The 53,653-nt window shown below is 59.1% G+C and carries 63 protein-coding genes (2 of these 63 cut by a window edge); 6 read left to right on the top strand and 57 right to left on the bottom strand.

Annotated elements, in window-relative coordinates:
- On the top strand, window positions 1-183 hold the 3' portion of the coding sequence (locus ACGHP1_RS06450; RefSeq protein ID WP_155115867.1) for a YabP/YqfC family sporulation protein. The gene continues 105 nt to the left of window position 1, outside the view; 183 of the gene's 288 nt are visible here — the last part of the coding sequence; the start codon falls outside the window, past its left edge; its stop codon occupies window positions 181-183.
- A 9-nt stretch (window positions 184-192) separates the two neighbouring features.
- Window positions 193-1,335, top strand: coding sequence for a sporulation protein YqfD (locus ACGHP1_RS06445; protein WP_390508477.1), 1,143 nt, complete (start codon window positions 193-195; stop codon window positions 1,333-1,335).
- Between the two features lie 407 nt (window positions 1,336-1,742).
- Here the strand turns inward: ACGHP1_RS06445 and hslO are convergent, their stop codons facing one another.
- From hslO to ACGHP1_RS06385, 12 genes are all read right to left on the bottom strand, one after another.
- Window positions 1,743-2,654, bottom strand: a complete 912-nt coding sequence (gene hslO, locus ACGHP1_RS06440; RefSeq protein ID WP_154258789.1) for an Hsp33 family molecular chaperone HslO — start codon at window positions 2,652-2,654, stop codon at window positions 1,743-1,745.
- A 4-nt stretch (window positions 2,655-2,658) separates the two neighbouring features.
- A complete protein-coding gene (locus ACGHP1_RS06435; protein ID WP_005940360.1) occupies window positions 2,659-3,408 on the bottom strand; it encodes a class I SAM-dependent methyltransferase in 750 nt (249 codons plus the stop codon).
- A 3-nt stretch (window positions 3,409-3,411) separates the two neighbouring features.
- The gene (yihA, locus tag ACGHP1_RS06430; protein WP_154258788.1) at window positions 3,412-4,014 is read right to left on the bottom strand and encodes a ribosome biogenesis GTP-binding protein YihA/YsxC; all 603 of its coding nucleotides are present in this window, start codon (window positions 4,012-4,014) and stop codon (window positions 3,412-3,414) included.
- Window positions 4,015-4,192: 178 nt separating this feature from the next.
- A complete protein-coding gene (gene lon, locus ACGHP1_RS06425; protein WP_390508474.1) occupies window positions 4,193-6,652 on the bottom strand; it encodes an endopeptidase La in 2,460 nt (819 codons plus the stop codon).
- A 141-nt stretch (window positions 6,653-6,793) separates the two neighbouring features.
- Window positions 6,794-7,339 carry a Gx transporter family protein gene (locus tag ACGHP1_RS06420; protein ID WP_118527860.1) on the bottom strand — a complete coding sequence of 182 codons (546 nt, stop codon included), beginning with the start codon at window positions 7,337-7,339 and terminating at the stop codon, window positions 6,794-6,796.
- A 13-nt stretch (window positions 7,340-7,352) separates the two neighbouring features.
- Window positions 7,353-9,248, bottom strand: coding sequence for an ABC-F family ATP-binding cassette domain-containing protein (locus ACGHP1_RS06415; protein WP_154258781.1), 1,896 nt, complete (start codon window positions 9,246-9,248; stop codon window positions 7,353-7,355).
- Window positions 9,249-9,283: 35 nt separating this feature from the next.
- Window positions 9,284-10,024 (bottom strand): YjjG family noncanonical pyrimidine nucleotidase, encoded by a 741-nt coding sequence (locus ACGHP1_RS06410; RefSeq protein ID WP_223387819.1) that lies wholly within the window; start codon window positions 10,022-10,024, stop codon window positions 9,284-9,286.
- A gap of 95 nt (window positions 10,025-10,119) precedes the next feature.
- Window positions 10,120-10,341 carry a hypothetical protein gene (locus ACGHP1_RS06405; protein ID WP_118527866.1) on the bottom strand — a complete coding sequence of 74 codons (222 nt, stop codon included), beginning with the start codon at window positions 10,339-10,341 and terminating at the stop codon, window positions 10,120-10,122.
- Window positions 10,342-10,396: 55 nt separating this feature from the next.
- Window positions 10,397-12,274, bottom strand: a complete 1,878-nt coding sequence (locus ACGHP1_RS06400; RefSeq protein WP_390508470.1) for an SGNH/GDSL hydrolase family protein — start codon at window positions 12,272-12,274, stop codon at window positions 10,397-10,399.
- A 42-nt stretch (window positions 12,275-12,316) separates the two neighbouring features.
- A complete protein-coding gene (locus ACGHP1_RS06395) occupies window positions 12,317-12,970 on the bottom strand; it encodes an HAD-IA family hydrolase (protein ID WP_242961859.1) in 654 nt (217 codons plus the stop codon).
- 152 nt (window positions 12,971-13,122) lie between these two features.
- A complete protein-coding gene (locus ACGHP1_RS06390) occupies window positions 13,123-13,446 on the bottom strand; it encodes a hypothetical protein (RefSeq protein WP_005940334.1) in 324 nt (107 codons plus the stop codon).
- A gap of 74 nt (window positions 13,447-13,520) precedes the next feature.
- Complete coding sequence (locus ACGHP1_RS06385; RefSeq protein ID WP_005940332.1) at window positions 13,521-13,838, bottom strand: YerC/YecD family TrpR-related protein; 318 nt, start codon at window positions 13,836-13,838, stop codon at window positions 13,521-13,523.
- Between the two features lie 695 nt (window positions 13,839-14,533).
- Here ACGHP1_RS06385 and ACGHP1_RS06380 point away from each other — a divergent pair.
- On the top strand, window positions 14,534-16,261 hold the full coding sequence (locus ACGHP1_RS06380; protein ID WP_097774869.1) for a carbon starvation protein A: 1,728 nt from the start codon (window positions 14,534-14,536) through the stop codon (window positions 16,259-16,261).
- 398 nt (window positions 16,262-16,659) lie between these two features.
- On the opposite strand, the gene ACGHP1_RS06375 is transcribed toward ACGHP1_RS06380, so the two are convergent.
- The 5 genes from ACGHP1_RS06375 to ACGHP1_RS06355 all read right to left on the bottom strand — a co-directional run bounded on the left by ACGHP1_RS06375 (window position 16,660) and on the right by ACGHP1_RS06355 (window position 21,811).
- The gene (locus ACGHP1_RS06375) at window positions 16,660-17,352 is read right to left on the bottom strand and encodes an alpha/beta hydrolase (RefSeq protein WP_390508467.1); all 693 of its coding nucleotides are present in this window, start codon (window positions 17,350-17,352) and stop codon (window positions 16,660-16,662) included.
- A 190-nt stretch (window positions 17,353-17,542) separates the two neighbouring features.
- Entirely contained in the window at window positions 17,543-18,466 is a 924-nt protein-coding gene (gene tsf, locus ACGHP1_RS06370; protein ID WP_005940319.1) for a translation elongation factor Ts, read from the bottom strand.
- A 48-nt stretch (window positions 18,467-18,514) separates the two neighbouring features.
- Window positions 18,515-19,237 (bottom strand): 30S ribosomal protein S2, encoded by a 723-nt coding sequence (gene rpsB / locus ACGHP1_RS06365; RefSeq protein ID WP_005940316.1) that lies wholly within the window; start codon window positions 19,235-19,237, stop codon window positions 18,515-18,517.
- Window positions 19,238-19,438: 201 nt separating this feature from the next.
- Window positions 19,439-21,376 (bottom strand): LTA synthase family protein, encoded by a 1,938-nt coding sequence (locus ACGHP1_RS06360; protein ID WP_120079551.1) that lies wholly within the window; start codon window positions 21,374-21,376, stop codon window positions 19,439-19,441.
- Between the two features lie 135 nt (window positions 21,377-21,511).
- Complete coding sequence (locus ACGHP1_RS06355; RefSeq protein ID WP_120079549.1) at window positions 21,512-21,811, bottom strand: PRC-barrel domain-containing protein; 300 nt, start codon at window positions 21,809-21,811, stop codon at window positions 21,512-21,514.
- A 130-nt stretch (window positions 21,812-21,941) separates the two neighbouring features.
- Here ACGHP1_RS06355 and ACGHP1_RS06350 point away from each other — a divergent pair, with 130 nt between their 5' ends.
- Entirely contained in the window at window positions 21,942-22,556 is a 615-nt protein-coding gene (locus tag ACGHP1_RS06350) for an HAD family phosphatase (protein WP_097774864.1), read from the top strand.
- A 66-nt stretch (window positions 22,557-22,622) separates the two neighbouring features.
- Here ACGHP1_RS06350 and ACGHP1_RS06345 read toward each other — a convergent pair whose 3' ends face one another.
- The 6 genes from ACGHP1_RS06345 to ACGHP1_RS06320 all read right to left on the bottom strand — a co-directional run bounded on the left by ACGHP1_RS06345 (window position 22,623) and on the right by ACGHP1_RS06320 (window position 27,223).
- A complete protein-coding gene (locus ACGHP1_RS06345) occupies window positions 22,623-22,781 on the bottom strand; it encodes a DUF1540 domain-containing protein (RefSeq protein WP_005940302.1) in 159 nt (52 codons plus the stop codon).
- Between the two features lie 58 nt (window positions 22,782-22,839).
- On the bottom strand, window positions 22,840-23,196 hold the full coding sequence (locus ACGHP1_RS06340) for a nitrous oxide-stimulated promoter family protein (RefSeq protein WP_005940299.1): 357 nt from the start codon (window positions 23,194-23,196) through the stop codon (window positions 22,840-22,842).
- 329 nt (window positions 23,197-23,525) lie between these two features.
- A complete protein-coding gene (locus ACGHP1_RS06335; RefSeq protein ID WP_005940293.1) occupies window positions 23,526-23,942 on the bottom strand; it encodes a flavodoxin in 417 nt (138 codons plus the stop codon).
- Window positions 23,943-24,093: 151 nt separating this feature from the next.
- On the bottom strand, window positions 24,094-24,864 hold the full coding sequence (locus tag ACGHP1_RS06330) for a heparan-alpha-glucosaminide N-acetyltransferase (RefSeq protein ID WP_390508462.1): 771 nt from the start codon (window positions 24,862-24,864) through the stop codon (window positions 24,094-24,096).
- Between the two features lie 158 nt (window positions 24,865-25,022).
- Window positions 25,023-25,574 (bottom strand): NADH peroxidase, encoded by a 552-nt coding sequence (locus ACGHP1_RS06325; RefSeq protein WP_005926148.1) that lies wholly within the window; start codon window positions 25,572-25,574, stop codon window positions 25,023-25,025.
- Between the two features lie 287 nt (window positions 25,575-25,861).
- Window positions 25,862-27,223: a uracil-xanthine permease family protein gene (locus ACGHP1_RS06320; RefSeq protein WP_005940287.1), complete on the bottom strand. Its 1,362-nt coding sequence runs from the start codon at window positions 27,221-27,223 to the stop codon at window positions 25,862-25,864.
- Window positions 27,224-27,617: 394 nt separating this feature from the next.
- On the opposite strand from ACGHP1_RS06320, the gene ACGHP1_RS06315 reads away from it, so the two are divergent.
- Window positions 27,618-28,739 (top strand): cysteine desulfurase family protein, encoded by a 1,122-nt coding sequence (locus ACGHP1_RS06315; protein WP_390508459.1) that lies wholly within the window; start codon window positions 27,618-27,620, stop codon window positions 28,737-28,739.
- A gap of 209 nt (window positions 28,740-28,948) precedes the next feature.
- Here ACGHP1_RS06315 and ACGHP1_RS06310 read toward each other — a convergent pair whose 3' ends face one another.
- From ACGHP1_RS06310 to ACGHP1_RS06235, 16 genes are all read right to left on the bottom strand, one after another.
- Entirely contained in the window at window positions 28,949-29,584 is a 636-nt protein-coding gene (locus ACGHP1_RS06310; RefSeq protein WP_044953453.1) for a thiamine diphosphokinase, read from the bottom strand.
- An 18-nt stretch (window positions 29,585-29,602) separates the two neighbouring features.
- On the bottom strand, window positions 29,603-30,481 hold the full coding sequence (gene rsgA / locus ACGHP1_RS06305; RefSeq protein ID WP_207698234.1) for a ribosome small subunit-dependent GTPase A: 879 nt from the start codon (window positions 30,479-30,481) through the stop codon (window positions 29,603-29,605).
- An 11-nt stretch (window positions 30,482-30,492) separates the two neighbouring features.
- Window positions 30,493-32,391 carry a Stk1 family PASTA domain-containing Ser/Thr kinase gene (pknB, locus tag ACGHP1_RS06300; protein ID WP_349137276.1) on the bottom strand — a complete coding sequence of 633 codons (1,899 nt, stop codon included), beginning with the start codon at window positions 32,389-32,391 and terminating at the stop codon, window positions 30,493-30,495.
- Window positions 32,391-33,131 carry a Stp1/IreP family PP2C-type Ser/Thr phosphatase gene (locus ACGHP1_RS06295; RefSeq protein ID WP_120079537.1) on the bottom strand — a complete coding sequence of 247 codons (741 nt, stop codon included), beginning with the start codon at window positions 33,129-33,131 and terminating at the stop codon, window positions 32,391-32,393. Before ACGHP1_RS06295 ends, pknB begins: the two co-directional genes overlap by 1 nt.
- Window positions 33,132-33,150: 19 nt before the next feature.
- Window positions 33,151-34,191 (bottom strand): 23S rRNA (adenine(2503)-C(2))-methyltransferase RlmN, encoded by a 1,041-nt coding sequence (gene rlmN / locus ACGHP1_RS06290; protein WP_005940261.1) that lies wholly within the window; start codon window positions 34,189-34,191, stop codon window positions 33,151-33,153.
- Window positions 34,192-34,230: 39 nt separating this feature from the next.
- Window positions 34,231-35,565: a 16S rRNA (cytosine(967)-C(5))-methyltransferase RsmB gene (rsmB, locus tag ACGHP1_RS06285; RefSeq protein ID WP_390508455.1), complete on the bottom strand. Its 1,335-nt coding sequence runs from the start codon at window positions 35,563-35,565 to the stop codon at window positions 34,231-34,233.
- Window positions 35,565-36,485, bottom strand: a complete 921-nt coding sequence (gene fmt, locus ACGHP1_RS06280) for a methionyl-tRNA formyltransferase (protein ID WP_005940255.1) — start codon at window positions 36,483-36,485, stop codon at window positions 35,565-35,567. The genes rsmB and fmt overlap by 1 nt, the downstream gene beginning before the upstream one ends.
- Window positions 36,485-37,021 (bottom strand): peptide deformylase, encoded by a 537-nt coding sequence (def, locus tag ACGHP1_RS06275; protein ID WP_390508452.1) that lies wholly within the window; start codon window positions 37,019-37,021, stop codon window positions 36,485-36,487. Before def ends, fmt begins: the two co-directional genes overlap by 1 nt.
- A gap of 16 nt (window positions 37,022-37,037) precedes the next feature.
- On the bottom strand, window positions 37,038-39,296 hold the full coding sequence (gene priA / locus ACGHP1_RS06270) for a primosomal protein N' (RefSeq protein ID WP_390508450.1): 2,259 nt from the start codon (window positions 39,294-39,296) through the stop codon (window positions 37,038-37,040).
- Between the two features lie 21 nt (window positions 39,297-39,317).
- On the bottom strand, window positions 39,318-39,890 hold the full coding sequence (gene gmk, locus ACGHP1_RS06265) for a guanylate kinase (protein WP_005940248.1): 573 nt from the start codon (window positions 39,888-39,890) through the stop codon (window positions 39,318-39,320).
- Complete coding sequence (locus ACGHP1_RS06260) at window positions 39,877-40,158, bottom strand: DUF370 domain-containing protein (protein WP_005940246.1); 282 nt, start codon at window positions 40,156-40,158, stop codon at window positions 39,877-39,879. Before ACGHP1_RS06260 ends, gmk begins: the two co-directional genes overlap by 14 nt.
- 22 nt (window positions 40,159-40,180) lie before the next feature.
- Window positions 40,181-41,059, bottom strand: a complete 879-nt coding sequence (locus ACGHP1_RS06255; protein WP_097774851.1) for a YicC/YloC family endoribonuclease — start codon at window positions 41,057-41,059, stop codon at window positions 40,181-40,183.
- 231 nt (window positions 41,060-41,290) lie between these two features.
- The gene (locus ACGHP1_RS06250) at window positions 41,291-41,632 is read right to left on the bottom strand and encodes a transposase family protein (protein WP_118528073.1); all 342 of its coding nucleotides are present in this window, start codon (window positions 41,630-41,632) and stop codon (window positions 41,291-41,293) included.
- Between the two features lie 185 nt (window positions 41,633-41,817).
- Entirely contained in the window at window positions 41,818-43,221 is a 1,404-nt protein-coding gene (locus ACGHP1_RS06245) for an oxaloacetate decarboxylase subunit alpha (protein WP_005940236.1), read from the bottom strand.
- Window positions 43,222-43,237: 16 nt separating this feature from the next.
- Window positions 43,238-43,618: a biotin/lipoyl-containing protein gene (locus ACGHP1_RS06240; RefSeq protein ID WP_005940233.1), complete on the bottom strand. Its 381-nt coding sequence runs from the start codon at window positions 43,616-43,618 to the stop codon at window positions 43,238-43,240.
- A gap of 49 nt (window positions 43,619-43,667) precedes the next feature.
- Window positions 43,668-44,987: a carboxyl transferase domain-containing protein gene (locus tag ACGHP1_RS06235; RefSeq protein ID WP_390508444.1), complete on the bottom strand. Its 1,320-nt coding sequence runs from the start codon at window positions 44,985-44,987 to the stop codon at window positions 43,668-43,670.
- A 365-nt stretch (window positions 44,988-45,352) separates the two neighbouring features.
- On the opposite strand from ACGHP1_RS06235, the gene ACGHP1_RS06230 reads away from it, so the two are divergent.
- On the top strand, window positions 45,353-47,308 hold the full coding sequence (locus tag ACGHP1_RS06230) for a glycerophosphodiester phosphodiesterase family protein (RefSeq protein WP_390508441.1): 1,956 nt from the start codon (window positions 45,353-45,355) through the stop codon (window positions 47,306-47,308).
- Between the two features lie 293 nt (window positions 47,309-47,601).
- Here the strand turns inward: ACGHP1_RS06230 and ACGHP1_RS06225 are convergent, their stop codons facing one another.
- From ACGHP1_RS06225 to ACGHP1_RS06140, 18 genes are all read right to left on the bottom strand, one after another.
- Window positions 47,602-47,829, bottom strand: a complete 228-nt coding sequence (locus ACGHP1_RS06225) for a hypothetical protein (RefSeq protein ID WP_143405515.1) — start codon at window positions 47,827-47,829, stop codon at window positions 47,602-47,604.
- Between the two features lie 14 nt (window positions 47,830-47,843).
- Window positions 47,844-48,812, bottom strand: coding sequence for an ADP-ribosylglycohydrolase family protein (locus ACGHP1_RS06220; RefSeq protein ID WP_390508438.1), 969 nt, complete (start codon window positions 48,810-48,812; stop codon window positions 47,844-47,846).
- The gene (locus ACGHP1_RS06215) at window positions 48,809-49,126 is read right to left on the bottom strand and encodes a hypothetical protein (RefSeq protein ID WP_390508436.1); all 318 of its coding nucleotides are present in this window, start codon (window positions 49,124-49,126) and stop codon (window positions 48,809-48,811) included. The genes ACGHP1_RS06220 and ACGHP1_RS06215 overlap by 4 nt, the downstream gene beginning before the upstream one ends.
- A gap of 13 nt (window positions 49,127-49,139) precedes the next feature.
- Entirely contained in the window at window positions 49,140-49,556 is a 417-nt protein-coding gene (locus ACGHP1_RS06210) for a DUF6908 domain-containing protein (RefSeq protein ID WP_390508433.1), read from the bottom strand.
- Complete coding sequence (locus ACGHP1_RS06205) at window positions 49,553-49,789, bottom strand: hypothetical protein (RefSeq protein WP_390508431.1); 237 nt, start codon at window positions 49,787-49,789, stop codon at window positions 49,553-49,555. Before ACGHP1_RS06205 ends, ACGHP1_RS06210 begins: the two co-directional genes overlap by 4 nt.
- Before the next feature lie 93 nt (window positions 49,790-49,882).
- A complete protein-coding gene (locus ACGHP1_RS06200; RefSeq protein WP_390508428.1) occupies window positions 49,883-50,074 on the bottom strand; it encodes a Lar family restriction alleviation protein in 192 nt (63 codons plus the stop codon).
- Window positions 50,075-50,077: 3 nt separating this feature from the next.
- Complete coding sequence (locus ACGHP1_RS06195; RefSeq protein WP_158389771.1) at window positions 50,078-50,323, bottom strand: hypothetical protein; 246 nt, start codon at window positions 50,321-50,323, stop codon at window positions 50,078-50,080.
- A gap of 3 nt (window positions 50,324-50,326) precedes the next feature.
- Complete coding sequence (locus tag ACGHP1_RS06190; RefSeq protein ID WP_158389773.1) at window positions 50,327-50,539, bottom strand: hypothetical protein; 213 nt, start codon at window positions 50,537-50,539, stop codon at window positions 50,327-50,329.
- A gap of 13 nt (window positions 50,540-50,552) precedes the next feature.
- Complete coding sequence (locus tag ACGHP1_RS06185; RefSeq protein WP_097777970.1) at window positions 50,553-50,774, bottom strand: hypothetical protein; 222 nt, start codon at window positions 50,772-50,774, stop codon at window positions 50,553-50,555.
- Between the two features lie 3 nt (window positions 50,775-50,777).
- Window positions 50,778-51,011 carry a hypothetical protein gene (locus tag ACGHP1_RS06180; RefSeq protein WP_390508425.1) on the bottom strand — a complete coding sequence of 78 codons (234 nt, stop codon included), beginning with the start codon at window positions 51,009-51,011 and terminating at the stop codon, window positions 50,778-50,780.
- A gap of 13 nt (window positions 51,012-51,024) precedes the next feature.
- Window positions 51,025-51,201 carry a hypothetical protein gene (locus tag ACGHP1_RS06175; RefSeq protein WP_242914671.1) on the bottom strand — a complete coding sequence of 59 codons (177 nt, stop codon included), beginning with the start codon at window positions 51,199-51,201 and terminating at the stop codon, window positions 51,025-51,027.
- Between the two features lie 184 nt (window positions 51,202-51,385).
- Window positions 51,386-51,793 (bottom strand): hypothetical protein, encoded by a 408-nt coding sequence (locus tag ACGHP1_RS06170; protein ID WP_390508423.1) that lies wholly within the window; start codon window positions 51,791-51,793, stop codon window positions 51,386-51,388.
- Between the two features lie 18 nt (window positions 51,794-51,811).
- Window positions 51,812-52,441, bottom strand: coding sequence for a GH25 family lysozyme (locus ACGHP1_RS06165; RefSeq protein ID WP_390508420.1), 630 nt, complete (start codon window positions 52,439-52,441; stop codon window positions 51,812-51,814).
- Window positions 52,442-52,453: 12 nt separating this feature from the next.
- Window positions 52,454-52,939: a hypothetical protein gene (locus ACGHP1_RS06160; protein WP_390508418.1), complete on the bottom strand. Its 486-nt coding sequence runs from the start codon at window positions 52,937-52,939 to the stop codon at window positions 52,454-52,456.
- A gap of 78 nt (window positions 52,940-53,017) precedes the next feature.
- Window positions 53,018-53,200, bottom strand: a complete 183-nt coding sequence (locus ACGHP1_RS06155; RefSeq protein ID WP_390508415.1) for a hypothetical protein — start codon at window positions 53,198-53,200, stop codon at window positions 53,018-53,020.
- A gap of 21 nt (window positions 53,201-53,221) precedes the next feature.
- Window positions 53,222-53,389, bottom strand: a complete 168-nt coding sequence (locus ACGHP1_RS06150) for an XkdX family protein (protein ID WP_390508413.1) — start codon at window positions 53,387-53,389, stop codon at window positions 53,222-53,224.
- Window positions 53,390-53,401: 12 nt separating this feature from the next.
- Window positions 53,402-53,608 (bottom strand): hypothetical protein, encoded by a 207-nt coding sequence (locus tag ACGHP1_RS06145; protein WP_390508411.1) that lies wholly within the window; start codon window positions 53,606-53,608, stop codon window positions 53,402-53,404.
- 14 nt (window positions 53,609-53,622) lie between these two features.
- Window positions 53,623-53,653, bottom strand: partial view of a DUF6273 domain-containing protein gene (locus ACGHP1_RS06140; RefSeq protein WP_390508409.1) — the end only. Its footprint extends 1,226 nt past the window's final position; 31 of the gene's 1,257 nt are visible here — the last part of the coding sequence; its start codon lies beyond the right edge, outside the window — the gene reads right to left on this strand; its stop codon occupies window positions 53,623-53,625.

The following is a 53,653-nucleotide window of genomic DNA, read 5'->3' as shown; positions in this document are numbered from 1 at the left end:
GGGGGCCGCATGGAGGTGGAGCACTTTTGCCGCATCCTGACCTACAGCCCCGACCGGCTGTGCCTGCAGATGCCCCATGGCCGGTTGACCATCTACGGCGACGGGCTGAAGATCGTCACCCTTACCGCCAGCCGCCTGACCCTGCGGGGGCGGTTCGTGCGCACGGACTTTGCGGATGACTAGGAGGTGCCCATGGAACCGGTAAGCCTTTGGGCCGCGGTGGAGTTCACCGCATGCAATGGCAGCACCGAAGCCCTGCTTACCGCTGCCGCCCGGGCCGGGCTGCACCCCTATGGGGTAACAGCCCTGCCGGGAGGGTTTGGCGGGCGGTGCGCCGCGTGGCAGTACCCGCGCCTTGCCGCGCTGGCCCGCAAGCACCGGGTGCGGCTGCGCATCCGCCGGAAGCTGGGGCTGTATTTCCGTCTGCGCCCCTTGCTGCGCCGGGCCGGGCTTTGGGCGGGGCTGGCGGTGTTTGTGCCGCTGCTGCTCTTTGCACAGCAGTTCGTCTGGTATGCGGACACCTCTTCCCTCACCACCGGACAGGCTGCGCGGGCCTGCGCCGTCCTGCGGGAAGCGGGCCTGCAGCCCGGTGCGGCTGTGACCGAGGCAAAGCTCACCGCCGGGGAGTACGCCCTTTTGCACAGCGGCGAGTTCTCCTGGGCCAGCCTGAATTTTGCCAAAGGGCGGCTGGTGGTGGAAGCCGCCGCGGCCAGGCCCAAGCCGGACATTGCCGCCGGAACGCTGCACGGCATCCGGGCAAAATGCGGCGGCACTGTTCTGCGCACGAACCTTACCAGCGGCACCATGCTGGTGCAGCCGGGCCAGCAGGTGGAAGCCGGGCAGGGCCTCATTGGCACAGCCCGCGCCGAGCGGGACGGCACCCTGATCTTTGCGCCCGCCGCCGGAACGGTGGTTGCGCAGTTTGAGTGGAGCGACACCCGCACCGTGCCCTTGGAAGAGACGGTGCAGCAGTACACCGGCACGTGCACCCGCGCATACCGGGTGACAGCGTTCGGGCACACCTTCTCCCTGCCCGCCGCGCCTGCGCCGGAACATGCGGCAGTGGTCCTCCGGCACTTTCAGCCGGAGGTGCCGCTGCTGGGCCTTGCCCTGCCCTGCTCTGTGGAGGAGACCTGCCGCTATGTGCAGCAGCCGGAAACGCTGCACCGCACCGAAGCGCAGGCCGCCGCGCTGGCCCGGCTGCAAAGCCTGCAGGCGCTGTACGCCGCATGGCCGGACGCGGAGCACATCGCCCGCAAAGAGGACTGCACCGTGAACGGCAATGTACTGGACTATACCGTCACCTACACCGTGGCAGCGGACATCTGCGGGTGAAAGGATTCCCGTTGTAATTCGTCAAAAAGGATGCTAAACTAAAAATGCCACCCCAAAGGGTGGCGTTAAGGTGCTGTCTGCAAGCGCAGGTGGTCATGCTTCCCTCCGGCAAGCGTCCGGGGGACGTAAAAGCTTATTGTTTGTTCCCCCGTTCGCAAACGCGGAAGGGGGGATGCATCATGGTGTTGAACGATGTTCTGCAGCTGTTCGTCATTGTTGGCGGCACAGTTGGGATTACATTTCAGATCGCATGGGCAATCTTCAAAGAGATCCATAACAATAAGAAATGACCGCCCCAGACTCCCAAACCTGAGCGGTCATTCTTATTGACTCCTTAGCCGAAGGGAAGCTGACCATTGCGGACAGCGCCTTTTCTGTTTGTAGTATAGTTGTTTTTTAGCGGTTTGTCAAGTCCCCTGCTCTGCAGCGGCACGTTCCGCCGCCTGCGCGTCGTACTCGGCAAGCAGGTCGTTCAGGTCGTACTGGTACTTGCTGTGGCAGAAGTGGCACACCACCTCGCAGGCGGGGTCCTCGTCGCGCATCCTCACCAGCTCCTTGCGGCCAAGGCTGAACAGCATCTCCTTGGTGCGCTCGGCGCTGCAGTCGCACTGGTAGTGCACATCGCGCTCGTCCAGCACGTTGGGGGCAAAGCCCGCCAGCGCCAGCTGCATCATGTCCTCGGGGGTCTTGCCCTCGTGCAGCAGGGTGGTAACGGATGGCATGGCCGCGATATTCTTTTCCAGCTGATCGATCTCCGCATCGGTGGCACCGGGCAGCAGCTGCACCATAAAGCCGCCTGCGCACAGGATGGACAGGTCCTTGTCCACCAGCACGCCCAGCGCCATGACGGTGGGCACCTGCTCGCTGTAGGCGTAGTAGGCGGTCAGGTCCTCGGCGATCTCGCCGGAGACCAGCGGCACCTGCCCCACGGTAGGCTCCTTCTGCAGGCGGTTGTCCCGGATGACGGTGAGCACACCGTCTTTGCCCACAGCGCCGCCCACATCCAGGTGGCCGTTCGGCTTTGCGGGCAGCTCCACCAAGGGGTGATCGATGCAGCCCTTCACGTTGCCGGTGCCGTCGGTGCAGGCAATGACCACGCCCGCCGGGCCGCCGCCGGACACACGCAGGGTGATCTGGTCACGGTCGTCCTTGAGCATGGAGCCCATCAGGGCCGCGCCGGTGAGCAGACGGCCCAGTGCCGCGCTGCAGGTGGCGCTGGTGGTGTGCAGCTTTTCGGCCTTGCGGACGATCTGGGTGGAATCCACACCGCAGAACACGACCCCGCCGTTCTCCGACAGGCCGCGGATCAGATTTGCCATAAAGTTATCCCTCCAATTGTGTATACTGCTTGACTGCGCAGAAGAAATAGCGCTGGCTGTCCTCGGTCAGCGGGCCGAAGGTCTCGCCGTCGCAGACGCTTTCCAGCGCAAAGCCGTGCTTTTCCAGCGCGGTGCGGATGGTGTCAAGGTCGTAGGTGTACTCGCAGAACTGCTCGTGGAAGTGCTCGCCGGTCTCGTGGTAGTCGATGTCCACGGTGATCTCCACGCGGCGGTTGGCGGCATCGTAGTGGTTGCGCCACACACAGGCGGCATCCTCTTCCTCAAAGGTGAACGCGTTGTCGCCCAGCACGTTCCGGTGCTTGTAGGGCGTGTTCATATCGAAGAGGAACACCCCGCCTTTTTCCATAAAGAAGCCCGCGTTGGCAATGGCGGTGTCGAGGTCCGGGATGTGGTTGAAGGTGTCAAAGGTGGACACCGCGCCCCGGATGGTGCCGTACAGATCCAGCTTGAGCAGGTCCTGCCGGAGCAGCAGCAGCCTGCCGGAAAGGCCCAGCTGTTCGGCCTTATCGCGCACAACGCAGAGCATCTCCTCGGACTGGTCAATGCCGATCATATCATAGCCCGCCTGCGTGAGCATCAACGTCAGCTCACCGGTGCCGCAGCCAAGGTCGGCAAGGATGCCGTCGTGGATGCCGTGCTCCTTGAGCTTTGCATGGATGTGGGCATACAGGGCATCGTAATCGGCCTCGCCGTTGAATTCATCGTAGAAATAGGCAAATTCGTTGTAGGCCATGGTTTACTCCGCTTCCTCGTTTTCCGCAGCCACAGCGGCGTTGAGCACCGCCTGCAGCTCCGGGATGCCGTAGCCGTTCTCGCCGCTGGTCAGCACCACCTTCTGGCAGCCATAGGGGCGGCAGAGGTTCTCAAAGTCTTCCAGCGTCTTGGCCAGCTGGCTCTTTTTGAGCTTGTCGGCCTTGGTCAGGGCCACCACGTAGGGGATCTGGTGATAGTGCAGGTAGCGCAGCATCTGCTCATCGTCGGCGCTGGGGGCGTGGCGGCAGTCCAGCAGCTGCACCAGCAGGGTGTGGTGGCGCGGGGCCTCAAAATAGCTGTTGATGAGGTCGTCCCAGCGCTCACGGTCGGCGTTGCTCACCTTGGCGTAGCCGTAGCCGGGCAGGTCCACAAAGTAGCAGTCGTCCACCGAATAGAAATTGATGGTAGCCGTTTTGCCCGGCGTACTGGACACGCGGGCAAGGTTTTTGCGGCTGCACAGCTTATTGATGAGGCTGGATTTGCCCACGTTGGACCGCCCCGAAAAGCTCAGCTCCGGGCGGTCGCTCTCGGGCAGCTGGCTGGAAATGCCGTAGCTGGCAATGAAATCAGCTTTGTTGTAATTCATGGAGCTTTCCTTTCTTTGATAAATGCCATCTATCCAAACTCCTTCAGTCATCGCTTACGCGATGCCAGCTCCCTCAGTGAGGGAGCCTCTGGCGAAGAGGAAAAGCTTTCCGGTATGCCAAAGCCTCCCTCCTTGAGGGAGGGGGACCGCGTCAGCGGTGGAAGGAGTTCTTTTCCCCTCAGCACACCGCGCCGGGCTGGGGCTTTTCTGCGGTGGGCGGCACAATGGCGGCGTCTGCCGCCTTTTTCTTTGCATGGGTGCGGCTGGGAGCCTTGGCCTTCTTTGCGTTCTGGGGCTTGAGCAGGGCCGCGTTCAGCACCTGTGTCAGGCTCTGCATGGGCAGGAAGGTGAGGTTCTTCTTCACCTCGTCGTCCACCTCGTACAGGTCGGGTTCGTTGTCCTTGGGGATGAGCACCGTTTTCATGCCCTCGCGGTAGGCCGCCATGCTCTTTTCCCGCAGGCCGCCGATGGGCAGCACGTTGCCGTGCAGGGTGATCTCGCCGGTCATGGCCACATCACCGCGCACCGGGATGCCGGACAGGCAGGACACCAGCGCCGTGGTCAGGGTGACACCGGCAGAAGGGCCGTCCTTGGGCACTGCGCCCTCCGGGGCGTGGATGTGCAGGTCGCACTTCTTGAGCTTTTCCGGGTCGATGCCGTACTCGGCGGCGTGCACGCGCACCCACGTAACGGCCAGCTGAGCGCTCTCCTTCATCACGTCGCCCAGCGAACCGGTGACGGTGATCTTGCCGCTGCCGTTGTCCATCACCTGCACCTCGATGGGCAGGGTCTCGCCGCCCACGCTGGTCCATGCCAGACCGTTGGCGATGCCCACCGCGTTGGTGCGGTTGAAGAAGTCGGGCTTGACGAAGCGGGGGCCAAGCAGCTGTTCCAGCATGGTGCCGGTAACGGAGACGCTTTCCACCTCGCCTGCGGCGATCTTGCGGGCGCACTTGCGCAGCACGCTGGTGATGGTGCGTTCCAGATTGCGCACACCGGCCTCGCGGGTGTAGCCGTCGATGATGCCGTACAGCGCGCTCTGGCTCAGCGTGACCTTGCCGGTCAGGCCGCAGGCCTTGAGCTGCTTGGGCAGCAGGTGCTTGCGGGCAATGTTATATTTTTCCACGCGGGTGTAGCTGGGTAGCTCGATCACGTCCATGCGGTCACGCAGGGGGCCGGGGATGCTGCCAAGGTCGTTGGCGGTGGTGATAAAGAGCACATGGCTCAAATCGAACGGGATATCGATGAAATGATCGTTGAAGGTGCTGTTCTGCTCCGGGTCCAGCGCTTCCAGCAGGGCTGCGGCCGGGTCGCCGCGGAAGTCGCCTGCCAGCTTGTCGATCTCGTCCAGCAGCATGAGGGGGTTCGCGCTCTTGGCAGAGATCATGGCAGTGATGATCTTGCCGGGCATCGCGCCGATGTAGGTGCGGCGGTGGCCGCGGATCTCGGCTTCATCCCGCACGCCGCCAAGGCTGATGCGCACATACTTGCGGCCCAGACTTTCGGCGATGGAGCGTGCAATACTGGTCTTGCCCACGCCCGGAGGGCCTACAAGGCAGATGATCTGTGCCTTCACGTCCGGTGCCAGCTTGCGCACGGCCAGCGTTTCCAGAATGCGGTCCTTCACCTTTTTCAGGCCGTAGTGGTCGCGGTCCAGAATCTGCTGTGCGCGGCTGATATCAAGGTCGTCCACCGTAAAGGTGTTCCACGGCAGGTCAAGGCAGGTGTCCAGATAGGTGCGGATGACCGTTGCCTCCTGATTGGAGCCCTGCATCTTGGCAAGGCGGTCTACTTCCTTGAGCAGCTTCTTCTCGCTGTCCTCGGCAAGGTGCAGCCCGGTGATCCTGCGGCGGTACTCGTCGGCCTCGGCGTGGGTGTCGTCGCCCTCGCCCAGCTCGTCGCTGATGATGTGCAGCTGTTCGTGCAGGTAGTAATCGCGCTGGTTCTTGTCCATGGACTCGTTGACCTTTTCCGCGATCTCCTTTTCAATTTTCATCACCTGACACTCACGGCGCAGCATCTCGATGAGCTTTTTCAGCCGTCCGTTCAGGGTGCCCTCGTCCATCACAGCCTGCTTGTCCTCGTAGCGGAACAGCAGGTTTGCGGGCATGTACTCGCTGAGGAAGGCGGGGTCGTCGCTGGAAACGATGGCAAACACCACGTCCTTGCCAAGGCGCGGGTTCATGCCAAGGTACTCGTCAAACCCGGCCTTGAGGGCGCGCAGCAGTGCTTCGGTCTCCACGGCATCGTCGGCCTTGCCTGCGCGCACCGGGGCCGGGCGCACCTCCGAAAGCAGAAAATCGCCGCTGGCATCCAGTGCACTGAGCTTTGCGCGGTACTTGCCCTCCACCAGGACCTTTACAAGGTCCCCGGAGACGCGCAGCACCTGCTTGACCTCGGCCACCACGCCGTAGCTGAACAGGTCTGCCTGCTGCGGCTCAGTGGTGTCCATGGACTTCTGTGCCACCAGAAACACGTTGGAATTATTTGCCATTGCCCACTCCACGGCGGCAATGCTCTTTTCGCGGCCCACCTCAAAGTGGACGAGATTGTTGGGGAACACCACCAGCCCGCGCAGGGCGATGGTGGGCAGATGCAGCTTTTTGCGCTCCACCTTGATGGTAACTTTTTCACTCATAGTGCAAACACCTCCCGGCTGCCGCGCACTTTCCCACGGCGGCAGCGCTGTATGCAAGAGATTTTATCTTTAAAATAGCAGGTTGTTTCCTTATTATACTGATTTCCGGCCAAAATGCAACTGTGATGCATGGACGGTTGGTTATTCCCCCCGCTTTTCCTGCGTGGAGAAGCCCATTTTGCCAAGAGCCGGCAGCAGGGCCTTGAGGGTGATGGAGGTCAGTGCGCCCATCACAAGGCCCAGCACCAGCATGACCGGCGCATAGTAGAACGAGAGCGACGACGAGATGATCACGCCCGCACCCAGCAGCTGGCCGATGTTGTGGGCCAGTGCGCCGCATACGGACAGGATGAACCAGGTGGGCCGCACCGGCAGCAGGTAGTACAGCACCCACATCACCAGCAGGGACAAAAGGCCGCCGCACAGCGAGAGAAGGCCCGCCGTGAAACCGGACACCAGAAACACGAACAGTGCCTTGAGCACGTCCAGCACCAGCGCCTGCCTTGGCCCCATGAAAAACAGCGCGTACATCACCACGATGTTGGCAAGACCCAGCTTCATGCCCGGCAAAAGGCCCGGGATGGTGAGCGTGCCCTCAATGAACGAAAGCGCCATGGCCAGCGCAAACAGCAGGCCGGAAAGGGCGATGCGGCGCGTTTTTTCGTAACTGCGTCTGTTTTGGGGCATGCTGCACCCTCCTTTACTCTTCGGTCTGCTGGCTCTGCTCGTAGCTTTCCTGCTCTTCCATGGCAGCTTCCCACGCGGCAAACAGCTCTTCCTGATGGAAGCGCAGGTCGCTCAGCTCGTCGCTCTTCTGGCGCAGCAGGTCGGGGTCGTTGTACACCTCCGGGGAGTTGATCTCGTTGTCCAGCTCCACTTCGCGTGCACCGCAGGCTTCCATCTCGTCCTCGCAGGCCTTGATCTTGGCCCGCAGCTCGGCGCGGCGGCGGCGCTGCTCCCTGCCGTAGCCGGTCTTGGCCGGTTCGGCGGCCTTCTGCACGGCAGGGGCCGGGGCGCTGCGGCCCATCAGGGCATCGTAGCTGGGGTAGAGGGTGGCCTTGCCGTCCTCAAGGTAGAGGATGGGGCAGGCCAGACTGTTCATCAGGTGGCGGTCATGGGTGACCAGCAGCAGCGTGCCGGTGTAGGCCATGAGGGCCTCGGTAAGGTTCTCGCGGGTGTAGATGTCCAGATGGTTGGTGGGCTCGTCCAGAAACAGCAGGTTGGGCCGTTCCAGCACGATCTCCGCAAAGCGCAGGCGGGCCAGCTCGCCACCGGAAAGCGCCTCGCAGGGCTTGAACACCGTCTCGCCCCGGAAGCCCAGCTTTGCCAGATGGCTGCGCACTTCCAGCTCGGTCATGCGGGGGTACTTGTTCCAGATCACATCGATGACCCGGCCCTGCCCCAGACGGTTCTGCTGCTGGGCAAAGATGCTGGGCCGTGCGCCGGTGCCCAGCCGCACCATGCCGCCGGAGGGGCGGCGCTTGCCGTCCAGCACCTGCATCAGGGTGGACTTGCCCGCGCCGTTGGGGCCTGCGATCACCAGCCGCTGGCCGCGGCACACCGTGTAGGTAAAGGGTTCCAGAAGGGTGCGCTCCCCTATTTTGATGGTCAGGTTCTTGAGCAGCACCAGCTCGTTCCACGGTTCTACGTCATATTCAAACCGGAACTTGAGCTGGTTGGTCTCGTCCTTGGGCGCTTCGGTGATCTCCAGCTTTTCCAGCTGCTTGCGGCGGCTCTGGGCCATTTTGGTGGTGGAGGCGCGCACAAGGTTGCGGTCCACATAGTCCTGCAGCTTTTCGGCCAGTGCCACATCTGCATCGTGCTGCTTCTGGCGCAGGGCATCGGAGGCTTCCTTCTGGGGCAGGTAGGCCGAGAAGTTGCCCTTGTAGGTGGTCATGGTCTGGAAGGAGACCTCCCAGATCTTCGTACACACGTTATCGAGGAAGTAGCGGTCGTGGCTGACCACCAGCACCGCACCGGAATAGCTTTTGAGGTAGTTTTCCAGCCATTCCATGGTGGCAAAGTCCAGATGGTTGGTGGGCTCGTCCAGAATGAGCACATCCGGCTTTTCCAGCAGCAGCTTTGCCAGCCGCAGCCTCGTCAGCTCGCCGCCGGAGAGCACCGCAATGTTCTTCTGCCATGTATCCTGCGCAAAGCCCATGCCGGACAGCACCTTTTTGATGTTCACATCCATGTTGTAGCCGTCGGCGGCATCCACGATGTTCTGCAGCTGGTCGTGCCGGGCCAGCAGCTCCGTGTCGTCCGGCTGCGCGGCCATTTTGCGTTCCAGCACCTGCATCTGGGCCATGGCATCCAGCACAGGGGCAAAGGTGGAGCGCATCTCGCCGTAGAGATCCAGCGTGGCATCCAGCTTTGCGTTCTGTTCCAGATAGCCCAGCGTCACGCCGTGGGTCACACTGAACTCACCTTCGTAGTCCTGGTACTCGCCGGTCAAAATCTTGAGCAGGGTGGTCTTGCCCGCGCCGTTCTGGCCCACGATGCCGATGCGGTCCTCCCGCTCGACACTGGCGGTCACATCGTGCAGCACGATCTTTTCGCCAAAGCTCTTGCCTAGTTTTTCCAAATGTATCAGCATAGTTTTATGATCCCGTTCTCCATCCGCTTATTGGCTCAGCACTGGTGGCGGCGGTTCTTCAGGCCCACATTGGCCAGCTCTTCCTGCTCCATCACCAGCGGGTACAGCTCTTTCAGGTCTGCGATCTCGTAGGTGGGCACCACCTTGCCGGGGTTCTCGGCGTGGCTGGGGTTATACCAGCAGGTGTCAAGGCCCGCATTCACGCCGCCCTGAATGTCGCTGCTCAGGCCGTCGCCCACCACCAGCACATGCTCGCGGTTCTCCACGCCAAGGGCGCGCAGGGCCGCATCAAAAATTCTGCGGTTCGGCTTTTCGCTGTCCATCTTCTCGGAGACGAACACGTCCTCCATAAAGTTCAGCACACCGCTCTCGGCCAGACGGCGGATCTGCACCTTCTGGAAGCCGTTGGTCACAACGGCCAGCGTTGCCACCTCGGAAAGCTCCCGCAGCACATCCAGCACTTCCGGCCCCATCAGGTCCGGGTGGGTGGAAAGCTGTTCCAGATAGAAGCGGTTCATCTCGGCTCCGTCACCGGCGGCATCAATGGCCTTGAGGAAGCGGGTGAACCGCTCTGCCATGAGCTTTTCCCGCTTGAGCTGGCCTTTTTCCAGCTGCCGCCACAGCTCCGAGTTGATGGTGCGGTAGGTCTGCACCGTTTCTGCGTCCGGCTCAATGCCGTAGTTCACCAGCGTTTCGGCCAGTGCCTTGCTTTCGGCTGCGTCAAAGTTCAGCAGGGTGTTGTCTGCATCGAACAGCACGCAATAATATTTTGCCATAAACCTTCCCTCTTTTCCTTCTGCCATGGCCTCAGCTGCCATGCGCTCAACAACAGGCAGAAGCCAGCCCTGCCGTAAACAGAGCTGGCTTCACATCATTCTGTTACAATTTCGTACGGTGGTACGTCCGTCTGCTCCGGGTCGTTGTCCGGGCAGGTGGTTTTGACATCACAGGGGGTGGCGGCACACTTTGCCATTTCCTCTTCCAGCGCGCCGTTGTCCACGTTCTCCCAGTCGGTGCCGTAATCGTCCACGCTGCCGTCGGTCACGTTCTCTTCCCCGGGCAGCGCCGGGATGCGGGGTTCCTCGTAGTACATGCAAACGCCTCCCTTCCTGCCAGCCTATGCGGCACGGCAGGCCGGGGTGACAGCCTCAGGACGCGGAGTCCGTGGATGCGGACTGCTCGTTGGCGGCTTCCTTGCTGGCATTGGATTCCGAAGCCGCATGGGAGCTGCCAGAGCTTGCAGAGCTGCTCTCGCTGCCGGAGCTGCTATGGGAAGCCGAGCTGCTCTCACCAGAGTCCGCGTGGGACGAGCTGGTGCTGTGGGAAGAGCTGGCTGTTCCGTTGGAAGCAGAAGCCGAGCCTGCCGGGGAAGCCGTGCTCTCACTGCTGGAAGAGCTGTGAGACGAGCTGTCGGAAGAGCTGTGAGACGAGCTGCCGGAGGTGGATGTAGCCCCGGAGGATGCCCCGGAGGTGGTGCCGGACGATGCACCGGAAGAACTGGTGCTGCCGGAAGAACTGCTGCCCGACGTGCTGCCAGAGCTGCCGGAGCTGTGAGACGAGCTGCCGGAGCTTACGCCGCTGACCGTCACATTCAGGACGTTGCTGGTAACGGTGCAGCCGTTGTAGCTTGCCACTGCGTACACCTTAAAGGTCGCATTGAGCATGGAGGGGTCGATCTCCACCTTGACGGTGGTCTTGCCCGCCGCCTGCGGCACTTCCGCACCGTTGGCGTACCAGCGGATGCTGTCGGCAGTGAGGTGCTTGCCGCCCAGCTTTGCGGTAAAGGTGTAGGAATCGCCCAGCACGGCCTTGCCGGTGCTGCTGATATGCACGGAAGCCGCTGCAAATACGGCGGTCACGTCCACGTTCTGCTTGAAGTTCGTATCGGTGCGGGTCTTCTGGGTCACGCCATCGCTCCACTTGACGAACACATAGCCGTCCTGCGGCACAGCCGTCACGCTGATGGACTGGGCGGCGCTGGTCACTTCATAGGAGAGGGATGTCTTGCCGCTGTCGCTGCCGCTGGAAAGGGTGCCGCCGGTCTTGTCCACCCGGTAGCTGGCCTGATACAGCACACCCTGCTCTTCGGAAGAGCCTGCAGCCTCCGAGCTGCTGGGTGCTGTCACCGCAGAGCTGGGGTTCGGGGTATACTCGGCGCGGGTGGGGATGTTGGCGGTGTCGGGCCGACGGTCGTCGGTCTGGTAAGCGTGGGTGCGCAGATAGCTCAGCATGGCCTTCAGGCCCACGGGCTTCAGGTGGATATCGCCGGTCTGGTAGTAATCCTCGCGGCCATAGCCGTTGGCATCCTTCAGCGCTTCGGCGCTGTTGAGGAACTTCAGGCCCATCTGCTCACACATGGACAGCAGGGCCATGTTGAAGTCGTCGATCTTGGTCTGGTCCATGTGGGGGTAGTTTGCGTGGTTTGCAGGCACCGGCGGCACCGTGTTCACGATGATGTCGGTGTAGGGGTAGCTTTCCTGAATGGCCTGCACCAGCGCGGTGTAGTTCTTGATGAACTCGTCCACGCTCATGCCGGTATCGTTGGTGCCCAGCATGATGACCACGCGGCGGGGCTTCATTTTGGCCACGGCCTGCGCGATGGTGTAGGTGTTGCTGTCCTTTTTAAAGGTAACGATGCCCTCGTTCAGGGCGGCATGGGTGCCAATGCCCTCCTTGGCGCAGAACTGCTGCAGGCTGATCAGGCCGTTGGCGTACAGGCGCACCGTGTTGGAATCGCCGAGGAACAGCGTTTCCTTCTGGTAGCTCTCGCCCGCGTCGGCGGTCTCCGGCAGCAGGGCGGCAGAGGTCTCGCTGATCTGGTAGTGATCCGAGATATCCTCTTCGCCCGGCACCAGCACCTCGCTGGAGGGCTGTTCCCCCGGGGATGCAGGGGTCTTGCCGCGCTTGAGCAGCGTCATGGTAATGGCAATGGTCAGAATGGCTGCCAGTGCGCACACACTGCACACCAGCACAGCCTGCTTCTGCATAGGAGTAAGCGATTGCTTTTCCGGTCGTGTATTTCTCATATCTCTCACCATTCATTTCGTTTCCGGCACAGGGCCTTCCGGTCATGCCTGTCCGTTCAGGATCTGGTCTGCAAGGTTGGCGCAGCTTTCGGCCAGCAGCACCGGGTGGAAGGGTTCCAGCTCTTCCCTGCTGCCGTAGCCGTACAGCGCACCGGCGGCATCCAGCCCGCAGTCCGCCGCGCCGCGCATATCGTCGTTGCGGTCGCCCACCATCAGCACCCGCCTGCCCTGCATCATGGGCTGGGCCAGCACATGGCGCACCACGTCGGTCTTGGTGTCGCGGCTCTCGTCCATGGACGCGCCGCCGATAAAATCAAAATAATCTGCAAGGCCCTTTTCTTCCAGAATGGGCGTGACGACCTGCGTGGGCTTGGAGGTAGCGGTGCACAGCACAAGGCCCGCGTCCTTCAGGCGCTGCAGCATCTCTGCTGCACCGGGGTAGGCGGCGCACTCGTGGCTGCCCTTGACGGCGTAGCTGTCGCGGTACAGGTCGGTGGCCTTTTCAATGAGGGCCGGGTCGGTAAAGTGCTCACCAAAGCTCTTGCGCAGCGGTGGGCCAAGGTAGCGGCGCAGGTTCACATTTGTGGTGTCCACGCCCATCCTGGCAAAGACTTCTTTTAATGTATTTATGATACCGGGAGCGGAATCGATCAGGGTCCCGTCCACATCAAACAGGATCGCATCGTAGTTCAGCAATTTGTAAATTTCCTCACTTTCATGGTGATACATTGTATAGTATAGCACAGAATCCCGTTATCAGCAATTCCAACAAATGGTTTTTACAAAAATTATGCATTCAAGCAGAGAAAAGGCCCGCCCGGCATCCGGACAGGCCTTTCAGCATCTTCTTACTTCGCTGCGGCATCCGCAGGCGGATAGTACAGGTTGTTGGAGACGAACTCCAGCTTATCCTTGAGCACCAGCTCCAGGTTTGCCACGGCGTGCACCATGTTGGTGGCCGAATCGTTCACTTCCAGCAGCTTGCACAGGTCCAGACCGTCCAGTTTCATGGCGGCGTCCATCTTCCGGCTCTCGGCGCACAGGATGTGGCTCAGGGCATTTTCCTGCAGAGCGATGCTCTCCACAAGGTCAACGACCGCCTGCTCCAGCGTCACCTTGGGCAGGCAGGGGCAGGGGCAGCGGGTGGTATCGATACAGTTCTCAGCAGACATGATAAAACCTTCCTTTCGTTCGTCCGGTCAGGGGCGGTGTACGCCCCATTCTATGTCTGCCGGGTACGCCGGTGTTACTCCTGCTTTTTAGGGTTCTGGGTGCCGCGCACCTTTTCAATGGTCTCGCGGTAGCCGCCGGAGCCGTACTGGATGCAGCGGTTGATGCGGCTGATGGTGGCCGTGCTGATCTCCACCGCCTTCACGATCTGATCGTAGGTTCTGCCGTCCAGCAGCATCTTTGCCGCTTCCAGCCGCTGCGCCATATCCGAGATCTCCTTTACAGTGCACAGGTCTTCAAAGAAGTTGTAGCACTCCTCCCGCGTTTCCAGACTGAGGATGGCATCAAACAGTGCATCGGTGGTCTGGTTTCTTCTGGAATTTTTATCTGACATGAATGTTCTCCTTGCCGCCGCAGCGGACTGTCCGGTTTTGGGAGCGTTCCCTCTTTTAATTGTTCCGGAAATGTTCAGGTTCTTTCTTGCATCATCACTTTAGCACATCAAAGTGTGAAAGTCAAGTCCTTGGCGTGAACTCTTTTCATTCGTTGACGTGTATAGTTTTCTTCGTTTCACGCATGAACAAAAATCACCTAAAAATTATTGCAGAACGCTTTTCTGAATTAGTGCATCCTCCGAACTTGTTCCAAAGATATTGACAATTTGTGAATTCCGCACTAAAATACGGACAATCATTCGGCAAATGCGATGAACAGGACATGATTCTTTGCAGCACCCTCTCCCAGAGAGCCGCCCATCTGATGCAAGGGCGGCAGTCAGGAGCAAAGCGTTCTCCCCTGCGAGCAGCCTGTGTGAACAAAGGCGCTGACCCCGCCTTCCAGTAATGCATGGCCGTTTTGCCCACGTTACGGGGCTGCGTATGTATGTACGCTGGGAGTGGCTGCCCTGTGCAGCAAACGAAGTGGTATCGCGGAGTATTCCATACACGATGTGCAGTGTATGTGAAGGCCTTCGTCTTCGATGGTTCGTCCCAAATGGAACGAACGCAGGAAGACGGGGCCTTTTTTACATCCTGCCGCCCCATGTCGCTGACATTTGCCGGATGCCAAGAAAGGAAAGAGGTAAAAACAATGAATACGCTGGTCATCGTATTGATCGCAGCCGTGTGTCTGTTTGGCGCTTATATGCTTTACGGCCGCTGGCTGGCAAACAAGTGGGGCATCGACCCCTCTGCCAAGACCCCGGCAGTTGTCCATGAGGACGGCCGGGACTACGTTCCCACCGACGGCTGGACCGTGTTTGCACACCAGTTCAGCTCCATTGCCGGTGCAGGCCCTGTCACCGGTGCGATCCAGGCCGCTGCGTTCGGCTGGCTGCCGGTGCTGCTGTGGGTGCTGCTGGGCGGCATCTTCTTCGGTGCTGTCACCGACTTCGGCGCTCTGTATGCTTCCGTTAAGAACGATGGCAAGAGCATGGGCATGCTGATCGAAAAGTACATCGGCAAGACCGGCCGCAAGCTGTTCCTGCTGTTCTGCTGGCTGTTCTGCGGCATCGTGATTGCCGCCTTTGCCGACATGGTGGCCGGCACCTTCAATGCCTACGGTGCTGACGGTGCTCTGGTGGAGGCTGCCCAGACCAACGGTGCTGCCGGCATGGTCTCTATCATGTTCATGGTGTTCGCCGTGGTCTTTGGCCTGCTGCAGAAGAACCTGCACTTCACCGGCTGGAAAGAGAATGTGATCAGCATCGTATTCATCGTGCTGTCCTTTGTGGTGGGTGCAAACTTCCCCATCATTCTGGGCAAGGCTGCATGGAGCTACATCACCTTTGTGTACATCTTCTTTGCCGCTGTCCTGCCCATGTGGCTGCTGAAGCAGCCCCGTGACCACATGACCACCTTTATGTTCGTGGCCATGATCGTGGGCGCTGTTCTGGGCCTGATCGTCAACCATCCCGTCATGAACCTGCCGGTGTTCACCGGCTTTACCAACGCCAAGCTGGGCACCATGTTCCCCATCCTGTTCGTTACCGTTGCCTGCGGCGCTGTTTCCGGTTTCCACAGTCTGGTGTCTTCCGGCACCTCCTCCAAGACCGTTACCAATGAGAAGGATATGCTGAAGGTCGGCTATGGTGCCATGGTGCTGGAAAGCCTGCTGGCTGTCATCGCCCTGTGTGTTGCCGGTGCTTCTGCTGCTGCAGACGGCACCCCCGCAGACGGCACTCCGTTCCAGGTCTTCAGCCGCGGCGTTGCCAGCTTCTTCGTGGGCTTTGGCCTGGACCAGCACTTTGCCTCTGTGTTTATGACCATGTGCGTTTCCGCACTGGCCCTGACCAGTCTGGATGCTGTGGCCCGTATCGGCCGCATGAGCTTCCAGGAGCTGTTCAGCGTGGACGACATGGAGCATGCTGAGGGCTGGCGCAAGCTGCTGTGCAACGTGTACTTCTCCACCTTCCTGACTCTGGCTTTCGGCTTCCTGCTGACCAAGATCGGCTACGCCAACATCTGGCCCCTGTTCGGTTCTGCAAACCAGCTGCTGAGCGCTCTGGTTCTGGCCACCCTGTGCGTGTTCCTGAAGGTCACCGGCCGCAGCAACAAGATGATCTTCCCTCCGCTGATCATCATGCTGTGCGTCACCTTCACCGCTCTGGTGCAGCGCCTGATCGCCATGGTCAAGGCCATCAGCAATGCCGCTGCTGTCACCATCCCCGCTGGCGAGACCACTTGGGGTGCTGTGTTCATTGCAAACGGCCTGCAGCTGATCCTGGCCGTGCTGCTGATCGTTCTGGGCCTGAACATCGTGTTCCACTCCTTCAAGGCCTATAAGAATGCTGAGCACAACAGCGAAGCAAAGGTCTGATCTCTCAGGTTTGAGCATCGCTTAACAGAATAGGCAAACTGCCGCTGACGGCGTAAAAACCGTCAGCGGCAGTTTTTGTTGCTGTAAGCTTCTATGATTTGAAATGGCCTCCGCGTGCGCTCCGGCCATAAGCAGGGGAAAATTTATTTGATATTGTGGTTTGGAAACGACTGCGGTCGTTTCCAAACCATTTTTTCACAGAAAGAGTCCCAAAGATAAAATGCATAGTCACCACAAAAAATGCAGTGTACGGTCACGACCTTTCCCGTGAAAAAGCAAACCAGCAAAGCCCGCAGGCTTTGCTGGTTTGCAAATATAAAAATAATACTTCCGCTGGAAATGGCCAGAGCGAAGCGGAGGCCATTCTAAACCTTCTGCCCAGTTGCAAAGCACAAGAATCAAACGTTCGCTTCTTCCCACGTTTGAAGGACCGCCATCTGCACTGGGGTGTGGAACCAGTGTTCCCCGCCCTCCATGATCGTCAGATGCGCCCCGCTTTCCTGACGGAAGCGCTCGATCATGGTGCGGCTGGTCAGGGCATCCCTGTCACCATACAGCACCTGCGTGCGGCCATGCCAGTGCAGCGGATGTTCCCGCACCCAGCACAGATACGGCCATGAGAGGGTCTCCCCAAGATCCGTGGAGATCTCCCCTGCCCGCTGCAGCTGTTCCTCGGTCACATGGGCATATTGCATCATATTCGTGATGAGAGCTTCCATATCCACCACCGGAGAGACCAGCAGGGTCTGTTCCGGCGCGTCTCCCTGCAGCGCCTGCATGGCAAGCCACGCGCCGATGCTCACGCCATACAGCCGGATATGCGCCCACACCGGCTTCACGCGGGCGTATACAGCTTCTATCTCCGGCACAGCCACCCACGGCAGAAGCCGCTCAGGGCTGTTTTTCCGTGCGCCATGCTCGGGCAGGTCGATAGCCAGCACCTGCCAGCCCGCTTCACAGGCTGTAGCGGCAAAACGTTCTGCCTCTTCCTTGCAGCCGTTCTTGCCGTGGAGATAGAGGTAAACATTCCGGCTCCGGCTGCCGTACAGAATGGCAGGGATGCCCGCAAGAGTCATGGTTTGTTTTTTCATAAGGGATTCTCCTTATCCGATCATGCTCTCCATTCGGAGAGACGTTTTGTTTACACTGCGCATTGCTTTTCGTCCTCCCTTCTTTCTATTTTCTCTATGATAGCACATCCGCCCGCCAAACACAAACAAAAAGGAGCCGCAGTGCCCTGTTACGGGTACTGCAGCTCCCAATTCAACTTTGGAAGTTAAATTACTTCACCATGCTTGCAACTTCAGCAGCGAAGTCGTCAGCACGCTTCTCCAGGCCTTCGCCCTTCTGGAAGCGGGTGAACTTGACGATCTTGATGTCGCCGCCCAGATCCTTAGCGACCTTAGCGGTGTACTGAGCAACGGTCAGGTCGCTGTCCTTGACGAACTCCTGATCGACCAGGCAGTTCTCCTTGAAGAACTTCTTGATCTTGCCCTCGATCATCTTCTGCTTCACAGCCTCGGGCTTGTTAGCGGTCTTGGGATCGCCAGCCATCTGAGCCAGCATGATCTCCTTCTCCTTGGCCACGACCTCAGCGGGGACAGAAGCCTCATCGACATAGCCGGGGTTAGCAGCTGCGACCTGCATGGCGATGTCCTTGCCGTAGGTAACGAACTCGTCCTTAGCCTCGATGCCGTTGGTGGTCTCGAAGTTGACCAGAATGCCGTGGGTGCCGCCGCCGTGGACGTATGCAGAGCAAACGCCCTCGTAACGGACGAAACGGCGAACCTTGATGTTCTCCTTGATGACCAGGATCAGGTTCTTCAGAGCCTCGTCCACGGTCTCGCCGTTCTCGGTCTTGCAAGCCATCAGAGCCTCAACATCAGCAGGGTTCTGCTTCATGATGACCTGAGTAGCCTCCTTGACGAAAGCAACGAACTTGTCGTTCTTGGCAACGAAGTCGGTCTCAGCGTTGACCTCGATGACAACACCCACCTTGCACTGGGGGCAGTAGTCAGCATAGACCATGCCCTCGGCAGCGGTACGGCTTGCCTTCTTGGCAGCGGTAGCCAGACCACGCTCACGCAGGATCTCGATTGCCTTCTCGAAGTTGCCGTCAGCCTCGGTCAGAGCCTTCTTGCACTCCATCATGCCGCAGTCGGTCTGCTTGCGCAGTTCCATAACGTCCTTTGCAGAAATAGCCATTTTCGTATTCTCCCTTACACGTTATTTTGTTGTTTGTGGGATGGGAAATCAGGCGTTTGCTGCATCCTCAGCGGGAGCGGCCTCCTGGTTGCCCTGCTTGCCTTCCAGCACAGCGTCAGCCATAGCGCCAGCGATCAGCTTGACAGCGCGGATCGCGTCGTCGTTGCCGGGGATCACGTAATCGATCTCGTCGGGGTTGCAGTTGGTATCAACGATAGCCACGATGGGGATGTTCAGCTTGCGGGCCTCAGCAACAGCGATGCGCTCCTTGTGAGGATCAACGATGAACATAGCCTTCGGCAGGGTCTTCATGTTCTTGACACCGCCCAGGTACTTGTCCAGCTTCTCCATCTCCAGCTCCAGCTTGGCAACTTCCTTCTTGGGCAGCAGCTCGAAGGTGCCGTTCTCCTTCATCTTAGCCAGCTGATCCATACGGTCGATGCGCTTGCGGATGGTGCGGAAGTTGGTCAGCATACCGCCCAGCCAGCGAGCATTGACATAGTGCATGCCGCAGCGCAGAGCCTCGTCACGGATGGACTCCTGAGCCTGCTTCTTGGTGCCGACGAACAGGATGTCGCCGCCCTCAGCTGCAACTTCCTTCACGTAGTTGTAAGCCTCGTCCAGCTTCTTCACGGTCTTCTGCAGATCGATGATATAGATGCCGTTGCGCTCGGTGAAGATGTACTTTGCCATCTTGGGGTTCCAGCGGCGGGTCTGGTGACCGAAGTGCACACCTGCTTCGAGAAGCTGCTTCATAGAAACGACTGCCATAGTAAAAATACCTCCAGATATTGTTTTGCCTCCGCACACCGTGATCCCGGGCCGTATCGGACGGTTCGGGACTGCCCTCCACCCATTTGGGCACAAAAGGGCATAGTGATGCGTGTGTAATGCCTTGTTATAATATCACAAACAAACGCCGGTTGCAAGAGTTTTTCTCTGTTTTTTACAAAGAAATCGTCTGTTTTTCGCTCATTTGCCTGTGTCCACGCCGCTCAGGCCCGCAAGGCCCATGCGCTGCAGGGCGTATCCCCTGCCGAACATCAGGTCGTACTGCAAAAGCCAGTGCTCTGCGCTCCACCGCTGCTGGAACTCGGTAGGCTCCTGCGTGGTGGTGCCGTCCAGATTCATGGTGGTTCCGCGGGTATTGGTGCGGCTGGCCACGCGCAGCTGACGGTTCAGGAACTGGAAGTAGAGCGGCTCTTCCAGACCGTAAATGTCCATCATCACCGGCGAGATATCGTAAGCGGCAATGGTGCCAAGGTCCACCTGCTGCTGGCTGTAGTTGGACCACATCAGCAGCGTGGTCTGGTGCAGGCGGGGGTCTGCGCTGGAATCGCTGGCATAGCCGGTAGTGGTGTAGACATCGTAATTGGAATCGATGGGGTTATAGTGGTCGCCCCAGAACACCAGAATGACCGGCTCGTCCACCTGCGAGAAGTATTCGGTCAGTTTGCCCATCATGGCATCTGCATCCCGGATGCCGGTAGCAAAATCTTCCAGCGCGCCCACGGTGCTGGGCTTGAGGCCCGCCGGGTGGGACAGCACCTTCACCCGCTCGTCGTCCGGGTAGTTGTCCTTGTTATAATTGGTATGGTTCTGCATGGTGACAGCGTGCAGGAAGATGGGCTTGTCCGAGCTAGACTTCATGCTCTCGTACTGCTGGATGATCTGGTCGGCCATGGAATCATCGGTGACAAGGCCGCTGGTCCAGTAGTGCTTGCGCACCTTGGTCACGTCATGCATATCCTCAAGGCTGATAAAATCGTCAAAGCCGAGGTTGGGGTAAGCCTTGTCGCGGCTCCAGTATTTTGCCCAGAAGCAGTGCACGGCTGCGGTCTGGTAGCCCTTGAGCTTGAGGTAATTGGGCATGGCGAACATGGGCTTGGTCACATGCTGCTGGTAGGGCTTGCTGCCGCTGGGCAGGAAGGATACCGAGTAGCCGGTAAGGGCTTCAAACTCCACATCGCAGGTGCCGCCGCCAAAGCTGGGGCTGTAGGCCCGGCCATAGGCGCTGGTCTGCTGCAAGGCGTGCAGGTTCTTGGAAACATCGGTATCAAAGGTGATGCCGTACTGTTCCAGCTCCGAGACATCCCAGTAGGACTCGTCCATCACATAGATGATGGTGGGCTGCTTCACCTGCTCGTCCTTGGGGGTCACGGCGCTGTAGCTGGTGGAGTACAGCGGGCTGGTGGCAAACTTCTGGCTCTCGTCCGCATTGTCCAGCAGGGCATCCACTGCTTCCTGCGAGTATTCCTCGGGCTTCGAGATCTCCAGATTGGTGAGGTTGGTCATAAAGCCGGTGATCACGCCGTAGTAGCGGTAGTAGCGGTCCTGCATCCATGCATCCGGCGTAATGCCCAGCACCTGCGTGACAGCGGGCTGCAGGTACACGCCGAACACCAGCAGGCAGAGGGCCGCTGCGGTGGCGGCACTGCCCGCCAGCCGGGGCAGCCAGCGCTGTTTGTGACGGCCGCGGTACAGGAAAAAGCTGCCCGCCATCAGCACCAGCACCACGATGATGGTCACCACCATGCTGGGCTGGATCTTGAGGCCCGCAGCGGATGCCACACCGGCAGCCTCCGACACCTGTGTCAGATCCCATGGCAGGAACGGCTCGCCGCGCAGCTGCAGGGTGTAAAAGTTCACCGCGCAGGGCGCACAGCCCAGCACCGCCATGCCCAGCGTGGACAGCGGCGGGCAGCGGAACACCCAGTCCAGCAGCAGCCACACCAGAAACAGCAGCAGCCACGCCAGCAGATAAGCCCCGATGTGCGGGAAGATAAAACTTGCAAAAACGTCTGCGCTCAGGCTCCCGCGGGCGATCCCCTCGCCCAGCAGCAGCACGATCAGCGATGCCGCCAGCGGGAATACCATCCGCAGCGCCAAAAGCGGTTTGGGAGTTTTCATAATTCCTGTTCCTTTCCTCATCCTTGAAACCTCAGATCATACGCAAAAGCACATTTCTTTACGCTTTTTGCACAAAGCTTCTGCGATTATTATAGTCACTTCCACAAAAAAGTCCACCCTGTTTTTGCAAAAAATTTACAAACCCAGCTTCACGCGCAGCTTTTGCCACCATTTGAGCTGTTCCGGCTGCGGCGGCGTTTGCGGCAGGGCCGTGTGCACCAGCACCGCATCCGTGCCAATGGTCTCGATCTCCTGCCATGGAATGGTCAGGCTATCGTCCCGGCCAAGCAATCCGAACAGCCTTGGCCGCCCCAGCAGGATCAGGCTCTGCAGCCGGGCGGTGGCAGGGTCAAAGGTCAGGTCGTCGGCCCGGCCAAGGCAGACCCCCTGCTCCAGCTGCACCACCTCTTTTTCACACAGTTCCCGGATGGTCAATGCCCTTCTCCCCTTTCTGCCACAGCTTATGCAGCCGCCGGGCGCATCATGCAAAAAGCAGTGGAAACCGCATGGCAGATTGTGGTATACTGTGGGCAAAGCATTCCATGAGAAACAGAGGAAATTTTAAATGTATAAAAGCATCGTGTTTGATCTGGGCGGTGTCATGGTGGATTTTGCCCCCCGCGCCTATCTGGTAGACCGCATTTGCAATGAAGAGATCGAAGAGCAGGTGTACGACCTGACCTTTGGCAGCGAGGAGTGGAAGCAGCTGGATGCGGGGCTTGTCTCCCGCTTTGACGGCAATCAGGCCATGCTGCGCAACGCCAAGGCCGCCGGGCGCGAGTTTGAGGTGCAGGGCGTGCTGGACGACTGGCTGCACATCCTGCGCCCGCGCCGCCGGATGCAGGAGCTGGTGCGCCGCCTGAAGAACCATGGCTACAGCGTGTACTATCTCAGCAACATCCCGGAGGACGTGCTGGCCCTGCTCAAGGAGCGCGGCGTGCTGGACCGCTTTGACGGCGGCGTAGCCTCCTGCGAGGTGCACATCAACAAGCCCGACCCCCGCATCTATCAGGCCCTGCTGGATCAATACGGCCTGAAGGCCAGCGAGTGCGTGTTCATCGACGACAATCTGGCCAATGTGCAGGCCGCATTCACGCTGGGCTTCGTGGGCATCCGGATGAAGGAGAGCGTGGGCACCCTGATCCGCAGCCTTGCCACCTGCAATGTGGCCCTGCGCTGACCTCCGTGACCCAAAACAGCTCCTGCCGGAGATGCTCTGGCAGGAGCTGTTTTGCTACTTTAGGAATTACTTTTTCTCGTAGCTCTGGCAGTAGTGCGGGGTCTCCACCTGCTGCGTATCGCAGGTGCACTGCTCGGTCACTTTGATCTGGGGCAGGTCGCACTTGCAGCCGCTCACATTGTGGCTGCACTCGCAGACATCACAGGTAACGCCGATGTTTTCCATATTTATCACCTCTCTGTCCACAGTATGGCCTGCGGGCAGGGTGTTTATTCTGGAAAATTCAGCCAGCCTTTTTCGCTTCGCGCTTGGACCGGAGTGTGACTGCCGCATGCCGGATGGAAAGCACCGGGTGCACCGGCAGCATCCGCGGGCCTGCCCAGCGCATCACCGCGCGGATCTTCTCCCGCATTTCCGGCTTGTAGCAGTGCACTTTGCAGGCCGAACAGAAGGTTTTGGTCTCCATGAACGGGCATTTGTCAATGCGGGTCAGGGCGTAATCGTGCAGCTGCCGGCATTCCGGGCACAGGCTGCCTTTGGGTGTTTTGTGCTGCCTGCGGCAGTAAAGAGCGATCATCTCGCTCACCAGCATCTTTTCATCTGCGCGCTTCTGATCCAAGTTCTTCGGGGTATCCTGCATGGGACGGGGCCTCCTGCTGCCTTATTTTTTTCTACGGTCCGACCGCATTGCAGCGCGGCGCACCGCACGGCGCAAAAATGCAAAGCCTACCGTAACACCAATTGCTGCAGCCACTGCCATATACACCGCCTTCTGAAACCAAAGCGGCAGGAGCGCAGACCTTTCCGTCTGCTGTCCCCTGCCGCAGTTTTGATGCATTCTGTACAGAGGCTGCTGCTTTTGCGCGAAAGTTAGCATTTGCTAACCTTCAGCTCTGCAAAAACACCGTTTTTCGGTGTTCTCATAGTTTATCGCAGCCGTCTCTGTTTGTCAAGAGAAGCTTCTCCTGTTTACCATGCAGCCAGATCTGCACCCAGCTTGCGGCATGCAGCCTGAACATCATCGTCCGGGGCCTCGTTGCAGATCAGGCCCTCACCGTTCAGCACCTGTGCGCCGTCGCCCTGAGCACGCTCCACCCAGTCACGCATCCACTGGCCGTCGCCCCAGCCGTAGGAGCCGAACAGGGCGATCTTCTTGCCGTTCAGAGAACCCTCCAGATCAGAGAACATCGGCTCGAACTCGCTCTCCTCCAGCTGCTCCGCGCCCATTGCGGGGCAGCCAAAAGCCACTGCATCAAACTCAGCCAGCTTTGCGGCGTTCATCTCGCTGCAGGGCACGATGGTGCCGTTTGCACCCTCTGCCACGCAGTTTGCCATGGTCTCAGTGTTGCCGGTTGCGCTCCAGAATACGACTGCTACTTTGCTCATAAAGATCGTCCTCTCTCAAATCAATATTAGTTAGATATATCTAACTTTATGTTCCATGAAAATGCGTCCAACCACGCAGACGCATCCCCATTTGGTTAGTACCTTCTAACCACCGATAGAATACCACAGCTTCCCGGCTGTGTCAAGCCTTTTATGCAAAAAGAACTGCCGCGGCCGAAAGTACGCCGTAGATCACCGGCTGGTGCAGCAGATACAGCAAAAGCGAGTGCCGGCCCATCCAGCCCAGCGCCGGGCAGACCGAGCGGCGCAAGGGCTCCATGCGCTGCCGCCCCATGCAGAAATGCAGGAAGTACCCTGCCCAGAACAAAAACAGCCACGGCAGCAGGGCAAAATAATCGGTGGAATAAAAATCGAAGGGCAAAAAGCCGAAAAACGCTGTAAAGTAATTCGCGTACCATGCATCCGGCAACGCAAGGCGCAGCCCGCCGAAGCCGAGCCAACGCTCGTCCAGATGATAAGTCAGTGCAAACAGCACCGCCGAAACCGCCAGCCCTGCGGCGGGCGGGATCTTTTTCAGCAGCGGTTCCAGCACACCGGTGAGCAGCATGGCGCTGCCCAGAAAGGTCAGCACACCGAACACCACCCGGTCCTCCGGCATGAAGACCAGCGTCACCACCGTGACCAGTGCCCCGGCAGCAAACACCTGTGCGCCGCGCTTCAGGGTGCGGTGTCCCAGTTGCACACAGAAGCCGGACAGCAGAATGAACACCCAGCAGATGGTCTGCTGCCACAGACGCCCCGGCATTCCCGCGTACCAGTCCATCCAGATGCCGAACAGGAACATCATGTCCCAGCAGGCATGGTACAGCATCATGCTGACCAGATCCAGCCCGCACAGCTCGTCCAGCAGGGCGTAGCGGCCCGCCGGGGCCTTTTGCCGGGTGGTGTGTCCGTTTTTCATTCCCCCGTCTCCCCTTTCGCAGTTCATTGAACACGAGATAAATTATAACCCGCCGCCGCTGTACCTGTCAACGGAACAATTCCGTAGGTTGAACAAAAAAACCGCTGCACAGCGGCAAAGCCATGCAGCGGTCAGAATGGATAACCGGGGAAACCTTATCAGACTTCGGTGTTGAAGTAGCGCTTCAGCAGGCCCTCAAAGCCGCGGCCGTGACGGGCCTCGTCCTTCGCCATCTCGTGAACGGTGTCGTGGATGGCATCCAGATTCAGGGCCTTTGCCTTCTTGGCCAGATCCATCTTGCCTGCACATGCGCCGCACTCAGCCTCGGCACGCATCATCAGGTTCTTCTTGGTGCTGTCGGTGACAACTTCGCCCAGCAGCTCTGCAAAGCGGGATGCGTGGTCTGCTTCCTCGTAGGCATAGCGCTTGTAAGCCTCAGCGATCTCGGGGTAGCCCTCGCGCTCAGCCACACGAGCCATTGCCAGATACATGCCGACCTCGCTGCACTCACCCTCAAAGTTTGCGCGCAGGCCGTCCACGATCTCCTGCGGAACGCCCTCGGCCTTGCCGATGCCCACAACATGCTCGGTGACGTAGGTGTTGCCGGTCTTCTCCACAAAAGCGGAAGCAGGAGCCTTGCAGACGGGGCACTGTGCCGGGATCTCGCCTTCAGCAATATAACCACAAACGGTGCAAACATACTTCTTCATAAGAATAGACCTCCATCATTCTTTTTATATCAGTTAGAAAACAGGCTGGGCGGTGTTGGTACTCACCGGCCCTTGTCATGGCTCTATTATAGCGAATCATTCCTAGTTAGTCAAGGATAATTTTAAGAATAATTCCTATTTATTTTGCCTTACAGATAAATTCCGGCAGGGTCACTAAAAACCATCCTCAAAAACTGTGTGCTTTGCCCTGTGCACCTTAAAAACAGCAAAGCCGCCCTGCACACACAGGACGGCTTCTGCCTTGTTCTTCCTTCTTCTATGGGAGATCAGACCTGCAGGTTGCTGCTGGTAGCGGCTTCGGAGCCGTCGGCAGCATCAAACTCGTAGTCGTTGCCGGGCAGGATAGCGTTCAGCAGGATGCCTGCGATCGCGGCCACAGCCAGACCGGACAGATTGATGGTAACACCTGCAACGGCAAAGCTGACACCGCCCACAGAGTTAAAGCCCAGTGCGCACACCAGAATGACAGCGGCCACGATCAGGTTGCGGCTGTTGGTAAAGTCCACGCGGTTCTCCACCACATTGCGCACACCGATGGCGGAGATCATGCCATACAGCACAAAGCTGATGCCGCCGATGATGCCGGTGGGGATGGTGTTGATGACAGCCTCAAACTTGGGGCTGAAGCTCAGGATGATGGCCAGCACGGCAGCAATGCGGATGACCAGCGGATCGTAGATCTTGCTCAGAGCCAGCACACCGGTGTTCTCGCCGTAGGTGGTGTTGGCCGGGCCGCCCAGCAGGCCGGCCATGGTGGTTGCCAGGCCATCACCCAGCAGGGTGCGGTTCAGGCCGGGGTCGTTGATATAGTTGTGGCCCACGGTTGCGCTGATGGCGGCGATATCGCCCACATGCTCCATCATGGTTGCCAGTGCAATGGGGATGATGGTGAACAGTGCGCTGATGAACTCCGGGCTGCCGTCGATGGCAAACAGGCCCATGGCCTCCTTGTGCAGAGGGATGCCCACCCATGCAGCCTCAGAAATGCGCTGGAAGTCCACTGCACCGGTCACCAGTGCCACTGCATAGGACACCAGCACGCCGATGAGGATGGGCAGGATCTTGACCATGCCCTTGCCCCAGATGTTGCACACGATCACGACACCCAGTGCCACAAAGGCCAGGATCCAGTTGGACTGGCAGTTTTTGATAGCAGAGGGGGCCAGGATCAGGCCGATAGAAATGATAATGGGGCCAGTGACCACCGGCGGGAAGAACCGCATGATGCGGCGGATGCCGAAGGTGGAGATCAGCAGGCTGGCCACCAGATACACCAGACCGGAAAATGCGACGGCGGCGCAGGCGTAGGGCAGCATCTTGGTATTGGCCACGGTCAGGTTGCCGTCTGCATCTGCCAGCATGGGGGCCACGATGGAGAAGCCGCCCAGATACGCAAAGGAGGAGCCGAGGAATGCAGGCACCTTCTTTTTGGTAATGAGGTGGAACAGCAGGGTGCCCAGACCTGCGCACAGCAGGGTGGTGGAAACGCTCAGGCCGGTGAGCAGCGGCACCAGCACCGTTGCGCCGAACATGGCAAACATGTGCTGCACGCCCAGAATGAACATGCGGCCTGCGCCCAGCTGGCGCGCGTCGTAAATGCCTTTGGAGTAATCGATCTTTTCGCTCATGAAGTTTTTCTGCCTCCTACAGAACTCGCAGCCCCAAAAAAAGAGGCACCGCCGTCAGCAAAACGGCAATGCCCCTGAAATTTGGGAACAATGATCCCGCCCGGAAATGAGAAGTGCAATACAGCGCAGTCGATGATTCTTGTGCAGCATGGTGCGCTCCCCCTTTCATTCAGGCTCTTTCCAAACCGCCGCCAAAAGCCCCGCAAAAGGCCGCAGCGGGCAGTCCTTCAAGAGATTATAGCAGACTTTTTGCCGCCGTGCAACCATTTTGCTTAATTCTCCTGTATTTCCAGCCCGGAAGTTTGCGCCGCTTCTCTTGCAATCCGGCCCAAAGCGCACTATAATATAGCCTACCATTGTAATCTGTATTATAAGAGAATTATCAGGAGAGTTTATGATCTATCTGGATTATTCCGCCAATACCCCGGTAGACGAAGCGGTTTTACAGCGCTTTTGCGAGGTGGAGCGCAATTGCCCGGGCAATGCCAATTCCCGCCACGCAGCAGGCACTGCCGCAAAGGCTGCCATCGATGCCGCCACCCAGAGCATTGCCCGCAGTCTGAATGTGCAGCCCGCCGAGATCATCTATACATTCGGTGCCAGCGAGGCCAACAACTTTGCCATCAAGAGCATCGCCCGGCTGGAGCGCCACCATGGCAGACACATCATTTCCACCCCGCTGGAGCACTCCTCTGTGAGCGGCAGCCTGACCGCCCTGCAGGAGCAGGGATACGAGATCGACCTTGTGGACATCCGGCAGGACGGCACGGTGGACCTTGCCCACCTGAAAGAACTGCTGCGCCCGGACACCATTCTGGTGGCCGTCACTGCCGTAGACAGTGAGCTGGGCGTGGTGCAGCCGGTGGCCGAGATCGCGGAAATGTTGAAGGCCTGCCCCCACTGCCACTTCCATGTGGATGCCACACAGGCCGTGGGCAAGCTGCCGGTCAGCTTTGCGGGCATCGACACCATGAGCCTGACCGCCCACAAGTTCTACGGGCTGAACGGCATCGGTGTGCTGGTCAAGCGGCGCGGCCTTGCGCTGGAGCCGCTCATCCATGGCGGCGAGAGCACCACCATCTACCGCAGCGGCACCCCCACCGTGGCGCTGGCCTGTTCGCTGGCGCTGGCACTGGAAAAGGCAGTGAGCGAGCTGCCCGCCCGGGTGGAGCACATCCGCGCCCTGAACGCCCGCCTGCGCACCGGGCTTGCCCAATACCCCAAGGTGCGCATCAACAGCCCGGACACCGCCGTGCCGCAGATTTTAAACCTGAGCGTACAGAACGTGAAGGGCACCGTGTTCCAGCGGGAGCTGGATGCCAAGGGCGTATGCGTCTCGGTCAAATCGGCCTGCTCTTCGGACGGCCTGCCCTCCCGCGCCGTGTTTGCCGTGAGCCATGACCGGCGCAACGCGCTGTCCTCGTGGCGCATCAGCCTGAGCCACCTGACCACGGAACAGGAGATCACTGATTTTATGCAGGCGTTCGATGCCTGTTACAACGCCCTGACGCAATAAAAAGGAGTATTATGAAGCAAGATCCCCCCGCCGACCAGCAGCGAGGGGATCTTTTTTACTGTTTTTGAATGCCGAACAGTCTGCGCAGAATGCCGCGCAGCGCCTTGGGGCTTCGGATCACAACTACCTGCATATGCTCCCCGCCTTTCCGTTTTCTGGCCCATCCTATGCAGGCAGGGACCGGAACGTTCCGGCAAGGGCAGCAGCGCTCAGTCTGCGATGGTCTCCACCACCACCAGCGCACCGCTGCGGGTGGAGATGGTGATGCAGTCCGACCCGGCAGCGTACTCGTTGCTGACGCCCAGCGGGTAGCTGGCGGTCAGCTCCGCATCGGTCAGCTCATAGTAGGAGCCGCGCTCGCACACGCCCTGCGCCCTGCCCTCCATCGGGAAGGCCGAGAAGAAAAAGTACTTCTCCTTCGGGTAGCGGCGGGTCTCGCCGGGCATCACGTAGGTGATGCGGCTGCGCTCATCCAGCAGGGTGGTGCGCACACCGCGCTGTTCCAGCCCAAGGCCGGTGCACAGGTTTGCAAGGGTGTGCTCCACCCGTCTGCCGCCAAGGCCGCCCAGCAGCAGCACCTCGTCAAAGCCCTTTTCCGAGACCAGCTTTGCGGCATACTCGGTGTCGGTATCGTCCTTCACATGGGGCAGCACGATGATATCGTCGTCCTGCTGTTCCGGGCAGGGGGCGGTGTCAAAATCGCCCACGATGATGTTGGGTCTGCGCCCCAGAGGTGCGCAGTTGCGGTAGCCTGCATCACAGGCAATGATAAAGTCGTCCGGCCGCAGGGCCTCTGCCAACTCCGGAGAAACCGGGCAGGCCGAAATGATCACACAGCGTGACATGAATCTCTTCCTTATCCTTTATACTTTCGGGCGCTGCCAATCCTTCACGTCCTTGACTTCCTCGTACATGGCGCAGTAGCTGTCGTACCGGGTCTGGGAGAGCCTGCCCTCGGCCAGTGCGGCGCGCACGGCACAGCCTTTTTCGCTGCGGTGGGAGCAGCCGGTGAACTGGCACTGGCCCAGATAAGGCCCGAACTCCGGGAACGCATGCTCCAGATTTTCCTTGGGGATGAACCCGGCGCGGTTCGCTTCCAGACTGGCAAAGCCCGGCGTATCCGCAATGCGCCCGCCAAAGGCTTCAAAGATCGTCACCTCACGGGTGGTGTGGCGGCCGCGGCCCAGCTTCTGGCTGATGGCACTGGTCTCGCGCTCTGCTTCCGGCAGCAGGTGGTTCAAAAGGGTGGATTTTCCCACGCCGGAGTTGCCGCAGAACGCACACAGCCTGCCGCTGATCCACTGCTTCACCTCGTCCAGCCCGCCGCCGGTCTCGTAATCGATGCGGATGAACGGCAGGGTCGATTTTTCATAGGCCTTACGCAGGAATTCCGCCTCGGCCAAGTCGCCCTTGGTGCACACGATCACCGGCTGCACGCCCTTGTCCACCGCAATGGCGGCAAGCTTATCCAGCACCAGCGTGCTGGGCGTGGGCTGGGTGGTGCTGGCCACAAGGAACAGCACATCCAGATTTGCCATCGGAGGCCGCACGAACACATTTTTGCGCGGTGCGATCTCGGCAATGACGGCTGCACCGTTCTCGGTCTCCAGCGTCACCTCATCGCCCGCCACCGGCGTGATCTTCTGTTTGCGGAAAATGCCGCGGGGCTTGCATTCCACAATGCCCTCCGGCGTTTTCACATAGTAAAAGCCGCCGATGCCCTTTGTGATATATCCCTTCATGCACGCCTCCGTCAGCTCAGCAGCGAGGACCACCAGTCGGTCAGCGGTTTCTGCGAAGGGTCGCCGCTGCCCGCTGTGCCCTGTTCGGTGCCGGTCTCGGTGCTGGAAGAAGAGGAGCTGCTGCCAAACAGGCCGCTCCACCAGTCGCCGCCGGTGGTGCTGTCGCTGGGTGCTTCCGGTTCCGGTGCAGGCTCCGGCCCTGCGCTTACCACAATGTTCACGCGGCCGTTCAGCTTTGTGGTAGAGCCTGCCGCCGGATTCTGACTGATGACAGTGCCCACCGGCTGATCGCTGTACTGCTCGGTCTGGCTGCCAAGGCCCAGATGGTTCTGCACCAGCAGGGTGCGGGCATCAGCGGTGCTCATGCCGGTCAGCGAGGGCACCTTGGTGGTGGTTGCCACCTGCGGGCGGCTGATATACATCACCACAGTGCTGCCTGCAGCCACCTGACTGCCCGCCGCCGGGTCGGTGCGGATCACCGCGCCGGATGCCACAGAGGTATCCACAGCCTGCGTTACCAGCACCGAGACACCCAACTCCTTGAGCTGCTGCTCTGCATCGGCCTGCACATAGTTGGTCAGGTCCGGCACGGTAACGTACTGGGTGCCAAGGCTCACAGTCAGGGTCACATTCTGGCCCTCGCGCACCGTGCGGCCGGACACCGGCGACTGCTTATAGATATAGCCCGCCGCATAGTTACTGTTGTACTCCTGCTCCCAGGTAACGCTGATCTGGCCGGAGACCACCTGCTCGGTGGCAGCAGCCTCGTCCTGCGTCATACCGATATAATCGCCCAGCGTGATATCGGCCTTGTTGTTCATCAGGTTGGAGGAATCGTTCAGGATCATCCAGCACAGCGCAAGGCACGCCAGTGCAAATGCAATGGTAATGCCGAACAGTGCCGGCAGGAAGATGGTGCGCTTTTTCTTGCGCGGTGCGGCCTTTTTGCCGCGGGGCGCAGGCTTTTCGGCCTGACGGTTTGCACGGTTCTGGTTCATGGTACGTTTCACCACCTTTTCGGGAGCATCTTCTGTAATATACTTGTACTCAAACATCACGGAGGGGTTGTGCACGTAGGTGTCCAGCGCATCCAGCATTTCGCGGGCGGATGCGTAGCGGTTCTGCGGCAGCTTTGCCATGGCCTTTTCGGTGATCTCCACCAGTGCATTCGGCACCTCCGGCGCGATCTCGTGCAAAGACTTCGGCTGATCGGAGATCTGCTTGATGGCAACTTCCACCATGTCGTCTGCATCAAAGGGCAGATGACCGCTGAGCATCTCGTACATCATCACGCCCACCGAGTAGATATCGCTGGTGCAGTCGGTCTCATCGCCCTTGGCCTGCTCCGGGCTGATATAGTGCACGCTGCCCATGGCCTTGCCGCTCAGCAGCTGGTTCTCGGCACGGGAGATGCGCGCAATGCCAAAATCCATCATGCGCAGCTGGCCGTTGTCCAGAAGCATGATGTTCTGGGGCTTGATGTCCCGGTGCACCACACCGTTGGCGTGGGCATGTTCCAGCGCCTTTAAGATCTGGGAGATGAAGTGCACGGTCTCCCGGTTGGTCAGCCTGCCGCCGCGCTGGTTAAGGTACTCGCGCAATGTCATGCCGTCCACATATTCCATCACGATATACTGCAGATCATCATTCACCGATACATCGTACACTTTTACGATGTTGGGGTGGTTCAGCAACGAGATGGCCTTGGATTCATTTTTAAAGCGGCGCACAAGGTCCGGGTCGTGCATATACTCCTGCCGCAGCACCTTTACCGCCACCACGGTACCGGCAGGCACCGGGCCGTTGTGCCCCAGCATGACCGCCTTGTAGACGTTTGCCATGCCGCCGGAACCGATCAGCTCCCGCACCTCATACAGGCCGTCCAGCTTTTTGCCGATCAGGTTGTCCATCAGCGCACCTCCTCCACACACAGCAGCAGCGCGGTGATGTTATCCGGGCCGCCGTTCTCGTTGGCCGTGCGGATCAGAAGGTCCGGCAGGTCGTAGAACCTGCCGGTGCGCAGCAGCTGTTCCAGCTGTTCTCTGGGCACGGCATTGGTCAGGCCGTCCGAGCACAGCAGCAGGATATCCCCTTTCTGCAGCGGTGCGGTGGTGAACTCCGAGTCCAGCCGGTAGTCCACGCCCAGCGCCTTGGTGATGATGTTCTTCTGAGGGTGGTGCTCGGCTTCCTCCACGGTAATGGTGCCGCAGTCCACCAGCTCCTGCACATAGGAGTGGTCGTGGGTGAGCTGGGCAAGCCTGCCGTCCCGGTACAGGTACGCCCGCGAGTCGCCTGCATGACACAGGAACACCTTGCCGCCGCGCACCAGTGCGCACACAGCCGTGGTGCCCATGCCCGCCAGCGATTCCTCACGCAGGGCCTTCTGGAACACAAAGCGGTTGGCGCTGAGCAGGCTCTTTTTCAAAAAAGTCTCCTCTTCGCCGGGCAGGCACTTGGAAGCATACTGCTCCTGAAAGCAGCGCTCGATCACATCGCACGCGCTCTGGCTGGCTTCCCTGCCGCCGCGTGCACCGCCCATGCCGTCGCATACCAGCAGCCATGCGGCATCGCCGGGCAGTTCTCCTGCGCGATAATCGTCCTGATTATCCTGCCGGACCCTGCCGACATCCGTTTTTCCTGCAAGTTTCATAGGCTTCTCCCTTTAATATTTACGCTTTCCCGTTCATTTCGTCACGGCGCAGCTGGCCGCATGCGGCGCTGATCTCGCTGCCAAGGCGGCGGCGCACCGTAGCGTTCACGCCAAGGCTCTCCAGCTTCTGCTGGAAGCGGTGCACGTTGGCTGCATCGGTGGCCGAGTACGGGCTGCCGTCCACCGGGTTGATGGGGATCAGGTTCACATGGGCACCCATGCCCCGGATCAGGTTTGCCAGCTGTCTGGCGCAGGCATCGGAATCATTGACACCGCGCACCATGGAATATTCAAAGCTCACGCGGCGGCCGGTGGTGTCCTGATAGCGGCGCACGGCCTGCATCAGCACTTCCACGGGATAGGCATCGTTTACCGGCATCATGCCGCTGCGAATTTCATTGTTGGGTGCGTGCAGCGACACCGAGAGGGTCAGCTGCAGCTTTTTCTCGGCCAGCTGGTCGATCTTGGGCACCAGACCGCAGGTAGAAAGGCTGATGTTGCGCATCCCGATGTTCACGCCCTCGGGCGAGGTGATGTTCTCCAGAAACTTCATCACTTCGTCAAAGTTATCCAGCGGTTCGCCAATGCCCATGAGCACGATGTGGGAAATGCGCTCCCCGATATCCTTCTGGGCGGTGTAGATCTCAGAGCAGATCTCGCCTGCTTCCAGATCGCGCACGCGGCCCGCCTGGGTGGACGCGCAGAAGCGGCAGCCCATGCGGCAGCCCACCTGCGTGGACACACACACCGTGTTGCCGTAGTGGTAGCGCATCACGACAGTCTCGATGCAGTTGCCGTCCGCCATGCGCAGCAGATATTTTACCGTGCCGTCCTTTGCTTCCTGCCTGCGCTCGATCTTGGGCGCGGCAATGTAGAAGCTTTCTTCCAGCTTTGCCAGCAGGGTCTTGGGCTGGTCGGTCATGGCAGAAAACTCGGTGACCAGCTTCTGGTGCACCCAGTGGAAGATCTGCTTTGCCCGGAAGCCCGGCTGACCCATCGCTTTCAGTTCAGCGGTCAGCTCTGCCAGCGTAAAGGAAGAGATACAGCGTTTTTGTTCCATTGTGTTCTCCTATTGTTTTTTACGAACAAGCCACCTGTTTCATTGCAGCTTTTCCCCGTTTTTCTGCATGGCACACAGGAAAAAGCCGTCCATGCCGGTACGGGTGGGCACCGAAAGCGCGCCGTGCTCCCCTGCCGTCATCCCGGCGGGCAGCGTCGCGGCAGGCTCCACCACCGTAAACTCCGGGTGGCGGGCCAGAAATGCCGCGATCTGCTGCTGGTTTTCTGCCGGGTCGATGGTGCAGGTGGAGTACACCAGCCTGCCGCCCGCTTTCAGCAGCTGTGCCGCCGTATCGAGGATGGCCGACTGCGTGGCCAATAATTCAGCTTCGCGGGCCGGTTCCAGCTTTTTGTAGCGCAGATCCGGCTTTTTTGCCAGAATGCCAAGGCCGCTGCAGGGCACATCCGCTAAAATGCGGTCGGCCTGCGGCAGGGCCGGGTTCACCTTTGTGGCATCGTTGCACAGGGCTTCCACATTGGCAAGTCCCATGCGCTGCACTGCCGTGCGGATCAGGCCCACGCGGTTCTCGGCGGCATCGCAGCTGTAAAGCCTGCCGGTGTTGTGCATCTGCTCGGCCAGCAGGATGGTCTTGCCGCCGGGCGCGGCGCACAGGTCGATGACTGTTTCTCCGGGCTGTGCGTCCACGCAGAGCGCCGCCAGCTGGCTGGCCTGCCCTTCCACATGGAAGTACCCCTGCCGGAACAGCTCATTTTCCGCCGGGCTGCCCTCGAAGCGGGCCAGCACACTGCCGGGCACAATGCCCCGCTTTGCTTCCTTTGCGCCGGAAGCCAGCAGCTTTGCACAAAGCTCATCGGCACTGCCTTTCAGCGGGTTCGCCCGCAGGCTGGTCATGCCGCCGTCGGCCTTGTAGGTAAGGATATCCAGTGCTTCGTCCGGGTAGTTTTTGTGCAGAAATTCCGCCACATCCCGCCCGGCAGAGCCAAGCACCATGAGCCGCTCCACTTCGTTTTTGAAGCTTGCGGTGCTCAGGTCGTAGCTGCACGCCTTGCGCAGTACGGCGTTGACCAGACCGGATGCGCTGGATTTTTTGAAGGCACGGGTCAGCTTGACGGCTTCGTTCACCGCAGCGGACACCGGCACCTGCATATAGCGGGCCTGCGCCAGCGCCGCGCGCAATATTTCGCGCACCGGTGCATCCAGCTTGGCAAGGCCCTTGGGCAGGAACTGGCACAGGATGTAGTCCAGCGTGCCCCGGTGTTCCAGCACCGTGTAAAAGATGGCGCTGGCAAAAGCTTTATCGCGGCCTTCCAGCTGCTGGCGCTTGAGTTCGGCATCCAGAACAAGGTTGGAAAACCCATCCTGCTCCTGCCGCACCAGCGCTGCCACTGCCGCCGCGCGGGGATTCGCCGCCATCAGAGGATATCCCCCGTTTTCAGGCGCTGACCGGCCGCAAAGGCGGTGCCGTCCATGGGCTTTTTGCCTTCCGGCACCACATTCAGCAGCTGGACGGCCCCCTCACCGCAAGCCACCGTGAGCGGCTTTGTGGCCAGCACGGTGCCGGGCGCTTCGCCGTGAGCTTCCACGGCACGGCACTCCATCACCTTGAGCTTTTTGCCGCCGGAGGTGACGAACCATGCACCGGGCCACGGGTTCATGCCGCGCACCCAGTTGTGGATGTGGGCAGCCGATTCGGTCAGGCGGAACTCTGCCATCTCCTTGTTCAGCATAGGCGCAAGGCAGGCGTTCTCATGATCCTGCGGCTGGGGTTTCAGCGTTCCGGCGGCGATGGCGGGCACCACCTCGCACAGCACCCGTGCACCCACGGCAGTCACGCGGTCAAACAGCTGGCCGCTGGTCTCCTCCGGGTCAATGGCGATCTTCTCGCAGCAGAGCACATCGCCGGTGTCAAGGCCCTCGTCCATCTGCATGATGGAAACGCCGGTTTCGGCATCACCGTTCAGCACGGCCCACTGCACCGGGGCGCTGCCGCGGTACTTGGGCAGCAGGGAGACATGCAGGTTGATGCAGCCGTACTTCGGCGCTTCCAGCACAGACTTCGGCAGGATGCAGCCGTAAGCCACCACCACGATCAGTTCCGGGGCCAGTGCGCGGATGTTCTCGTCCTCGCTGCCGTCCCGCAGGGTACGGGGCTGGAACACCGGCGTGCCGTGGGCAAGGGCCACTTCCTTGACCGGGGGTGCGGTCAGCACCTGCTTGCGGCCAACCGGCTTGTCCCGCCGGGTGTACACCGCGCAGATGTCATGCCCGGCGGCATACAGGGCTTTGAGGCACTCTGCGGCAATATCCGGCGTGCCCATGAACAAAATGCGCATTACTTGTTTCCTTTCGCTTCGCGGGCAGCTTTTTTGCCCTCTTCGGTATCCTCATAGAAATACTCGCTGGACTGCATGATGGTAATGCCGTCCAGATGGTCGTTCTCGTGCTGGATGCAGCGGCCCAGCAGATCCTCAGCTTCCAGCTCGAACCACTCACCGTGGCGGTCCTGTGCGCGCACCTTGACCGCGGCGGGGCGGGTCACAGCGCCGTTGTGGCCCGGGAAGGACAGACAGCCCTCGTAGGCGGTCTCCTCTTCCTCGGATACAGCCAGAATTTCCGGGTTCACAAAGTCGATGAACTTGTACTCGTAATTTTCGGGGATCTCCTCGGGCGCGTCGGTGGTGTCCCACACCACGAACAGACGGCGCAGCATGCCCACCTGCGGGCCGGCCAGACCCACGCCGTCGGCGGCGATCATGGTCTCGTGCATGTCGTCCAGCAGGGTAGCCAGACGGTCATCAAAGGTGGTGACGGGGCGGCAGACCTTGTTCAGGATGGGATCGCCCTCTTTTACAATATTGCGGATAGCCATTTATGGTACCTCCAAATCAGATGTCACCGTCCGAGTGCAGGTCCACCGCAACGGTGGCCTTGGACGGAAGTTTTTCCTGTTCGTATCTTTCCAGTGTGCTGCGCACGAGGTCGCGGAAGCGGCGGTCGTTGCGGCACTTGATGGTAAGTTTGTAGCGGTAAGTGTCGTTGATCTTCTCAATGCTGCCGGGCGTTGGGCCAAGCACCCGCAGCGGCAGGTCCGGCTGTTTTGCCGCCTGCTGGCCCAGCAGGGCTGCAAAGCGCGCCGCCGCCCGTGCCACCTCGATCTCCTTTGCGCCTGCAAAGCCAATGACGCACAGCCCGCAGAAGGGCGGGTACAGGCCCAGCTTGCGGTAAGCGATCTCCTGCTCAAAAAAGGCATCGTAGTCCTGCGCGGCGGCAAGGTTCAGCACCGGGTTATCGGGGTCGGTGGTCTGGATGATGGCAAAGCCCGGGTCTCTGGCCCGTCCGCTGCGGCCCACCACCTGCGTGATGAGGCTGAACACATTCTCATACGCGCGGAAGCCCTGCGCAAACAGCAGCGAGTCGATGCCCAGCACGCCCACAAGGGTCACATCCTCAAAATCCAGTCCCTTGGCCACCATCTGGGTGCCCACCATGATGTCATATTCGTGGTTCGCAAACCTTGCCAGCAGCTTTTCGTGGGCATCCTTTGCGGCAGTGGAATCCTGATCCATGCGCAGCACCCGCGCATCCGGGAACAGCTTTGCCAGCTCTTCCTCGGCTTTCTGGGTGCCGAAGCCCCGGTACTGCAGCTTGCCGCCGCAGGCGGGGCACACAGTGGGCGGTTCCATCTGGCTGCCGCAGTAGTGGCACAATACCTTGTGCGCCGCTTTGTGGTACACCATCGGCACGCTGCACTTTGTGCACTTGAGCACCTCGCGGCAGTCCTCGCACTGGGCCATGGTCTGGTAGCCCCGGCGGTTCAGCAGCAAAATGGTCTGCTTGCCTGCATCCAGATTGCGGCGGATGGCATCTTCCAACGACAGACTGATCTCCCGCGGGTTGCCTGCCGCCAGCTCTGCGCGCATATCCACGATCTGCACCGTGGGCAGTGGGTTGCCGCCGTAGCGCTGGGTCAGCCGCACCAGCTGGGTGCGGCCATGCTGGGCCGCGTAAAAGCTCTCGGTGCTGGGGGTGGCGCTTGCCAGCAGCAGCAATGCACCGCTTTCCGCCGCGCGCTGCCGGGCCACCTCGTGGGCAGAATAGCGGGGCGCGGATTCCGAGCGGTAGGTGTGCTCCTGCTCCTCATCGATGATGATGAGCCCGATGTTTTCCAGCGGCGAAAAGATGGCGCTGCGGGTGCCCACCACGATGTCTGCGCCGCCGTCCTGGATCATCTGCCACTGCAAAAGGCGTTCGGTGTGGTTGAGGGCAGAGTGCTGCACCGCCACCCGGCGGCCAAACTGGCTCTTGAGCCGCAGGATCATCTGCGGGGTCAGGCTGATCTCCGGCACCAGCACCAGCGCACGCCTGCCCTGCTCCAGACAGCGGGCAATGAGCTTTAAAAACACCAGCGTCTTGCCGCTGCCGGTCACGCCGTAGAGCAGCGCCGAGTGGGGTGCATCATCTTCCAGCTTTGGCAGCAGAGCATCGTAAGCCGCCTGCTGCTCCTGCGTGAGGGTGATCGGCTCGTTTTTCAGCGGAATGGACGAATACAGGTCGATGGATTTATTCACCTTGCTGCATTCCAGCACGCCTTTGGCGCACAGGTTATCCAGCACGGCACGGCTGATGCCCTTGTCTTCCAGTTCGTTCAGGGTGCGCGGCCCGCCGCCCAGCAGCGCCACTGCCGCCAATTGCTTGGCTGTCGGCTTCGGCTTTGGCGGCAGCCCGCCCACAAGGCGGTAGGAGTTCTCGGTGTGGCGGGTGAGCTGCTTTTGCAGCACCGGCGTTACACCGTCCGCCGCCACGGCAGGCTTGTACTGTGCACCATAGGGAATGACCGCCTTGACCGCCTCGTAATAGGTGCAGAAGGTGCGCTCCTTCAGAAAATGCACCAGCCGCAGCAGTTCCGGGGTCAGGCAGGCGGATGCCGGGGCCACGTCGAAAAGATATTTCAGCTTCGCGCTTTCCGGTTCGGCATCGCAGGCCAGCACCACGCCCATGCGGGCGCGGCTGCCGCGGCCAAAGGGCACCAGCACCATGCTGCCAAGTTTTACCGCATTCTGCTGATCCGGCATGACGGCATAGGTATAAAGCTTATCAAAGTGGAAGGTCGCATTGCTGACGGCAACGCCTACCGTTTTGGGCATTCGTCCAGCTCCTTCAAAATGTTATTCTGCGGCACCAATGCGCTGGCAGATGGCCTGATACAGTGCATCGGCGCAGGTATCGACCTGGTCGTTGACCAGCTTCAGGGTGAATTTATCCTGCTGGGCCAGCTCCTGCCGGGCGGTGGCAAGACGTTCCTGAATGCTGTCCTCGGTCTCGGTGCCGCGGCCGCGCAGACGGCGCTCCAGCTCCTCCACCGACGGCGGCAGCAGGAACACGGTGGTCGCGCCCGGGAACATGCGGCGGATGTTCGCTGCGCCGTGCACATCGATGACCAGAACGACCACCTTCCGGGCTGCAAGGCGCTTGTCCACTTCCTCGCGCAGGGTACCGTAGTAGTTGCCGTTGTAGAAGTTGTGCTCCACCACCTGATCGTTCTCGATCAGCTGCTGGAACTGCTCCCGGGTGCGGTAATAATAATCCACGCCCTCCTGCTCACCGGGACGCGGTGCGCGGGTGGTGGCGGAAACAGTCTTTTCGATCTCCGGGTGTGCTTCGCGCAGTGCCTTCACCACGCTGTCCTTGCCGGTACCGGCCGCGCCGGAGACCACAAACAAATATTTATCGTTCGCCATGGGTCTGTTCCTCCTCTGCTGGTGTTTTGCCCTCCTGCCCTGCCGCACGGTTGGCCACCGTTTCCGGCTGAAGCGCCGAGAGTACCACATGATCGGAGTCCATGATAAGCACTGCACGGGTGCTGCGGCCATAGGATGCATCGATCAGCATTCCGCGCTCCCGCGCTTCCTTTACAAGGCGCTTGACCGGGGCGGAATCCGGGCTGACCACTGCCACCACACGGCCTGCACTGACCATATTGCCAAACCCGATGTTGATGAGCTTCATAAACCCCTCCGAATTTTCTGTATCACTCCAGATTCTGGATCTGTTCGCGGATCTTTTCGATCTCCGCCTTCATATCCACCACGATGCGGGTGATATCCAGATCCTGACACTTGGAGCCGATGGTATTGGTCTCGCGGTTCAGCTCCTGCGTCAAAAAGTCCAACTTGCGGCCCACTGGCTCGTCCAGCTTGAGGATATCGCGGTACTGCGCAATGTGGCTGCGCAGGCGCACCGTCTCTTCATCCACAGCGGTCTTATCGCCAAAAATAGCGGCCTCGGTCAGCACGCGGGCATCGTCGATATCGCGGTCCTCCAGAATGACCTTGAGCTTCTCGTACAGGCGGTTGGTGTAGGCTTCCACGCGGCCTGCGCTCAAAGTCTCCACCCTGCCCACGCACTCCTCGAGGAAGTTCAGGCGGTTTTCCACGTCTGCCTTCATCTTGGCACCCTCGGCGGCGCGCATCTCCACAAAGCGGTCCAGCGCCTGTGCGGTAACGGCAGAAACATCTTCCCACAGCTGTTCCTCGTCCACATCCGCGTGGCGGGTGGTGAGCACATCCGGGAAGCGGGTCAGCACGCCCGCAGAGATATCGTTCTTGACACCCAGCTGTTCCGAAATATCCCGCATGGCCTGCTGGTAGCTGCGTGCCAGCTCCATGTTGACGGCCACCACCGTATCGGCAGCGTCCACATTCTGCACGGTCATGCTCAGCTCCACCTTGCCGCGGGAAATGCGCTCGTTGAGCTGCTTTTTCAAGCGGCTGTCCAGATAGCTGCAGGTGCGCGGGATGCGCGAAGAATACTCAAAGTAGCGGGAATTCACGCTGCGCAGCTCCACCGTGATCTCACGGCCATTGCGCACAGCAGTCCCCCGGCCAAAGCCGGTCATGCTTAAGATCATAACGCTCTCCTGTTCTTACATTTTCAGTGTTTCAGCTTACAAGTTTCGGTATACGTATCCGCCTTTGGGTACACAAACCCATGTTACGATACATATAGTTTCATTTTACTATTCTTCGGCCCAAAATTCAAGGTGCACTGTTGCGTGCCGCCGCCAAAACCGGCCGCAATACACGGTGCAAAGCAAAAAAGCTCTGATACAAAATCTTCCGATCCTGTATCAGAGCCTGTTTCAGTTGGTTTTATATACGCAGGTCACGCTGTTCTGCAGCAGATTTGCGTTCAGCAGTGCGCGCTCCACCCAGTGGATATTGTCCGCAATGGTATCGCGGGAGACACCGTATTCTGCCGCAATGTTCTCCATGCTGCGGTACTCGCGGCGGTAGAGCAAAGTCAGCACCAGCTTATCCTGCATTGTGATCTTGGTAAAATGCGGCCTGCGCCGGTGCTCCTTGCAATAAGCCGCATTCAATGCTTCCAGCATCTGGGCAAATTCCTTCCGGGTGATGCCGAAGGTAAATTCATAATCCTGCTCTGTAAATTCCGCAAGGCGCTGTACCGTGATGCTTCTCATGCAGATCACCTCTTCTTTTTCCGGGGATGCCCGGGTGTCGGCTGCATCCATTTTGATTCATTATAAAATGGATGGATTTTCATGTCAATGAGCCGCCGCCTATTTTTGGGGCCAGATCCGGTGCAAAACACAAAAAGGAGCCTCCCGCCGCAAAAGCGGGAAGCTCCGGAATCCGTTATGAAAGATCAGACGGGATGAGACTGATTGGTGTAGTCCACATGGTCGCCGTCCACGCCCTGCTTCTTGGCATTGCGCTTTTCAAAGAACTTGGGTGCCACCTGCGGGAACATTGCGTAGGTCAGCACATCCTCTTCCTGCGTTGCCCACTTGGCAGCCTCTGCCTTCAGCTTGTCCATCTCAGGAGCCAGAGTATCAGCAAAGCGGCAGGTAATGGGCTGCTCGTCGCCCAGGATCTTCTTGGTGAACTCGGGCTTGATGGGAGCGGGAGTCTTGCCGTAATCACCGTGGACCAGACCCTTGAACTCCTTGGTGACCATCTTGTAGCGCTCACCAAGGATGACGTTGAACACAGCCTGCGTACCAACGATCTGGCTGGTGGGGGTGACCAGCGGCGGATAGCCTGCATCCTCGCGGACGCGGGGGATCTCTGCCAGCACTTCGTCCAGCTTATCTTCCTTGCCGGCATCCTTCAGCTGTTTGAGCATGTTGGAGAACATGCCGCCCGGCACCTGATACAGCAGGGTGTTTGCATCCACGCCGAGGCTCTTCGGGCTGATCTGACCGTTGGCAATGTACTTCTCGCGCAGCTTTGCAAAGTATGCGCGCACAACGTTCAGCTGCTTCAGATCCAGACCGGTGTCGTAATCGGTGCCCTGCAGGGCAGCGACCAGACTCTCGGTGGGCATGTGGCTGGTGCCCAGGCTCAGGGGGCTCATGGCGGTATCGATGATGTCGGCACCTGCCTCGATGCCCTTCAGGATGGACATGGAAGCCAGACCTGCGGTGTAGTGGCTGTGGATGTCAACAGGGATGCTGACGGTCTCCTTCAGCTTCTTCACCAGATCGTAGCAGGTATAGGGGGTCAGCAGACCGGCCATATCCTTGATGCAGATGGAGTTTGCGCCCATCTCCTCCAGGGTCTTGGCGTAGGCTGCAAAGTACTCGTTGTTGTGCACGGGGCTGAGGGTGTAGCTGATGCAGCCCTGCACATGAGCGCCTTCCTTGTTGGCTGCCTTGATGGCGGTCTGCAGGTTGCGCGGATCGTTCAGTGCATCGAAAATACGGATCACGTCGATGCCGTTTGCAACAGACTTCTGCACAAAGTACTCAACGGCATCGTCTGCGTAGGGGCGGTAGCCCAGCATGTTCTGGCCGCGGAACAGCATCTGCAGCTTCTGGTGGGGCAGTTCCTTGCGCAGGATGCGCAGGCGCTCCCACGGGTCTTCGTCCAGAAAGCGGATGCAGCTGTCGAACGTAGCGCCGCCCCAGCACTCCACGGAGAAGTAGTTAATCTTATCCATTTCCGGCAGGATGGGACGCATCTCATCCATGGTCATGCGGGTGGCCAGCAGAGACTGGTGGGCATCGCGCAGGACGACCTCAGTAACCTTGATCGGCTTTTTGGCCATGATTGTCACCTCTCCCTTAGTTCATGGAAACCAGAACGTCACCGGAGTTGACGGTGTCGCCCTTGTTGACGTTGATGGAAGCCACAGTGCCATCCTGCGGAGCAACGATCTCGTTCTCCATCTTCATGGCCTCCAGGATCACCAGCACGTCGCCAGCCTTCACGGATGCACCGGCCTTGACCTTGACATCCAGAATGTTGCCGGGCATGGGAGCCTTGACGGCAACGGCACCAGCAGCGCCTGCAGCAGCCTTGGGAGCAGCAGCGGGAGCCGGAGCAGCCTTAGGAGCAGCGGGTGCGGCAGGAGCTGCAGCAGCAACCGGAGCAGCACCAGCGGCAGTCTCCTCCACGGAGACGCTGTAAGCAACGCCATTGACGGTAATATTGTAGTACTTCATGGAAGGATCCTCCAAATCAAAATCGTATCAAAAAGATTTATACAGACGATTACAGAGCCATGTTGCCGTGCTTCTTGGGCAGGCGGGCAGCACGCTTGGTGCTCAGCAGTTCTAGTGCGGCAACAACGCTTGCACGCACATTGGCTGCATCGCAGGTCAGGTCCGCAGCGCCGCAGGCAACTGCATTTGCTGCGCTGCACACCTCGGCGGTGTAAGCAGCAGCCTTTGCGTTGGTGGCTGCAATGATGTTGTCGGAAGCATCGATCTCTTCCTTGTACAGGACGCTGACCGCTGCGCTGGGTTCCAGTGCGCTGACGGTGCAGCCAGCCACGGCAATGCGCAGATCGGCAGCAGCCAGAGCGGTGTAAACAGGGCCGACGGCCTTACCAGCCAGCACAGCCACCTTTGCGGTGGTAGCGTCGGCATAGGTAGCAGCCAGACGGGCAGCCTCACGGATGCCGCCTGCAATGTCATCGGTCGCGCTGGGCACAAAGCCCTCGGTATCCACAATGGTGATCACCGGCACGCTGAAGGCATCGCACAGGCGCACAAAGCGGGAAGCCTTGGCCACGCAGTTGTGGCACAGGGTCTTGCCGGTGGCCACAACGCCCACGGCGTTGCCGCCCACGGTGGCAAATGCGGTGTAAACAGACTTGCCAAAGCCTGCATACAGCTCCACAGCGCTGTCCTTATCGACCACGGCAGCAGCAGCCTTTGCAGGCTCTGCACCGGCAGCCAGAGCAGCAGTGGGCTGCTCGAACTCAAAGATCGCAGGGCCGGTCAGGTTGTTGGCCGGCAGCAGGCCCACGATGTGAGCAGCCTTCTCGGCAGCTTCCTCAGCAGTGGGTGCCACAATGGCGGCCACGCCAGCCTTTGCAGCGGCGGCTGCGGTGCCGGCATCGGCCACCTTGTCGCCCTTGGCAGCAGAGGTGAACGGAGCGGTGAAGAACAGCTCTGCGCCCTCAGCCATGATGCAGACATCTGCATTGGCAGCGCTCAGTGCGCTGGTGCCGCCGCAGACACCCAGAACAACAGCCACCTGCGGGATCACGCCGGAAACCTTTGCGATCTGCGTATTCAGCTTTGCGCTGGCAGTCAGCACGTCCAGACCCTCAGCCAGCTTTGCGCCAACGGAGTTATAGAAGGTGACGACCGGGCAGCCAGTCTGAGCTGCCATCTCCAGAACCTTGATGTTCTTTTCAACATCCTTTACGGTAACAGCTTCGCCGTTCTGGTAAACAGCGTAAGCCTGCTGACCTGCCGCATAGCCGCAGGCAGCGCTCACTGCACCGTCAGCAAACAGTGCAGTGTATTCCCCGTCATCAAAAAACTTGGCGAGGATTTCTCCCTTATTGATCTTTGAAGCCATGGTAAGACCTCCTGGTTGTCTGTGTGAGCTTTCAAAATTAGTTTTATTATACTGAATTTTCCATAAAAATGCAAGAGATTCTATAAAAGTCCATGCGAATCAACATCTGTCGGCAAAGTTCTACAATTTTTTAACGATTCATCGTTTCTCCGCTTTCTCGCCTTTTTGCGGGCATTTTGCGCCGCACACTCAGCTGCCAAAAATTCTCTTTCAATTTTGTGGATTCTGTCTGTCCCTGCTGCATTTTATTTTATAAGAAGTTATGTTACACTATATTTAATTTGTAAATTTTTTTCGCAGAACAGCCCGCCGGGAAGCTTCGGGGCGGGTCATTTTGCAGAATATAAAAGGAAGGCCATGTCAAATTGAAAGATCTGCTCACTTCACTCCGCGCCTCCAACGAAACCTACAACTCCATGAAGCACTCCGCCCGGGCTATCATCCGCCGCGCCGAGATCCCCCTGCTCGCGGTCATCGTCCTGTATAAGGCTGCAACGAACCTACTGTTCGTCCCCCTGATGCAGCAGCTCTGGTCGCTCACGCTGCGGTTCGCACCCATGCACTACCTGAGCAACAACAATGCTTCCGATATCTTTTCCTCCCCCGCGATCATCCTGTGCATCACGCTCATTGCCATCCTGACCGCGTTCTGGGCGCTGTATGAGTTTTCCGTCCTGCTGCACGGGCTGGATCTTGCCCGCAAGGGCGAAACGATCCGCCTGCCTGCCCTGCTGTGCACCTCTCTTGCAGATATCCGCCACGCATTCCTGCCGCAGAACTGGCTCGTTCTGGTCTACAGTGCCGTGCTGATCCCGTTCACCAATTTTTTCCTCGCCTATAACTATATCACGCAGCTTGCCGTGCCGGAATACATCATGGGTGTCATCCGGGCAAACAGCCGGTATTACCTGCTCTATCTGGCTGCCGGTGCTGCCCTGCTGTTCCTCTATGTCAGCTGGGTGCTGGTGCTGCCGCTGTTCGTGCTGGAGCGCAAAAGCCTGTGGCAGTCGATAAAGGAAAGCTTTTGCTGCATCCGCAGGCGCGTCTTCCGTGCTTTTCTTTTGCTGCTGCGCTGGAACCTCTCGGTCGTCCTGCGTTCCCTGCTGCTGACGGCAGCGGTTGCCGTGCCGCTGTACGGCATCATCATCGCGGTCGGGCTGCAGAGCACACAGGCCATGTTTGCACTGTCCCGCGCGGCGCTGGCCATTGAGATGCCTTTCTTCCAGTTCCTGATCGACTGCGCCATCACCATGGCGCAGTGCACGATCCTCGCCATGCTGCACTGCCGCCTGCGGGAGTCTCTCCCCTCTGAGCCGGAGCCGGTCCAGAGCGGAAAGCATCACCGTTCCACCGGCAGGCTGCTTCTGGGTGCATCGGTTGCGGGTGCTACTCTGCTCACCTTTGCGCTGGCATTCTGTTACCTTGCCCTGCCCAGAGACGACGAGCTGCTCTCCATGCTGGGCGGCGTTGCGCCGGTAGTCACCGCGCACCGCGGCTACTCCGCTGCCGCACCGGAAAACACCCTGCCCGCTTTCCAGCTGGCCATCGATCAGGGCTGCGAGTGGGCCGAGCTGGATGTGCAGATGACCAGGGACGGCGTGGTCATGGTGACCCACGATACCAGCCTGCGCCGCTGCACCGGCCGCAACGAGAACATCTACGACCTGACCTATAACGAGGTTCGTAAGCTGGATGCCGGGCGCTGGTTCGGCCAGAAGTACACTGGTGCCAAAGTTCCCACACTGGAAGAAGTGCTGGACCTGTGCAAAGGTAAGATCCAGCTGAACATTGAGATCAAGCCCAATACCGCCACCCCGGAGCTGGAAGCGGAAACCATCCGCATCATCCGCGAAAAAGGCTTTGCGCAGGACTGCACCATCACCTCGCAGAGTTATGAGACCCTCTGCAAGGTCAAGGAGCTGGCGCCGGAGATCCGGACCGGCTATATCCTTGCACTGGGCGTGGGCAGTTATTACGATCTGCCTGCCGCAGATTTCTTCAGCGTACAGTCCACCTTTATCACCTCCGGTATGGTGCAGCAGATCCATAAGCGCAGCAAGACGATCTCCGCATGGACCGTCAACCGCGAAGAGGATGCCAGCGAACTGCTGAGCATCGGCGTGGACGACCTGATCACCGATAAGCCGGATATGATCCAGCAGCTGCTGAGCGAGGATGCCGACCTTGACAACAGTCTCGTCCTCCTGCGCGACTTCATCCGTGACCTGTTCGCTCCGTCCGATGTCGATGAACCCACTCCTGAGGAAGAGACCATCGAAGAAGCCATCGACGACCCGGACGAATTGCTGGATGCGTCGTAATCGCGGCTAACATCAAGTATTCTGTTAAACTACCCGGACGAATTGCTGGATGCGTCGTAATCGCGGCTAACATCAAGTATTCTGTTAAACTACCCGTACACACATAAAAAGCCCCCTGTCGGTTCATCACCGGCAGGGGGCTTACAAGTTTACCTGATCCAGTTTTATCAAGAAAGCTTACTCGAGCTCTATGGTGGGCAGTTATCTTCTGTTCGCATTGGTTATTTTCTATTCTTTCCAATGCTTGTATTTCCTGTATTTCCTCGGTTCTCGTTGGCTTCTGGGTGCTCCTGTTACTTTGGTGTTACTTCGGTGTTACTTTCCGGCTCCACCAAACCCAGCTCCACAAGGTAGCGGTTCACGGCCTCGTTGATGAAGTCGCTGCGGCTCATGCGGCCGGTTTCAACATTCTTTTCCCGGTCGTCAATATAGTTATCGATAATGTCCAGGGTGCCGGTGGGGATGTGTACCGTTGTGGGCACTCTCCGGCTGGCGCCCTTCATAGGCCTTCCGTATGGCATTGCTTTTCCTCCTGTTACTTGTTGCGGTGGCTCTCTGCTGCTGCGGCCAGAATGTCCAGATCTTGCCGCAGCCCAGGGGCCAGGGCGTCCACCCAGCGCGCCGGAACGGCCGAGAAGCCAAACCAGGCGCCTGCCAGGCCGCCGGTAATGGCTGCGTTGGTGTCGGTATCACCACCCAGGTTTGCGGCCGCGCAGACGGCCTCCTCGAAGGTCTGGGCGTGTGCGAGGCAGCTCACGGCAGTGCTCATGCTGTCCACCACATAGCCGCCAGCTGCATACGTCGCAGCCGCTTCCACGGAGCCGTCGTAAAACGTCCCCTTCAAGCACTCGTGCAGAAAGTCCGCCACGTCGCCGTCCTGGAAGTTACCAACCGATTCCGTTAATAAATATACCATTCTCGTGTACAAAACGCAAGCCTCGGTGGACTTGTCCCCGCGGTGCGTCATTTCTGCAAACGCCCTGGCCTGCATCTCCGCAGCGCCCTTTGTCTTGCAGTAAAGGCCAGGGTATACGGTGCGCATCAGAGCGCCGTTGCCTTCCACAGGGCGGCCGCCGTCGCGCCTGGTCTGTCGCGCGGCCTCCATCCAGTCCGCAGCCGTCGGAACGCCCTGCCAGCGAATGCGGCCCAGTCCCTTTGCAATGGCAATGCTGTGCGAGCAGGCGCCGCCGATGTCCTTCGGTTTGCTGTCAGCCCATGCAATGAACTGCTGGCCGACGGAGGCTACCAGGTCCAGGCCGTTGTCCCCTTCCAGGGCATCCAGGATGCCGCGGGCAACGCAAAGGGTCATCTGTGTATCGTCCGTAACCTCGCCGGGCTTCAAGTTCAGCCATCCGCCGCCGATCATGTCGGTAACGCGACCGTATGCGTCGCGGATCTGCTGGTCACTCATAAATTCCAGGGGGCCGCCCAGGGCGTCGCCAACGGCCACGCCGTACAAGGCACCACGGATTCGGTCAAGTTGCTTTTCGTTGATCTTCTTCATTTCTGTTCCTCCCGTCCAGGCATTCGGCCTGTAATCACTCGGCCGTTTTGGTCCAAAAGCGTGTAGCCGCACAACTGTGCGAAGATTTTCGCCGTCTCCTCCGGCTCGTACAGCAGAACCGCCGAAAGGTCTTCCGCCGGGTACTCTCCCGGCACCTTCACCACCTGGGCATAATAGCTGCCGCCCATGCCCAGGTCGAAAAGCTCCCGGATTATGTCGTTCTGGTCGATTTTCTGCTTCTTGGTCTTTCCGTCAAAGCAGAAGGCCGCTCCTTCCGGTACGTTCTCGACCAGCTTCAAATGATCGCCTATCATGCGCCCGCTTCCTTTACGCATGAACCGCAGGGTTGAAGCCCTGGGCCTTTATGTTCTTCGCCCAGGCCGTCACCATGGCGGCAAGGTCCTTTTTCATGGCCGGATAGTATTTTGTGGGCTTTCCGTCCACGAAGTCTTTGTAAACTTCCCAATAACGGCCGATGTAGTCGTTCTGGTAGGTCAATGGCTCCACAGTCCCGGCCTCACGGTCAACTCCCATCGTCACGTCCGGATCTCGCATAAGGTCACCATTCTGCTCTCCGTAGTGGGCCACGGAATACACCGGGCGGCCCTCGTGGTCATTGTAGCCCAGAGCCTCGATGCACAGGTCCATATATCCGTCAGCTTTGAACTTCAAGGCCTTCTCCTCGCTGGCGTCCACCGCATCGAAGAACGGGGCCAGGGTCTTGTAAACCGTCTTTGTACTCATGCTTCTTCCTCCTTTATCAAAATTTCGGCATCGTGCGCAACCTTCCGCAGTGCAGTGAGCCTTCCAGCTGTCTGGGCCAGTGAAAGAGCGGTAACGGCCACATCGTCGGCCCAGTTTGTCGGGTCGTCCCCGGCGGAAAGCCGCCGGATTGTTTCGGCCATGCGTTCTGCGTCCATCTCGCACAGAACAATTTCGCTGTTCAGTTGCATTTTGAAAAATTTTGCCTTGTCCATTTGCTGCTCCTCTCTGCGGTGTGGTTCCCGCGACCTTGCCCGGCTGGCTGCCGGGTGGTTTCGGCCCTTTCCTCGGGCCATCGTCAGGCGGGGTTATTCAGGGCGAGTATTCCACGCTTCAATAGTTCGTTGCCTGCCCAATTCCCCGCGATGTTCATAAAAATCGCGGGTAAATGTGATATTGCATTTCGGACATCTAATCCGAATGCCCTCAGTATTAGATTCAGTGATGGTCGTATGCTCCTGCCCGCAGAAAGGGCACGGTTTCAGCATTTCCTTTTTCATCGTTCACGCCTCCTTCACTTCCACGCTCTTAATGCTGTTCTCAACGTAACTGCGACCACGGAGGTGCTCGCAGCTCCAGCAGAAGCCAATTCCGCGCTCTCTCAGAAAATACCCTGCCTTGGTGTTGTCCTTTCCACTAAAGGCAGATTGAAGTGCCCAGGCCTGGGCGTCCTCCACCAGGATCATTGCGCAGGCCTCGCCGCGCTCGCCGTTCTGGATAGTGTCGTAGGTGAAAATAACGTTCTTCATGGTTTAGTCCTCCTCTGGTGCAATAAAACGCGGCTGCGGCTCGATGCCGTGGGCCTTACAATATGCGGAAGCCTCTTTCTTTGCCTTGCAGCTGTAAACCAGCTTGCCTTCCGGGAGGTCGCCGCTCGGGCATCGGTGCGAATACTCGTGCACTTCCCAACGTGATTCCATCGAGCCGCTTCCGAAGTAGTGCCGCCTTTCCATGGTGTAGATCATCGCGCCGCCCTCCTCAGTGTACCTTAATCAGCGTCCCGCTGTTCAGAATGTACCATTCTTCGCCGTTCTTAACGGTCGTCTTGCAGCCCTGTGCTTTAAGCAGCATCCGCATTTTTGCCAGCTGCTTTTCGGTGCACTGCATCCAGAAGAATCCTGCGTAATTGAACCACTCGTTGCTCTGGATGTTCACGGAACGGGCATTCTCAAAAATGCGGTTGAAGGTACTGGTTTTCATGGTTTAGCCCTCCTTGCCTTCGGCTTTCTGCTCGATTTCGAGCAGCTCGTTGTAAATTCTTTCGGCCTCGTCGCCGGTCAAGTTGAACTGTTCGATCAGGTCGGAAATTGCATCGGACCGCCAACCGCCTTCGTACAGGGACGCCGCAGAATACTGGGCGTCGTATTCCTCCCGGCCGCCGCAGCGGAGGTCGTCGCGCCAGTTCTCGTAATCGGTCTCTGTCATGCTCAACATCATAATTTAGCCCTCCTTAGTAACAAACCGTGGATTCATTGATGCGGATGAACTTCCCGTACTTCTTGCCGAGCCGCTCTGCGCAGACGTAATTGTAAACGTCCAGCCGGTTTCTAAACTTCGGGTCCCGGTCGGTGAATACCAGGGTAGTTTCCCGGAACACAACCTCGAACCGTGTATACCGAACCTTCATTTTTCGTTCCTCCACTTGTGTGCTGCTGTTCTCTACGCCTTTATTATAAACCGCTTCGGTTTATAAGTCAAGAGGGAATTTTGCGAAACACGATTATTTTTAGGCAAAAAGAAAAAGCCCCACTTTCAGCGTATTGCTGAAAGTGGGGCTTTCGTATGCTCTTAGGTGGGGTTTGTGTGTGGCGTTACTGCTGCGCAGCCTTGGCCGTCTTGTTGCGGTCGATCTGGGCCTGGATGCGCGTGGTCAGATAGCCCACGGTGTCGCCGCCGGAAATTCCCTTGATGTAGTCCAGAGCGTCGCTGCTCAGGCTCTTAATTGCGGCGGAAATTGCGCCATTCAATGCCTTGGCCTGGGCGGCCTTATCGAAAGAGCCGGTCTTTTTCAGGTCGTTTACATAGGTCTGGTTCATGGCTGCCACGGCATCCGCCACGGCGTCGGTGATCTCGCAGCAAATGCGCTGAATGGTCTCGTTCTTGATCTTCTCGGCCGTGGAGGCGTTGATGGCAGCAGCCGCCTTGTAAACGTATGCGGTTGCCAGGGGTGTGCAGATGGTCAGGACGGAAAAAAGAAGCTGGGTCAGAATCTCTTTCATGGTGTTCTCCTTTCAATTTTAGCGGATAGAAGAAAGCCCGGCCCTCTGAATGATGGCCGGGTAATTTTTATAGGCGTGGTTCAGGTCCACGTCGCCGGTGATGCCGGGGACGGTTCCCTCGCTGGTATACTGCCAGATACCGTGCTTGCGGGAGGGCCGCTTGCCGCGGTAGTCCGCGATCCACAGGTCAAACGCTTTCAGGGCGTCCATGTCCAGCTCCGTGTTTGCGTAGCTGGTATAGGTGTAGACCATGGCATAGAGGCCCCAGGCCTCGATCTGTTTAGCAGCGCCCGCCACAAGGGCGGAAAGTTCCTTGGCCGGGATGGGTTTCAGCTTGTTGTCCTCCACATCGACGGCAACGGGGAGTTGGAAGGTCTTGCCGGTCAATGCCTGGCGCACCTTCACAAGCTCCACGGCCCGGGCTGCCTCATTCTGGGCGTAGGTGTAGTAATAGGCGCCCACAGGGATGCCCAGGCGGGTGCATTCCGAATAGTTGCGCTCAAACTGGGGGTCAATGTAGACGCCGCCGAAGCTCTTGTTGGTGGAAACCGTTTTCAGGATGGCACCGTCAATTTTCCCGCTGCGCTTCACCGCGTCCCAGTCGATTTTCCCCTGGTAGCGGCTGGCGTCCAGGTACTTATAAATCATTTCGAGTCCTCCTTAAAGAAAGTCGTGCTTTTCCAGGCGTTCATCATAGCAACGCTCAATATTCGCAATAGCATGGGTGCACTTGTTGTTTTTATACTCCTCGTGCGACTTGCAATACGTTCTGTAATCGTCAATGATGCATAAAATCTCGTCGAAGTCCTCTTGGGTGTGCTCGATGCCGCGGACAAGCTCATTGTTAAACCGAAGAATCCGGCTCCGCAAAAGGTCCGCGTTGCGCTCGTCGTCTGTGCGGACGTGGTCGTCCAGGAGGCGCCGGGTTTCCTCCTGGTAGTGCTTGAGTTCCTCCCACTTCTGGTCCTGGCTTTTTTGCGCGGCCTCCATTTTCTCGGAAAGCTCCGCAGTCAGGGCGCGGCCGATGGCCCGCACGATGGTCTTCCATGGGTTGATTTCGATTTTTTTAATCTGAAAAATTCTTGTGGCCGCCATAAGCCCGGCGGCCACAAGTCCGGCTGCTGCAAGTAAGTCTTGGGTGCTCATGTTCCCTTCTTTCTGCACTTTGCGCCACTATAAGAAAGCGGCAATCATAGGCTACCACCTCCTTTCCTGCTGCTTCCATCAAAGCGGAAACGGGAGCTCGTCCGCGCCCAAAAGCTGGCCGATCTGACTGTCCACACTGACAATCTGTTCTTCTGCGCATACCGCGCCAACCTGCGCTAAGGCGTCCGCCTGGATGCGGATGATCTCGCTCTGCTTGCTCACAATGTCGGTTAAGGCTTCGATAATCTGTAAATTACTCAAATCACGCTGCCCTCCGAAATTTTAGGCCGTATAGTCTTCGCCCGTGATGTTCTTGTAGTCGTCGGCGGTAATTTCACCGCTTTCCACGCGCTCGGCAAGAACTTTCTTCACGCCAACGCGGCGGGATGCGGGCATCTCTGCCCAAGTCTTAGTGCCTGCAATCAGGCGGTTTGCCCAGATAATGTTCATGGTGATACCTCCTTATTCCTTGTTCAGCGCTGCGTCCAGCTCACACAGCGCGGTTTCGATGGCGGTCAGACGCTCCTCGTTGGCCGCGTCCTGCTCGCACATTGCGTCCTCGACCTCGGCCACGCGGTCAGGCAGGCGGTCTTTCTCGGCCTGCTCCTTGGCCTTGGCTTCCTTCTGTGCCCGCGTGGGCAGATCGTGTTTCTTCCAGTTCAGTGCCATTGTCCTGCACCTCCTTATTCAAAAGCGCCGCTGACGGCTTCGATG

Origin of the sequence: Faecalibacterium sp. i21-0019-B1, assembly GCF_042852915.1 — a bacterium.
Taxonomy (GTDB): Bacteria; Bacillota; Clostridia; order Oscillospirales; family Ruminococcaceae; genus Faecalibacterium; species Faecalibacterium taiwanense.
The sequence above is the reverse complement of the archived record's forward strand: the minus strand, read 5'-3'. Positions and strand labels throughout refer to the sequence as shown.

What these genes read in the sequence shown, in the direction of transcription:
- ACGHP1_RS06190 (WP_158389773.1), bottom strand. Translation starts at nt 50,539, where the DNA reads ATGATCTACACCATGGAAAGGCGGCACTACTTCGGAAGCGGCTCGATG.
- priA (WP_390508450.1), bottom strand. Translation starts at nt 39,296, where the DNA reads ATGCCCAAAACGGTAGGCGTTGCCGTCAGCAATGCGACCTTCCACTTT.
- ACGHP1_RS06435 (WP_005940360.1), bottom strand. Translation starts at nt 3,408, where the DNA reads ATGGCCTACAACGAATTTGCCTATTTCTACGATGAATTCAACGGCGAG.
- ACGHP1_RS06240 (WP_005940233.1), bottom strand. Translation starts at nt 43,618, where the DNA reads ATGAAGTACTACAATATTACCGTCAATGGCGTTGCTTACAGCGTCTCC.
- ACGHP1_RS06390 (WP_005940334.1), bottom strand. Translation starts at nt 13,446, where the DNA reads ATGTCTGCTGAGAACTGTATCGATACCACCCGCTGCCCCTGCCCCTGC.
- ACGHP1_RS06185 (WP_097777970.1), bottom strand. Translation starts at nt 50,774, where the DNA reads ATGAAAACCAGTACCTTCAACCGCATTTTTGAGAATGCCCGTTCCGTG.
- rpsB (WP_005940316.1), bottom strand. Translation starts at nt 19,237, where the DNA reads ATGGCAGTCGTTTCTATGAAGCAGCTTCTCGAAGCAGGTGTGCACTTC.
- hslO (WP_154258789.1), bottom strand. Translation starts at nt 2,654, where the DNA reads ATGGCAAATCTGATCCGCGGCCTGTCGGAGAACGGCGGGGTCGTGTTC.
- ACGHP1_RS06170 (WP_390508423.1), bottom strand. Translation starts at nt 51,793, where the DNA reads ATGAAAGAGATTCTGACCCAGCTTCTTTTTTCCGTCCTGACCATCTGC.
- ACGHP1_RS06175 (WP_242914671.1), bottom strand. Translation starts at nt 51,201, where the DNA reads ATGAAGGTTCGGTATACACGGTTCGAGGTTGTGTTCCGGGAAACTACC.
- ACGHP1_RS06330 (WP_390508462.1), bottom strand. Translation starts at nt 24,864, where the DNA reads ATGAAAAACGGACACACCACCCGGCAAAAGGCCCCGGCGGGCCGCTAC.
- ACGHP1_RS06360 (WP_120079551.1), bottom strand. Translation starts at nt 21,376, where the DNA reads ATGAAAACTCCCAAACCGCTTTTGGCGCTGCGGATGGTATTCCCGCTG.
- ACGHP1_RS06345 (WP_005940302.1), bottom strand. Translation starts at nt 22,781, where the DNA reads ATGGAAAACATCGGCGTTACCTGTGATGTCTGCGAGTGCAGCCACAAT.
- fmt (WP_005940255.1), bottom strand. Translation starts at nt 36,485, where the DNA reads ATGCGCATTTTGTTCATGGGCACGCCGGATATTGCCGCAGAGTGCCTC.
- ACGHP1_RS06400 (WP_390508470.1), bottom strand. Translation starts at nt 12,274, where the DNA reads ATGAGAAATACACGACCGGAAAAGCAATCGCTTACTCCTATGCAGAAG.
- ACGHP1_RS06195 (WP_158389771.1), bottom strand. Translation starts at nt 50,323, where the DNA reads ATGAAGAACGTTATTTTCACCTACGACACTATCCAGAACGGCGAGCGC.
- ACGHP1_RS06160 (WP_390508418.1), bottom strand. Translation starts at nt 52,939, where the DNA reads ATGAGCACCCAAGACTTACTTGCAGCAGCCGGACTTGTGGCCGCCGGG.
- pknB (WP_349137276.1), bottom strand. Translation starts at nt 32,391, where the DNA reads ATGGACAACCTGATCGGCAAAAAGCTGGACGGCCTGTATGAGGTGCGG.
- ACGHP1_RS06255 (WP_097774851.1), bottom strand. Translation starts at nt 41,059, where the DNA reads ATGATCTTAAGCATGACCGGCTTTGGCCGGGGGACTGCTGTGCGCAAT.
- ACGHP1_RS06410 (WP_223387819.1), bottom strand. Translation starts at nt 10,024, where the DNA reads ATGGCAAAATATTATTGCGTGCTGTTCGATGCAGACAACACCCTGCTG.
- ACGHP1_RS06420 (WP_118527860.1), bottom strand. Translation starts at nt 7,339, where the DNA reads ATGCCCCAAAACAGACGCAGTTACGAAAAAACGCGCCGCATCGCCCTT.
- gmk (WP_005940248.1), bottom strand. Translation starts at nt 39,890, where the DNA reads ATGGCGAACGATAAATATTTGTTTGTGGTCTCCGGCGCGGCCGGTACC.
- ACGHP1_RS06220 (WP_390508438.1), bottom strand. Translation starts at nt 48,812, where the DNA reads ATGAAGAAGATCAACGAAAAGCAACTTGACCGAATCCGTGGTGCCTTG.
- ACGHP1_RS06200 (WP_390508428.1), bottom strand. Translation starts at nt 50,074, where the DNA reads ATGAAAAAGGAAATGCTGAAACCGTGCCCTTTCTGCGGGCAGGAGCAT.
- ACGHP1_RS06245 (WP_005940236.1), bottom strand. Translation starts at nt 43,221, where the DNA reads ATGGCCAAAAAGCCGATCAAGGTTACTGAGGTCGTCCTGCGCGATGCC.
- ACGHP1_RS06315 (WP_390508459.1), top strand. Translation starts at nt 27,618, where the DNA reads ATGATCTATCTGGATTATTCCGCCAATACCCCGGTAGACGAAGCGGTT.
- ACGHP1_RS06310 (WP_044953453.1), bottom strand. Translation starts at nt 29,584, where the DNA reads ATGTCACGCTGTGTGATCATTTCGGCCTGCCCGGTTTCTCCGGAGTTG.
- ACGHP1_RS06145 (WP_390508411.1), bottom strand. Translation starts at nt 53,608, where the DNA reads ATGGCACTGAACTGGAAGAAACACGATCTGCCCACGCGGGCACAGAAG.
- ACGHP1_RS06380 (WP_097774869.1), top strand. Translation starts at nt 14,534, where the DNA reads ATGAATACGCTGGTCATCGTATTGATCGCAGCCGTGTGTCTGTTTGGC.
- lon (WP_390508474.1), bottom strand. Translation starts at nt 6,652, where the DNA reads ATGAGTGAAAAAGTTACCATCAAGGTGGAGCGCAAAAAGCTGCATCTG.
- ACGHP1_RS06350 (WP_097774864.1), top strand. Translation starts at nt 21,942, where the DNA reads ATGTATAAAAGCATCGTGTTTGATCTGGGCGGTGTCATGGTGGATTTT.
- ACGHP1_RS06225 (WP_143405515.1), bottom strand. Translation starts at nt 47,829, where the DNA reads ATGCCATACGGAAGGCCTATGAAGGGCGCCAGCCGGAGAGTGCCCACA.
- tsf (WP_005940319.1), bottom strand. Translation starts at nt 18,466, where the DNA reads ATGGCTATTTCTGCAAAGGACGTTATGGAACTGCGCAAGCAGACCGAC.
- ACGHP1_RS06295 (WP_120079537.1), bottom strand. Translation starts at nt 33,131, where the DNA reads ATGAAACTTGCAGGAAAAACGGATGTCGGCAGGGTCCGGCAGGATAAT.
- ACGHP1_RS06165 (WP_390508420.1), bottom strand. Translation starts at nt 52,441, where the DNA reads ATGATTTATAAGTACCTGGACGCCAGCCGCTACCAGGGGAAAATCGAC.
- ACGHP1_RS06235 (WP_390508444.1), bottom strand. Translation starts at nt 44,987, where the DNA reads ATGGCTTCAAAGATCAATAAGGGAGAAATCCTCGCCAAGTTTTTTGAT.
- ACGHP1_RS06205 (WP_390508431.1), bottom strand. Translation starts at nt 49,789, where the DNA reads ATGGACAAGGCAAAATTTTTCAAAATGCAACTGAACAGCGAAATTGTT.
- ACGHP1_RS06215 (WP_390508436.1), bottom strand. Translation starts at nt 49,126, where the DNA reads ATGATAGGCGATCATTTGAAGCTGGTCGAGAACGTACCGGAAGGAGCG.
- ACGHP1_RS06385 (WP_005940332.1), bottom strand. Translation starts at nt 13,838, where the DNA reads ATGTCAGATAAAAATTCCAGAAGAAACCAGACCACCGATGCACTGTTT.
- ACGHP1_RS06150 (WP_390508413.1), bottom strand. Translation starts at nt 53,389, where the DNA reads ATGAACATTATCTGGGCAAACCGCCTGATTGCAGGCACTAAGACTTGG.
- ACGHP1_RS06320 (WP_005940287.1), bottom strand. Translation starts at nt 27,223, where the DNA reads ATGAGCGAAAAGATCGATTACTCCAAAGGCATTTACGACGCGCGCCAG.
- rsmB (WP_390508455.1), bottom strand. Translation starts at nt 35,565, where the DNA reads ATGGCGGCGAATCCCCGCGCGGCGGCAGTGGCAGCGCTGGTGCGGCAG.
- ACGHP1_RS06180 (WP_390508425.1), bottom strand. Translation starts at nt 51,011, where the DNA reads ATGATGTTGAGCATGACAGAGACCGATTACGAGAACTGGCGCGACGAC.
- rsgA (WP_207698234.1), bottom strand. Translation starts at nt 30,481, where the DNA reads ATGAAGGGATATATCACAAAGGGCATCGGCGGCTTTTACTATGTGAAA.
- ACGHP1_RS06250 (WP_118528073.1), bottom strand. Translation starts at nt 41,632, where the DNA reads ATGAGAAGCATCACGGTACAGCGCCTTGCGGAATTTACAGAGCAGGAT.
- ACGHP1_RS06375 (WP_390508467.1), bottom strand. Translation starts at nt 17,352, where the DNA reads ATGAAAAAACAAACCATGACTCTTGCGGGCATCCCTGCCATTCTGTAC.
- ACGHP1_RS06405 (WP_118527866.1), bottom strand. Translation starts at nt 10,341, where the DNA reads ATGTACTACGAGGAACCCCGCATCCCGGCGCTGCCCGGGGAAGAGAAC.
- ACGHP1_RS06335 (WP_005940293.1), bottom strand. Translation starts at nt 23,942, where the DNA reads ATGAGCAAAGTAGCAGTCGTATTCTGGAGCGCAACCGGCAACACTGAG.
- ACGHP1_RS06210 (WP_390508433.1), bottom strand. Translation starts at nt 49,556, where the DNA reads ATGAGTACAAAGACGGTTTACAAGACCCTGGCCCCGTTCTTCGATGCG.
- def (WP_390508452.1), bottom strand. Translation starts at nt 37,021, where the DNA reads ATGGCTATCCGCAATATTGTAAAAGAGGGCGATCCCATCCTGAACAAG.
- ACGHP1_RS06415 (WP_154258781.1), bottom strand. Translation starts at nt 9,248, where the DNA reads ATGCTGATACATTTGGAAAAACTAGGCAAGAGCTTTGGCGAAAAGATC.
- rlmN (WP_005940261.1), bottom strand. Translation starts at nt 34,191, where the DNA reads ATGGAACAAAAACGCTGTATCTCTTCCTTTACGCTGGCAGAGCTGACC.
- ACGHP1_RS06325 (WP_005926148.1), bottom strand. Translation starts at nt 25,574, where the DNA reads ATGAAGAAGTATGTTTGCACCGTTTGTGGTTATATTGCTGAAGGCGAG.
- yihA (WP_154258788.1), bottom strand. Translation starts at nt 4,014, where the DNA reads ATGAATTACAACAAAGCTGATTTCATTGCCAGCTACGGCATTTCCAGC.
- ACGHP1_RS06445 (WP_390508477.1), top strand. Translation starts at nt 193, where the DNA reads ATGGAACCGGTAAGCCTTTGGGCCGCGGTGGAGTTCACCGCATGCAAT.
- ACGHP1_RS06260 (WP_005940246.1), bottom strand. Translation starts at nt 40,158, where the DNA reads ATGAAGCTCATCAACATCGGGTTTGGCAATATGGTCAGTGCAGGCCGT.
- ACGHP1_RS06340 (WP_005940299.1), bottom strand. Translation starts at nt 23,196, where the DNA reads ATGCAGGATACCCCGAAGAACTTGGATCAGAAGCGCGCAGATGAAAAG.